50 protein-coding genes, 1 tRNA gene and 1 pseudogene (2 of these 52 running past the window's edge) are annotated in these 57,468 nt (G+C 70.8%); 37 read left to right on the top strand and 15 right to left on the bottom strand.

Features of this window, described 5'->3' with window-relative positions; genetic code table 11:
* The 10 genes from ACWCWD_RS03555 to ACWCWD_RS03510 form a co-directional block, all read left to right on the top strand.
* On the top strand, positions 1–1,683 hold the 3' portion of the coding sequence (locus tag ACWCWD_RS03555; RefSeq protein WP_450769923.1) for a glycosyl hydrolase family 28-related protein. The gene continues 432 nt to the left of window position 1, outside the view; the window shows 1,683 of its 2,115 coding nt (coding positions 433–2,115); its start codon lies beyond the left edge, outside the window; the stop codon is at positions 1,681–1,683.
* Between the two features lie 210 nt (positions 1,684–1,893).
* A complete protein-coding gene (locus ACWCWD_RS03550; RefSeq protein ID WP_450769922.1) occupies positions 1,894–4,197 on the top strand; it encodes an esterase-like activity of phytase family protein in 2,304 nt (767 codons plus the stop codon).
* A 291-nt stretch (positions 4,198–4,488) separates the two neighbouring features.
* Positions 4,489–4,968: a hypothetical protein gene (locus ACWCWD_RS03545; protein WP_450769921.1), complete on the top strand. Its 480-nt coding sequence runs from the start codon at positions 4,489–4,491 to the stop codon at positions 4,966–4,968.
* Positions 4,969–4,979: 11 nt separating this feature from the next.
* A complete protein-coding gene (locus ACWCWD_RS03540; protein WP_450769920.1) occupies positions 4,980–7,286 on the top strand; it encodes a hypothetical protein in 2,307 nt (768 codons plus the stop codon).
* A 14-nt stretch (positions 7,287–7,300) separates the two neighbouring features.
* On the top strand, positions 7,301–7,813 hold the full coding sequence (locus tag ACWCWD_RS03535; RefSeq protein ID WP_450769918.1) for a hypothetical protein: 513 nt from the start codon (positions 7,301–7,303) through the stop codon (positions 7,811–7,813).
* Between the two features lie 222 nt (positions 7,814–8,035).
* On the top strand, positions 8,036–8,797 hold the full coding sequence (locus ACWCWD_RS03530) for a polysaccharide deacetylase family protein (protein WP_450769917.1): 762 nt from the start codon (positions 8,036–8,038) through the stop codon (positions 8,795–8,797).
* A gap of 175 nt (positions 8,798–8,972) precedes the next feature.
* Positions 8,973–10,517 carry a hypothetical protein gene (locus tag ACWCWD_RS03525; protein WP_450769916.1) on the top strand — a complete coding sequence of 515 codons (1,545 nt, stop codon included), beginning with the start codon at positions 8,973–8,975 and terminating at the stop codon, positions 10,515–10,517.
* 81 nt (positions 10,518–10,598) lie between these two features.
* Entirely contained in the window at positions 10,599–11,897 is a 1,299-nt protein-coding gene (locus tag ACWCWD_RS03520; protein ID WP_450769915.1) for a sigma 54-interacting transcriptional regulator, read from the top strand.
* 158 nt (positions 11,898–12,055) lie between these two features.
* Positions 12,056–13,258, top strand: coding sequence for a vWA domain-containing protein (locus ACWCWD_RS03515; protein WP_450770358.1), 1,203 nt, complete (start codon positions 12,056–12,058; stop codon positions 13,256–13,258).
* A 393-nt stretch (positions 13,259–13,651) separates the two neighbouring features.
* Entirely contained in the window at positions 13,652–14,251 is a 600-nt protein-coding gene (locus tag ACWCWD_RS03510) for a hypothetical protein (RefSeq protein ID WP_450769913.1), read from the top strand.
* Between the two features lie 431 nt (positions 14,252–14,682).
* On the opposite strand, the gene ACWCWD_RS03505 is transcribed toward ACWCWD_RS03510, so the two are convergent.
* The 3 genes from ACWCWD_RS03505 to ACWCWD_RS03495 all read right to left on the bottom strand — a co-directional run bounded on the left by ACWCWD_RS03505 (position 14,683) and on the right by ACWCWD_RS03495 (position 17,091).
* Positions 14,683–15,519 carry a PIG-L family deacetylase gene (locus tag ACWCWD_RS03505; RefSeq protein WP_450769912.1) on the bottom strand — a complete coding sequence of 279 codons (837 nt, stop codon included), beginning with the start codon at positions 15,517–15,519 and terminating at the stop codon, positions 14,683–14,685.
* Positions 15,520–15,742: 223 nt separating this feature from the next.
* Positions 15,743–16,462, bottom strand: coding sequence for a hypothetical protein (locus tag ACWCWD_RS03500; protein WP_450770356.1), 720 nt, complete (start codon positions 16,460–16,462; stop codon positions 15,743–15,745).
* A 317-nt stretch (positions 16,463–16,779) separates the two neighbouring features.
* A complete protein-coding gene (locus ACWCWD_RS03495) occupies positions 16,780–17,091 on the bottom strand; it encodes an NIPSNAP family protein (protein WP_450769911.1) in 312 nt (103 codons plus the stop codon).
* A 462-nt stretch (positions 17,092–17,553) separates the two neighbouring features.
* Between ACWCWD_RS03495 and ACWCWD_RS03490 the strand changes: the two genes are divergently transcribed.
* A complete protein-coding gene (locus ACWCWD_RS03490) occupies positions 17,554–18,183 on the top strand; it encodes a hypothetical protein (RefSeq protein WP_450769910.1) in 630 nt (209 codons plus the stop codon).
* Positions 18,180–18,842, top strand: a complete 663-nt coding sequence (locus ACWCWD_RS03485; RefSeq protein WP_450769908.1) for a hypothetical protein — start codon at positions 18,180–18,182, stop codon at positions 18,840–18,842. The genes ACWCWD_RS03490 and ACWCWD_RS03485 overlap by 4 nt, the downstream gene beginning before the upstream one ends.
* 409 nt (positions 18,843–19,251) lie before the next feature.
* Here ACWCWD_RS03485 and ACWCWD_RS03480 read toward each other — a convergent pair whose 3' ends face one another.
* The 5 genes from ACWCWD_RS03480 to ACWCWD_RS03460 form a co-directional block, all read right to left on the bottom strand.
* Positions 19,252–20,307: a serine hydrolase domain-containing protein gene (locus tag ACWCWD_RS03480; RefSeq protein WP_450769907.1), complete on the bottom strand. Its 1,056-nt coding sequence runs from the start codon at positions 20,305–20,307 to the stop codon at positions 19,252–19,254.
* Between the two features lie 568 nt (positions 20,308–20,875).
* The gene (locus ACWCWD_RS03475; RefSeq protein ID WP_450769905.1) at positions 20,876–21,625 is read right to left on the bottom strand and encodes an SDR family NAD(P)-dependent oxidoreductase; all 750 of its coding nucleotides are present in this window, start codon (positions 21,623–21,625) and stop codon (positions 20,876–20,878) included.
* Between the two features lie 917 nt (positions 21,626–22,542).
* Positions 22,543–23,214, bottom strand: a complete 672-nt coding sequence (locus ACWCWD_RS03470; protein WP_450769904.1) for a nucleotidyl transferase AbiEii/AbiGii toxin family protein — start codon at positions 23,212–23,214, stop codon at positions 22,543–22,545.
* The gene (locus ACWCWD_RS03465) at positions 23,211–23,558 is read right to left on the bottom strand and encodes a transcriptional regulator (protein ID WP_450769903.1); all 348 of its coding nucleotides are present in this window, start codon (positions 23,556–23,558) and stop codon (positions 23,211–23,213) included. The genes ACWCWD_RS03470 and ACWCWD_RS03465 overlap by 4 nt, the downstream gene beginning before the upstream one ends.
* Positions 23,559–23,665: 107 nt before the next feature.
* Positions 23,666–23,739 (bottom strand) — tRNA-Gly (locus ACWCWD_RS03460).
* A gap of 309 nt (positions 23,740–24,048) precedes the next feature.
* Here ACWCWD_RS03460 and ACWCWD_RS03455 point away from each other — a divergent pair.
* From ACWCWD_RS03455 to ACWCWD_RS03445, 3 genes are all read left to right on the top strand, one after another.
* Positions 24,049–24,282: a hypothetical protein gene (locus tag ACWCWD_RS03455; protein WP_450770390.1), complete on the top strand. Its 234-nt coding sequence runs from the start codon at positions 24,049–24,051 to the stop codon at positions 24,280–24,282.
* 134 nt (positions 24,283–24,416) lie between these two features.
* On the top strand, positions 24,417–24,992 hold the full coding sequence (gene dcd, locus ACWCWD_RS03450; RefSeq protein ID WP_450769902.1) for a dCTP deaminase: 576 nt from the start codon (positions 24,417–24,419) through the stop codon (positions 24,990–24,992).
* 62 nt (positions 24,993–25,054) lie between these two features.
* On the top strand, positions 25,055–25,558 hold the full coding sequence (locus tag ACWCWD_RS03445) for a phosphoribosyltransferase (RefSeq protein ID WP_450769901.1): 504 nt from the start codon (positions 25,055–25,057) through the stop codon (positions 25,556–25,558).
* A gap of 84 nt (positions 25,559–25,642) precedes the next feature.
* Here the strand turns inward: ACWCWD_RS03445 and ACWCWD_RS03440 are convergent, their stop codons facing one another.
* The 3 genes from ACWCWD_RS03440 to ACWCWD_RS03430 form a co-directional block, all read right to left on the bottom strand.
* A complete protein-coding gene (locus tag ACWCWD_RS03440) occupies positions 25,643–26,605 on the bottom strand; it encodes a YIP1 family protein (protein ID WP_450769900.1) in 963 nt (320 codons plus the stop codon).
* A 297-nt stretch (positions 26,606–26,902) separates the two neighbouring features.
* On the bottom strand, positions 26,903–29,179 hold the full coding sequence (locus tag ACWCWD_RS03435) for a (Fe-S)-binding protein (protein ID WP_450769898.1): 2,277 nt from the start codon (positions 29,177–29,179) through the stop codon (positions 26,903–26,905).
* An 82-nt stretch (positions 29,180–29,261) separates the two neighbouring features.
* The gene (locus ACWCWD_RS03430) at positions 29,262–29,816 is read right to left on the bottom strand and encodes a sugar transferase (protein WP_450769897.1); all 555 of its coding nucleotides are present in this window, start codon (positions 29,814–29,816) and stop codon (positions 29,262–29,264) included.
* A gap of 631 nt (positions 29,817–30,447) precedes the next feature.
* Here ACWCWD_RS03430 and dnaK point away from each other — a divergent pair.
* From dnaK to ACWCWD_RS03410, 4 genes are all read left to right on the top strand, one after another.
* The gene (gene dnaK, locus ACWCWD_RS03425) at positions 30,448–32,298 is read left to right on the top strand and encodes a molecular chaperone DnaK (RefSeq protein ID WP_327176988.1); all 1,851 of its coding nucleotides are present in this window, start codon (positions 30,448–30,450) and stop codon (positions 32,296–32,298) included.
* Positions 32,295–32,933, top strand: coding sequence for a nucleotide exchange factor GrpE (grpE, locus tag ACWCWD_RS03420; RefSeq protein WP_450769895.1), 639 nt, complete (start codon positions 32,295–32,297; stop codon positions 32,931–32,933). Before dnaK ends, grpE begins: the two co-directional genes overlap by 4 nt.
* 174 nt (positions 32,934–33,107) lie before the next feature.
* Entirely contained in the window at positions 33,108–34,298 is a 1,191-nt protein-coding gene (gene dnaJ / locus ACWCWD_RS03415; RefSeq protein ID WP_450769893.1) for a molecular chaperone DnaJ, read from the top strand.
* 1 nt (position 34,299) lies between these two features.
* Positions 34,300–34,746: a heat shock protein transcriptional repressor HspR gene (locus ACWCWD_RS03410; protein WP_450769891.1), complete on the top strand. Its 447-nt coding sequence runs from the start codon at positions 34,300–34,302 to the stop codon at positions 34,744–34,746.
* A 132-nt stretch (positions 34,747–34,878) separates the two neighbouring features.
* Here the strand turns inward: ACWCWD_RS03410 and ACWCWD_RS03405 are convergent, their stop codons facing one another.
* Entirely contained in the window at positions 34,879–35,862 is a 984-nt protein-coding gene (locus tag ACWCWD_RS03405) for a helix-turn-helix transcriptional regulator (RefSeq protein ID WP_450769890.1), read from the bottom strand.
* Between the two features lie 140 nt (positions 35,863–36,002).
* Between ACWCWD_RS03405 and ACWCWD_RS03400 the strand changes: the two genes are divergently transcribed.
* Both ACWCWD_RS03400 and ACWCWD_RS03395 read left to right on the top strand, forming a co-directional pair.
* Positions 36,003–36,476: a hypothetical protein gene (locus tag ACWCWD_RS03400; protein WP_450769888.1), complete on the top strand. Its 474-nt coding sequence runs from the start codon at positions 36,003–36,005 to the stop codon at positions 36,474–36,476.
* The gene (locus ACWCWD_RS03395; protein ID WP_450769886.1) at positions 36,473–36,793 is read left to right on the top strand and encodes a (2Fe-2S)-binding protein; all 321 of its coding nucleotides are present in this window, start codon (positions 36,473–36,475) and stop codon (positions 36,791–36,793) included. The genes ACWCWD_RS03400 and ACWCWD_RS03395 overlap by 4 nt, the downstream gene beginning before the upstream one ends.
* Positions 36,794–36,940: 147 nt before the next feature.
* Here the strand turns inward: ACWCWD_RS03395 and ACWCWD_RS03390 are convergent, their stop codons facing one another.
* Positions 36,941–37,345 carry a pyridoxamine 5'-phosphate oxidase family protein gene (locus ACWCWD_RS03390; RefSeq protein WP_450769884.1) on the bottom strand — a complete coding sequence of 135 codons (405 nt, stop codon included), beginning with the start codon at positions 37,343–37,345 and terminating at the stop codon, positions 36,941–36,943.
* 171 nt (positions 37,346–37,516) lie between these two features.
* Between ACWCWD_RS03390 and clpB the strand changes: the two genes are divergently transcribed.
* The 4 genes from clpB to ACWCWD_RS03370 all read left to right on the top strand — a co-directional run bounded on the left by clpB (position 37,517) and on the right by ACWCWD_RS03370 (position 41,989).
* Positions 37,517–40,132, top strand: a complete 2,616-nt coding sequence (gene clpB / locus ACWCWD_RS03385; protein ID WP_450769882.1) for an ATP-dependent chaperone ClpB — start codon at positions 37,517–37,519, stop codon at positions 40,130–40,132.
* A 188-nt stretch (positions 40,133–40,320) separates the two neighbouring features.
* Positions 40,321–40,872 (top strand): YbjN domain-containing protein, encoded by a 552-nt coding sequence (locus tag ACWCWD_RS03380; protein WP_450769880.1) that lies wholly within the window; start codon positions 40,321–40,323, stop codon positions 40,870–40,872.
* A 284-nt stretch (positions 40,873–41,156) separates the two neighbouring features.
* On the top strand, positions 41,157–41,642 hold the full coding sequence (locus ACWCWD_RS03375) for a prevent-host-death family protein (protein WP_450769878.1): 486 nt from the start codon (positions 41,157–41,159) through the stop codon (positions 41,640–41,642).
* Positions 41,643–41,743: 101 nt separating this feature from the next.
* On the top strand, positions 41,744–41,989 hold the full coding sequence (locus ACWCWD_RS03370) for a hypothetical protein (protein ID WP_450769877.1): 246 nt from the start codon (positions 41,744–41,746) through the stop codon (positions 41,987–41,989).
* Positions 41,990–42,069: 80 nt separating this feature from the next.
* Here the strand turns inward: ACWCWD_RS03370 and ACWCWD_RS03365 are convergent, their stop codons facing one another.
* Positions 42,070–43,236 (bottom strand): pyridoxal phosphate-dependent aminotransferase, encoded by a 1,167-nt coding sequence (locus tag ACWCWD_RS03365; RefSeq protein ID WP_450769876.1) that lies wholly within the window; start codon positions 43,234–43,236, stop codon positions 42,070–42,072.
* Positions 43,237–44,101: 865 nt separating this feature from the next.
* On the opposite strand from ACWCWD_RS03365, the pseudogene ACWCWD_RS03360 reads away from it, so the two are divergent.
* The 12 genes and pseudogenes from ACWCWD_RS03360 to ACWCWD_RS03305 form a co-directional block, all read left to right on the top strand.
* Positions 44,102–44,614 (top strand): annotated as a pseudogene (locus tag ACWCWD_RS03360) (DUF2617 family protein); the annotation flags it as partial.
* A 324-nt stretch (positions 44,615–44,938) separates the two neighbouring features.
* Positions 44,939–46,540 (top strand): polyamine aminopropyltransferase, encoded by a 1,602-nt coding sequence (locus ACWCWD_RS03355; protein ID WP_450769874.1) that lies wholly within the window; start codon positions 44,939–44,941, stop codon positions 46,538–46,540.
* Between the two features lie 33 nt (positions 46,541–46,573).
* Complete coding sequence (locus tag ACWCWD_RS03350; RefSeq protein WP_450769873.1) at positions 46,574–47,506, top strand: SRPBCC domain-containing protein; 933 nt, start codon at positions 46,574–46,576, stop codon at positions 47,504–47,506.
* A 21-nt stretch (positions 47,507–47,527) separates the two neighbouring features.
* Positions 47,528–48,319 carry an aldose epimerase family protein gene (locus tag ACWCWD_RS03345; RefSeq protein WP_450769871.1) on the top strand — a complete coding sequence of 264 codons (792 nt, stop codon included), beginning with the start codon at positions 47,528–47,530 and terminating at the stop codon, positions 48,317–48,319.
* A 32-nt stretch (positions 48,320–48,351) separates the two neighbouring features.
* Positions 48,352–48,891 (top strand): orotate phosphoribosyltransferase, encoded by a 540-nt coding sequence (gene pyrE / locus ACWCWD_RS03340; protein WP_450769870.1) that lies wholly within the window; start codon positions 48,352–48,354, stop codon positions 48,889–48,891.
* Positions 48,892–49,096: 205 nt separating this feature from the next.
* Entirely contained in the window at positions 49,097–50,119 is a 1,023-nt protein-coding gene (fbaA, locus tag ACWCWD_RS03335) for a class II fructose-bisphosphate aldolase (RefSeq protein ID WP_266707035.1), read from the top strand.
* Between the two features lie 196 nt (positions 50,120–50,315).
* Positions 50,316–51,476, top strand: coding sequence for a MalY/PatB family protein (locus tag ACWCWD_RS03330; protein WP_450769868.1), 1,161 nt, complete (start codon positions 50,316–50,318; stop codon positions 51,474–51,476).
* A gap of 69 nt (positions 51,477–51,545) precedes the next feature.
* Positions 51,546–53,228, top strand: coding sequence for an MFS transporter (locus ACWCWD_RS03325; protein ID WP_450769867.1), 1,683 nt, complete (start codon positions 51,546–51,548; stop codon positions 53,226–53,228).
* 104 nt (positions 53,229–53,332) lie between these two features.
* Positions 53,333–53,746, top strand: coding sequence for a DUF3151 domain-containing protein (locus ACWCWD_RS03320; RefSeq protein WP_328720367.1), 414 nt, complete (start codon positions 53,333–53,335; stop codon positions 53,744–53,746).
* Positions 53,747–53,998: 252 nt separating this feature from the next.
* Complete coding sequence (locus ACWCWD_RS03315; RefSeq protein WP_450769866.1) at positions 53,999–54,847, top strand: tryptophan 2,3-dioxygenase family protein; 849 nt, start codon at positions 53,999–54,001, stop codon at positions 54,845–54,847.
* Entirely contained in the window at positions 54,840–56,069 is a 1,230-nt protein-coding gene (gene kynU / locus ACWCWD_RS03310) for a kynureninase (protein ID WP_450769865.1), read from the top strand. Before ACWCWD_RS03315 ends, kynU begins: the two co-directional genes overlap by 8 nt.
* A 124-nt stretch (positions 56,070–56,193) precedes the next feature.
* Entirely contained in the window at positions 56,194–57,066 is an 873-nt protein-coding gene (locus ACWCWD_RS03305; RefSeq protein ID WP_450769864.1) for an alpha/beta hydrolase, read from the top strand.
* Between the two features lie 17 nt (positions 57,067–57,083).
* Here ACWCWD_RS03305 and ACWCWD_RS03300 read toward each other — a convergent pair whose 3' ends face one another.
* Positions 57,084–57,468: the 3' portion of an XRE family transcriptional regulator gene (locus ACWCWD_RS03300; protein WP_450769863.1), read on the bottom strand. Its footprint extends 197 nt past the window's final position; 385 of the gene's 582 nt are visible here — the last part of the coding sequence; the start codon falls outside the window, past its right edge — the gene reads right to left on this strand; its stop codon occupies positions 57,084–57,086.

The following is a 57,468-nucleotide window of genomic DNA, read 5'->3' as shown; positions in this document are numbered from 1 at the left end:
GGCATCACCGCCCCGCTCGACGTGACCGCGACCGGGGCGGCCGGTCAGGGGCATACGCAAGGGCGTACGCCCACGACCAGGAAGACCCTCACGCTCACGTCGCAGTACTCCTGGCTGTACAACCAGTATCCGTTCTCCAACGACCCCGGTGCCGGTCTGCTGCACGACGACTGGTGGATCACGGAGTGCGGCTGCGTACCCGCCGCCACCAGTCCCGCCCCGGTGATCGACAAGCCGTTCCGGCCCAGCCACTTCTACGACGAGCAGCGCCTGGCGCTGGGCCGTACCTACCGGGCGGGCGACACCGTCCGGCTGTCCGTCCCCGCACGCGCCGGGGCGGTGCCGACGACCATCGACGTCCTCGACTCGCAGCTGGTGGCGCCCCCGCGCATCAGGACCCTCGCGGCGAACGTACTCGCCTTCGGCGCGGACCCGACCGGCCGGAGGGAGTCGGCCGCAGCGATCGACCGCGCCATCGCCTTCGCCCGGCGCGCGCACCTCACCGTCTACATCCCGCCGGGCACGTACCAGGTCAACCGGCACATCGTCGTGGACGACGTCACGATCGAGGGCGCCGGAAGCTGGTACACGATCATCAAGGGACGCCAAGTCGCCCTGGACGAACCGGCGGACGACGGCTCGGTCCACACCGGGGTCGGGTTCTACGGCAAGGCCGCGGCGGACGGCGGCAGCCGGCACGTACGCCTCTCCGGCTTCGCCATCGAGGGCGACGTGCGCGAGCGCATCGACACCGATCAGGTGAACGGCGTCGGCGGCGCGCTCGGCGACTCCGTGATCGAGGGGCTGTACGTCCACCACACCAAGGTCGGCATGTGGTTCGACGGCCCGATGTCGAACCTGAGGATCATCGGGAACACCATCACCGACCAGATCGCCGACGGCCTCAACTTCCATACCGGCGTGACCGATTCGGTCGTCCGGAACAACTTCGTGCGCAACTCCGGCGACGACGCCCTCGCCCTCTGGTCGGAGAAGAGCGCCGACGCCCGCAACACCGTCGACCACAACACCGTGCAGTCCCCGGTGCTCGCCAACGGCATCGCGATCTACGGCGGTAGGGACACCACCGTCTCCCACAACCTGGTCGCCGACCCGGTCCGCGAGGGCAGCGCCCTGCACGTCGGCTCCCGTTTCGGCGCCGAACCCTTCGCCGGGTACCTCCACCTCACCGGCAACACCACGGTCCGCGCCGGTACGTACGAGCTGAACTGGAACATCGGGCTCGGCGCCCTCTGGTTCTACGCGCTGGAGCGGAACATCGACGCGGACATCCGGGTCACCGGTGACAGCTACCTCGACTCGACCTACAACGCCCTCATGCTGGTCACCGACTGGCCGGTGAAGGACACCTACCGGATCAGCGGCGTGCACTTCAAGGACGTACGGGTGGACGGCACCGGCACCTCGGTGATCAGCGCCCGCTCCGCCGGATCGGCGACCTTCGAGAACGTGGACGCCCGCAACGTCGGCGCGGTCGGCATCAACAACTGCGGAGCGTTCAACTTCCCTGCCACCGGCTCGGAGTTCACCCTGACCGACCTCGGCGGCAACGAAGGCGGCGGCACCACCGGTCCCTGGTTCGGCGCCTGGCAACTGCCCAACACCCTCACCTGCGACGACCGCCCGCCCGTCGTCGTACCCCCGGCGCCGTCGGCGTGGTGACCTGCGCGCGGTGAGCCGGCTCGTCCGGCCCGGCCTTCAACCGCCTTCATACGTACGGGAGTCGGCCGGGCCGGACGTGGGTCGATTCCGCCACGCGGACGGCATTTGCCCGGAGTTCACGCCTCCGCCTCCTCCCGATCGCCCGGATCTGGGACCATCGCGGCCGACCCGGTCGTGGATCGCCGCGCACCGCCGCGCAACGGAGGACGGATGCCCCCGAAGAGAACGTACGCAGCACTCGCAGCCCTGGTCGTGGCCGGTGGCCTGCTGGCCGGTACCGGTGCGGCGAGCGCACACCAGCAGGCGCGGGGGCCCCTCGCCTTCCAGCGCACCGCGACCTACCCGGTCTTCCAGAACCGCCCGGCCGGCGAGGACCCGGCCACGGCCACCGTCGCCGAGATCTCGGCGACCAGCGAGGACGGCCGGACCCTCGTCTACACCGACGCCCTGGCCCGCCGTATCGGCTTCCTCGACATCAGCGACCCCGGCAAGCCGCGTGGCCTCGGCACGCTGTCGCTCTCCGAACTCGGCGACGCCGAGGACGAGCCGACCTCCGTGGCCGTGGTCGGCGGTCACGTCCTCGTGGTCGTCAACACCAGCCCCGACCACGCCCACCCCTCCGGCCGCCTCGACGTGATCTCGCTGCGCGACCGCCGCCGGGTCGGCAGCTTCGACCTGGGCGGCCAGCCGGACTCCATCGCGATCACCAAGGACAAGCGGTACGCCGCCGTCGCGATCGAGAACGAGCGCGACGAGGAGGCGACCCCGGCCGGGGGCAAGAAGGGCGATCTCCCGCAGGCCCCGGCCGGCTTCGTGCAGATCGTCGACCTGAAGGGTGCCTCGCCGCAGCAGTGGCGGACCCGGCCGGTACCGTTCACCCGCCCCGACGGCAGCGCACTGCCCGTACTGGCCGCCGCCGGCCTCGCCGAGCCCACCGACCCGGAGCCGGAGTACGTCTCCGTCAACAGCCGCGACCAGCTCGCCGTCACCCTCCAGGAGAACAACGGCGTCGCCCTGATCGACCTGCCGACCGGCCGGATCACCAAGGCCTTCAGCGCCGGTACCGACACGGTGCACGGGATCGACACGGCCAAGGACGGGGTGATCGACCAGACCGGCTCGATCACCGACGTGCCGCGCGAGCCCGACGCGGTCGGCTGGGTCGACGACCGCTACCTCGCGACCGCCAACGAGGGCGACTGGAAGGGCGGAACCCGCGGCTGGTCCGTCTTCGACAGCCGTACCGGCAAGGTCGCCTGGGACGCGGGCAACACCTTCGAGCGGCTCGCCGTCCGCTACGGCCTCCACGACGAGGACCGCTCGGCGAAGAAGGGCACCGAACCCGAGGGGGTGGTGGTCGCCACCTTCCACGGGGTGCGGTACGCCTTCGTCGGCTCCGAGCGGAGCAACTTCGTCGCCGTCTACGACCTGACCCGCCCGACCGCCCCCGTCTTCCGCCAGATCCTGCCCACCACCAACGGCCCCGAGGGGCTGCTGCCGATCCCGTCGCGGGACCTCCTCGCGGTCTCCAGCGAGGAGGACGACGCCTCGGTCAACGTACGGGCCTCCGTCAGCCTCTTCCGGCTGGGCGAGGGCACCCCCGCGTTCCCGAGCATCCTCTCCGCCTCGGACTCCACCGGCGCCCCGATCGGCTGGGGTGCCCTCGGCGCCCTCTCCGCCGCCCCCGGCAAGCCGCACGAGCTGTACACCGTGACCGACGCCGCGTACTCCCTCACCCGGATCCTGACCATCGACACGGCCCGCCGCCCCGCGGTCATCACCCGCGCCCTCGCGGTCAAGGACGCGGCGGGCAACCCGGTCGGCTACGACGCCGAGGGCATCTACGCCCGCCCCCAGGGCGGATTCTGGCTCGCCGTGGAAGGCGCGACGGGCACCGGCAACCAGCTGGTCCGCCTCGACCGCGACGGCACCACCCGCCAGGTCGTCCCGCTCCCCGCGGACATCGCCGCCGGGCTGACGAAGCAGGGCTTCGAAGGCGTCACCGCCACCACCGACCGCCAGGGCCACGAGATCGTCTGGGCCACCCTGCAACGCGAGGTCAAGGGCGACCCCACCGGAGTCGTCCGCCTCGGCCGCTACGACGTCCAGGCCGGCACCTGGAGCTGGTACGGGTACCGGATCGGCACCACGAACACCCCGGGCGACTGGATCGGACTCTCCGAAATCACGGTCGTAGGCGACAAGTTGGCCCTCATCGAGCGCGACAAGCTCAACGGCCCCGCCGCCACGGTCAAGCGGATCTACACGGTGGACCTGCCCAAGGCCCCAGCTACGGAAGGCGCGTTGCAGGTCCTTCCGAAGACCCTCGCCAAGGACGTGCTGCCCGAACTCCGGGCCTCCGACGGCTGGACGCAGGAGAAACTCGAAGGCCTCACCGTGGGCGCCGACGGCCAGGTGTACGCCGTCACCGACAACGACGGCCTCGCGGACGCCACGGGCGAGACGGTGTTCCTGCGGCTGGGGTCGCGGGAGGCGGTGTTCGGGCGCGGATGAGGCGCTGAGGGCCCGGAGCCGAGGCGCCGGGGCTGAGCCGCACCATGTCGAACGGCCGTCGGCGATCCGCCGGCGGCCGTTCGCGTACTCCATGGACGCGGAGCCGGCCGGCGAGCCGATGGTCCCGATCGACGCATTCGCGAACCGAACGGCTCAGGTCGGCTGAATTCTTCCCGTCAGCACAGGCCAACAGGGTACGAGTAGGCCGGAAACCTTCTTGTCGACTGCGAACCGCCTTTCTAACTTGAGTGGTTCACAGGGGGCGCACGTGTCACGGGGGAAGGTCCGGTCATGGCCTGGAACGAGTGGGAACAGATCAAGTCGGAAGTCGGAGAACAGCGTTCGACGGCCATGCGGCTCAACCAGTTGCCTGCCGATCAGAGCGCGGGCGGTGGCGGGGCCGGTGACTTCGTGGCCCATCAGGACGACCTCGGCGCCGTCGGCCACGAGGCGTTCGTGCTGCACAGCCAACTCGGGAAGCAGGCGGACATAGCCGGCGCGGGAATGGACAAGGACGGCGCCGGGTCCACCATGCAGGCCGCGGCGACGCTCAAGACCCACAACTTCACCCTGGGAACCACTCTGGAGAAGACCGTGTCGGTCTGGGACGGACAGGTGAAGTCCCTGCTCCAGGCCTGCGCGCACATCTCCAACCACCTGGACTACTCCAAGGCGCTGCACGCCGACGACGACGCCCTGATCGCGGCGTCCTTGCGGCAGGGCAATGGCGAGGAGATACCCGTCTCCCGCCTCAACGAGTACTTCAAGTAGGGGCTGCGGAGATGACCGATCTGGGTCTCAGGGACGTCGCCGAGGTGGATCTCGGCAGGCTCGGTACTTCCGTCGCGGACTGGAAACGGACCGTCGACCACCTGAAGGTGCTGGCCGACAGCGCCGAGAAGGGGCTGCGGGCGAAGTCCGACTCCGCCCGCTGGGAGGGCGTGAACGCCGGGGTGACCCGCGACTTCATCAGGAAGACGTCGAAGGAGTTCGCCGACGCCCACGCGGAGGCCGCCACCATCTGGGCGCTCCTCGACGACGCGCACCAGGAGCTCGTGGGGATACAGAAGAGCATCCGGACCGCCGTCGAGACGGACGCCCCCGCCATCGGCGCGGCTCTGGAGGACACCGGGGACGGCGGGGTGCGCTGGTTCTTCCCGCACCGCCGGGGTGACACCGACGAGCACGCGCAGTCCGACATCGACGCGGCGCAGGCACTCGCGAACCGGGTGGCCGGAATGGTCGCCCACGCGACGGAGATCGACGCTTCGGTGTCCAGGGCCCTCGCCAAGGCCCACGGATCGGACCGGCACGACTTCGGCCACGCGACGTACGAATCGCTCGACGACGCCCAGGCACAGCGCGCGCTGGAACTGGCCAGGGCCGGGGCGGACATCAGCGACAAGGACTTCACCGAGCTCAACAGCATCATGAGGTACAACCGCTCGGACCCGGAGTTCACCACGGAGTTCTTCAAGGGGCTCGGCGGACCCAAGGACGTCCTCGAGTTCTACGGAACCCTGTCGCTCGACGGCACCGAGGGCGACAACAAGACGCGCCTCGCGCTGGCCAAGGAGCTCCAGCGGAACATGGGTGTCTCGCTGGCGACGGCCACCGACCCGGACAACAAGACTCATCTGGACGCCAGTTGGGGTACGGAGTTCCGCAAGCTGGGCACGCAGCGGATCACCGTGGACAGGTCCGGGGCGGGCGGGCCGTACGGCTATCAGATTCTCGGAGGCATCCTGCGGTACGGGCACTACGATCCGAGCTTCATCAACCCGATCGCGGAACACATCACCCAACTGCACCACAAAAACCCCGACTTCTTCATGCGGGACAAGCCCTCGGGTCTGGGCGACCAGAACTACGGGTTCAACCCGTCGGGTGCGGTCGGTGCCGGATACGACCCGCTGGGCAGCGTCCTCGAAGGACTGGGCCACAGCCCGGAGGCCGCGCTGCAGTTCTTCGACGACGAGCACACACCGACGGTCTACGCGGAGGACGGCAGCGTCAGGAAGGGCGAGACGCTGGGTTACGACTACCTCGGTGAGTTCACCAGAAAAGACTTCGAGTGGCCCAGTGACACGCTCGTGGTGCCTGTCGGGGGCGATGCGGAGGACGCATTCGACCATGGACCCGACGCGCTGGGCCACGCCCTGGAGGCGGCGGCAACGGGCCGCGCCTATGACGACGACGACGGCGACGCGGTGAAGCACACCGCCGAAATGGGGCGGTTGACGGAGCGCGTGGTGGCGCACTTGGGTGAGAACCCCCAGCTTCTGGCTCACAACGAGAGCGGCGACACGGACAAGATCAAGACCGGCCCCCTCCACGCGATGCGCGACAGCATGGGCGACATCACCGCGGAGTACATGGGAGATTTCCAGCGCACCATGTACAGGGAGTCGGCCGACACCTTCCCGCCGTTCGGTGAGCCTGCTTCGTTCGACACGGACAAGGCGATGAATTTCCTCGCCGTCGTGGGCCAGGACCCGGACGCGTACGCCTCGATCACCAGCGCGCAGCAGGCGTACACCTCGGACCTGGTGGACAAGGCGATCAACGGCGACACCACGTCGGCGGGTTCGGTGGACGGCCGGGTGAGCGCCGCCGTGGCACCCGGCGCCGCCATCGCGGGAATCATGAGCGGTGCGCGCGCCGACGCGGTCACCGACTACCACACCGCGCAGGACGCGGAGTTCAACGAGGCGGCGGAAGAGAAGGCGAAGTGGGCGAACCGGATCCTCAGCATGGGCATGGGCATGGGCGGGGTCGCTGAACGCGTCCCCGTGGCCGGGGAGATGCTGGGCTGGGTGCAGGAGGACGTCACCAGCAGCATTCTCGAATCGGTGGCCAAGGACTCCGCCGAGGATGCGTCGAAGGAGGCAGGCGAGAAGTACGCCGCAGGCCGGGACGCGATTCTGGACTCCAGCGCGGCGGCCGTGAACAGGGCCATTCTCAGCAACCAGGGCGGTGCGTACACGGATCCGGACACCGTCGCCCAGCTGCAGAACGCGGCACGGACCCAGGCCGGCAACAGTCATGGTGAGGGAACCGCGTGGTACCAGGCGAGCGATGCGACATGATGCGCCGACGGGTTGTGCGTGCGGTTGCCCTGGCCGGCCTGGTGCCGCTGGTGGCCGTCCTCGGTGGGTGCGGTGAGGAGCGCGAGTACGCGGTGCCCTCGTCGCTGTGCGGGATTCCTGTCGACAGCGATCTGCTGGAACCCCTTCTGCCGCCGGGCAAGGAGATCGAGCAGCGGACGAGCGACGCCGGGCAGGGGCTGAGAGTGACCTGCTCGGTACGCATCGACGGGCAGATCATGTTCGAGACCGAGGGCGCGTGGTGGGAAGGCGACTTCACCGCCCTGAAGGCGGGGGCGTACCACCGTGGTCGCGGTGGCCTGTACGAAGCCGAGGGCGGAAAGATCGCGTACTGGGACTTGGGCGCCGTGGTCGTTGTTCCCTGCAAGAACGCACGCTGGAAGGCCGGGAGTTACTCCGTGCTGGTCGAGAACGTCTATCGCCCCGGGCACAAGGCCGACGTGGACGGGCTGCGGGCTTTCGTGAAGTCGTACGCGAAGGCGGTCGCCCCCCGGCTGCCGTGCGAGTAGCCGCGCGGGTCGACCGCCTCGCCCCCGCGGTACCTGCGGGGGCGAGGCGCTCCGCCCCTGTCGCGGAACTCCTGCGTTTGTCGCCGCCCCCCTGCAGCTTTGTCCGTGGTCGGTAACCGGCCTTCCTCGCCCAGCTGTTCGCATGTGTAGATGGGTGCACGGCATCGGACACGGCACCGGCGGACACGGCACCGACGGGCACGGCAAAAGGGGCGGGCGGACATGGCGAAGCACAAGGGAAGGGGATGGCACGGCAAGATCTTCGCGCTGTCGCTCGGAGTGACGGGCGCGGCCGTCGCCGCGTCCATGTGGACGGCGCAGGCCGACACCTCCGTCCAGCGGCAGCCGCAGGCGCACGCCTCGGCCCCCGCCGTCAGCCCCGTCGCGGTGGGCATCGTGCACGCCTCCGACCAGGGCCCCAAGGGCGTCAACATCACCATCGACGACGGGCCGGACCCGACCTGGACGCCGAAGGTGCTGGAACTGCTCAAGGAGAACGGCGTGAAGGCGACGTTCTGCATGGTGGGCACACAGGCCAAGGCCTACCCGGACCTGGTCAAGGCGGTCGTGGCGGACGGCCACCGGCTCTGCGACCACACGATCTCGCACGACACCACCATGGACAAGAAGTCCGAGGCCTACCAGTCCAAGGAGATCCTCGACGCCGAGAAGATGATCACCGAGGCGTCCGGGGGCGTCCGGCCGATGTACTACAGGGCTCCGGGCGGCGCCTTCACCCCCTACAGCCGTCAGCTGGCCGCTTCCCGGGGGATGCGCCCGCTGGGCTGGAACGTCGACACCAAGGACTTCGAGCACCCCGGGGTGGAGACCATCGTCGCGACCGTGAAGAGCGAGATAGCCAACGGCCCGACCGTCCTCTTCCACGACGCCGGCGGCGATCGCGCCGAGACCGTGGACGCCCTGCGCGAGGTGCTGCCCTGGCTCAAGGAGCAGGGGTACACCTTCGGCTTCCCCGTACGGTGAGCCGGCGGTGCCCTGGCGGTGCCCTGCCGGGGCGCGCCGGTCCAGCCGTCCCGTCGTGAACGGCGCGGTCGGAAAAAGGGGCCTGACAGAACTCCACCGCGGTGCCTAAGATGCCGACGATGACTGACAACTCCTCGTACGGATCGGGGGAATCGTCCGCGCAAGGTGAGTGCTGATGGCACTTCGTCCCGCGAACACGATTCCGACCCACCTGCTGATGTGGCAACGCGTGCGTGAGTACGCCGTGCCACCGTCCATGATCGAGACCGCGGCCGTTCGGCGTGCCGCAGGAGACTGGGCCGGGGCCTGCGCCGCCGCCCGGGTCGACGTCGACCTCGATCTGCGCGCCGTGCGCCACCGCCACGGCACCTTCCTCGCCCGCCGGATCCGGGCGGACCTGCGCCGGCTGGCGCCGGACCTGCTCCGCTGGCACATGCCCCGTAAGGCCCCCGACGGACGGCTCCGCGACGGCCTGACCCTCTCCCTCGCCCAGTACCGGCGCGAGGACTCCCCGCCGCTCCACCTGGTGGTGCGGACACCCCCGGCTCAGGCGGATTTCGGGCAGCGGATGTCCCTGGCCCTGTGGGAGGGGGCGGGGCACGCCCTGTGGGAGGGGGCGGAACACGCCCTCCGGGAGGGGACGGGGCACGGCGCGCCCACGCGCCATCCGCACCCGCACCCCGACCGGCGCTTCCGGCTCGACCTCCACCGGCACCTCTGGGACCACGAGCGGAGCGGCGAGCTGGCCCGGCGGTGCGGCGCCGACCGGGTACCGTCCCCGGCCGGGCCCGCCCCGTCCGTATCCGCTCGGCCTGCCGTGCCGGAGCTGCCCGCCACCGCCGACGGTGCGTGGGCGGTGGCGGACTGGGCCGCCGAGGCCGAGCTGCTGCTGCGGGCCGAGGGGCTCCCTCGCGGCGCCTTCACCGTGCGGCTCGGTACGCGGAGCCGCGCCGTACTCGAACTCGTCGCCCCCGACGACAGCCACGCCCCGACGTTCCGCGAGCTGCGGGAGACACTGCCACCGCAGGAGGCCGCGGCGCTCCCGTTGCTGCCGGAGGCGGCTGCCCGGGTCCTGCCGGATCTGGAGCTGCTCCGAGCGGGGCTGATCGTCGTCGACCGGCTGCATCCGCTCGTCGCCGCCGCGCTGGCGGCGTCGGACCCGGTGGCGTCGCCCCGTACGGGGCCGGGCGCCGTGCCCGTATCCCCCGCCGGTGATCCGCACCGGGTCGAGTGCCGGGGCGAGGTCCACCGGATCGGGCTGCGGGACGGGGTGCTGACGGCCGTCGACCACGGTGCGGAACAACTGCGCCGCGAGGCCCTGCTGGTCGCGCTCGGCGGGCCCCCGCTGCCCTGCCTGCGGGCCATCGACGAGGTGCACCGCGCCCCGGAGGCGCTGCCCGCGGTCCGGGAGCGGCTGGGCCACGGAGACGTCACCGGCGCGCTGGCCGTGGTCGAAGGGCTGCTCGGGCCCGGTGCGGTCCTGCGCGAGGGGCCGCTGCGGGACGAGTTGGAGTCGGCCGTGGCCCGCCGCGTCGACCAGGGTCTCTTCCGGTCCGGCCTGGTCGCCGTACACCCGGGGGCCGGGGTGGCGGCGGGCGGAAGGTCCGCGGACCCGAGGTACCCGGAGACGGGCCACCGCCCTCGGCTCGACCGCCGTACACCCCACGCGGTGCGCTCCAAGCTGAGCCGCCGGTCCCGGCCCCGTACCGGAATGGCCTGAACACCTCGCCCGACCCGAGTGCCGGCACCGCGCATTCGGTCCCGTACGTCCTCCCGCCCCCTTCCACCCGAGGTGATGCCCATGACCCCCAGCACCCTGCTGTCCACCCACGCCCCCGTCCCCGGCCCGTCCGGGTCCGCCCCCGCTCCGGCCGCCACCCGCCTCGCCGTCGCCGACGACCTCCTGAACCTCCTGCGGGCGACCACCACCGAGCCGCGCCCGGACGAACAACTCGAAGCCCTCACCCTGGCCGTCTCCGCGGACCTCCCCGTCCTGCTCTGGGGCGAGCCGGGCATCGGCAAGACCGCTGCCCTGACCCAGCTCGCCGACTCCCTCGGCCTGCCGCTGACGACCGTGATCGCCAGCGTCCACGAGCCGACCGACTTCTCCGGCCTGCCCATCGTCGGCGACGACCCGGAGGTACGGGGAGTGCCGATGGCCCCGCCGCAGTGGGCGGTGGAGCTCGTCAGGGCCGGACGCGGGCTGCTCTTCCTGGACGAGCTGTCCACCGCGACACCGGCCGTCCAGGCCGCGCTGCTCCGGGTCGTCCTGGAGCGGAGGGTCGGCGCGCTGCAACTGCCGGCCGAGGTACGCATCGTGGCCGCGGCCAACCCCAGCGCCTCGGCGGCGGACGGGTGGGAACTGAGCCCGCCACTGGCCAACCGGTTCGTGCACCTGTACTGGACGCACGACCGGGAGGTGGTGGTGCGCGGGCTGGGTGGCGTCTGGCCCCGGGCGGAGCTGCCCCGCCTGGCGCCGGAACGGCTGCCGGAGGCGGTGGCCTTCGCCCGGCGCGCGGTCTGCGGATTCCTGGAAGCCCGGCCGACGCTGATCCACCGGCTGCCCAGTACGGAGACCCGGCGCGGCGGTGCCTGGCCCTCGCCCCGGAGTTGGGAGGCCGCGCTCACCCTGCTGGCCTTCGGTACGGCGGCCTCCGTGTCCCGGGAGGTGCTGGCGCTGCTGGTGCGGGGCACGGTCGGGGACGGGCCGGGGCTCGAACTCCTCGCCCATCTGGACCGGATGGACCTGCCGGACCCGGAAGCGCTGCTCGCCGACCCGCCCTCCGCCGAACTGCCGGAGCGGGGCGATCTGAGGCAGGCGGCCCTGGAAGCGGTGGTCGCGGCCATCGGGGCGCGGCCCGAGCGGGAGCGCTGGGAGGCGGGCTGGGCTGTGCTGGCCAGAGCCCTGGAGACCGGGGCCCCGGACCTGCTGGTCGCCCCGGCGACGGCGCTGGCCTCGCTGCGGCGCGACGACTGGGAGGTGCCGGAGACGGTGGAGCGGCTGGTGGCGGTGATCGGCCTCGCCCGGCGGGCGGACCGGTCGGTGGGCCGGGTCGCGGCGGCGGCCGGCGCCGCGCGCACCAGGTCGGCGCGCCGATGACGGGGGGTACGGAGCGCCCGCTGCCGCGCCCCGTGGCCCGGCCCGCCCCGCCGCGCCCGGTGGCCCGGCCCGCCCCGCCGCGTCCGGTGGTGGCCACCGCACCCGGGACGGCCGCCGGGTCCGGCACGCCGCACGGCGGGCCCGGGCTCCCGCTGGACATGGAGAAGCTGCTCGCCGGCCGGCTGCACGCGGTGAAGGTGCGCCCCTACCTGGCGAGCGCCCTCTTCGCACTGCACGTGGTGGAGGACCGGTCGGTGCCGACCATGGCAGTGGACGCGCACTGGCGCGTCTACGTCTCTCCCGCCTTCGTGGCGCGCACCCCGGTGGAGGAACTGGCGGGCGTCTGGGTGCACGAGGCCTCCCATCTGCTCCGGGACCACCACGAACGGGGCGAGCGCTACGGGCGGGAACACGAGGAGTACGGGCCGGGCGAACGGCTGCGGCGCAACATCGCCGCCGACTTCGAGATCAACGACGACATCTACGGCGACGGCCTGCCGATGCCCACGGGAGTGGTGCTGCCCTCGCTGCTGAAACTGCCCGACGGGCTGCTGATGGAGGAGTACCTCCGGACGGCGTCGATGTCGGGGCTCACCGGGAACCTGGCCTGGCTGGACTGCGGAAGCGGTGCCGACGGCCGGGCGCGGCCGTGGGACCTGGGGCCCGACGGCGCGCACGGGCTGAGCAGGCAGCAGCGGGACGCCGTCCGTTTCCGGGTCGCCGAGGGGATCAGGGGCCGGCCGGGCAGCGCTCCGGAGGGGTGGCGCCGGTGGGCCGACGAGGCATTCCACCCCCCGCAGCCCTGGCGCCGGCTGCTCGGCGCGGCGATCCACTCCGCGGCGAGTGCACCGGGGGTGGGGGAGAACCACAGCTACCGGCGCCCGTCCCGGCGCTCGGCCGGCCTCCGCGGAGTGATTCTGCCGAGTCTCCGCCGGATGCCGCCCCGGGTCTGCGTCGTGATCGACACCTCGGGATCGGTGAGCGACGCCGAACTGGGCAGCGCGTTGCTGGAGGTGACGGCGATCTCCCGTGCGGTGGGCGGGCGGCGGGACCTCGTCTCGGTGATTTCCTGCGACGCGGCGGCCGGCATCGCCGTGCCGCTCTGCCGCGCCGAGGGCATCGAGCTGATGGGCGGCGGGGGTACGGATCTCCGCTCCGGCTTCGCCCGGGCGCTCCGCTCCCGGCCCCGACCGGACGTGATCGTCGCCCTGACGGACGGCCAGACACCCTGGCCGACCACGCCTCCGCCCTGCCGTACCGTGGTCGGCCTCTTCCCCCGCCCCGTCCGCGACACGGAGGACGACCCCGACTACGTACCGGACACCCCGCCGGCCTGGGCCCGTACCGTCACCATCGGCTGAGCCGCCCGCCTCCCGCCCCTCTTCTTTCGCTTTATCCGGCGATGTCGAATTCCTTTGGTGATTCCGCGGTGGCTGTCGGTATCCCTGGAAAAACCGTCCGGGAGGTGTAGGTTTCATTGGCTCCCGGAATCCGTATCGAATGGTGTCGCCAAAGCATCGCCAAAGGCCCTCCCCGTTCGCTGCGGGGTGTGTGTTCGGCGTCGTCCGCAATGTCCCTCCGCCCTGTCCGACGTGCGCGTAGTCAGGGCGGGCGGACTCCTCTCCGCCTTGCGGTGCAACGCACTTGGGGTCGCGCTCCGGTATGTCACGGATTATGGAACAGCTCTCGGGTGATCATTTTCGTGGTAGAGTATTAATGAATTCACAGAACGCCGCGAGCAAAAGGGGAATGGCGTGAACACCGAGAAGGTTACGGCTCGACGTCTTACGGCTGACGAGATTTCAGGCCTGGGACCCCAGGACAACATTTTTGTTCCGGCAGGGGTGGACGGCCTCTCTCTCGACTGCTATGCCCCGGCATTCCTGACGGCGCCGGGCAAGGATTTCGAAGGCGGGTCCTTCGTCGCGAAGACGGTCTTCGGTGAAGAGGTCCACGTCCTCCCGGACAACGCCGACGAGGGCGGCATCTGGGCCGCCGACGAAGCGGGGGAGGCGATCGAGGTCCTGCAGAGCGCCGGCGTCCTGCTGAACCTCGCCCTCTTCGTGCCCAACGGGAGCAAGGAGTCCCTGGACTCGCTCTACGCCTCCGCGCGCGAGGCGTTCGGCGCGGGTGTCGTCCAGCGCTGGAGCGAGGAAACCGTCGCGGTGCCGGACGTCAAGGTCGACCTGTACGAGGAGCCGGCCCGGGCCCGGAAGGGCTCGAACGGCCAGAACCGGGACCGTCGCGCCCTGGACATCTACCCCACCCGCGTGCGGTTCCTGGAGCCCAGCGACGGCTGGAAGTTCATCGTCGAGCCGCACAAGGAGATCGTCGACGACACGCCGACGATCTGACCTGCTGATCCGGCCGGTTGATCTGATCCGGCCGGTTGATCCGACCGGTTGATCCGGCCAGTTGATCCGACCTGACGCGACCCGGCTGGGATTCTCCCGGCCGGGCGCTCTGTGTTTCGGGCGCTCTGCGTTTCGGCGGCTCCAGCCCCACGGCTCCCGGTGCCACGATCGCTCCACGGGCGCGGGTGGGCAGTCGTCGCCGATGAGGGCATATGGGCGCGAACACCGACCCTCCCGCCTGCGGTTCGCCCCGAGAGAACAACCTCGTGGCCCTGCCACGTAGGCTGCTCGCGTTGGCCGACGCGGGAGAGTGGGGGAGCGGGCCGACGGGTACGTGGTGTCCACGTATACGGAGAGGCCCCTCGGGACCGGGACGGGGAGAGGCCCGTCGGGTCCGGAGGGGCGGCGCCGGCCCAGCCCGGCCGGCAGGATCAGCGCAATCCGGCGAAGAGATCGTTCTCGGGTACGGCCGCGCCGGTGGCGTCCTTGACGCGTACAAAGGTCTCCACGCCCATCAGCTCGGCGAACCTCTCCTTGCCCATCTTGAGGAAGAAGATGTTCTCGCCCTGACTGGCGTGCGCGGCCAGCGCGTCGAACTTCTGGCCGCTGAACGCGGTGGTCTCCACCCACGTGGTGATCTCTTCGTCCGGGAGGCCGATCTCGGCCAGCGCGGCGGCCTCGGCAGGATCCGGTTCGGGCGCGTCCTCGCCCTGGAACTCGCGCATGGTCTCGCCGAAGCGCTGCATCGTCGAGCGCGGCATGGTCGTCCAGTACACCTTCGGCGTCAGCGCGGTCATCTCCAGCGCGGCCATCGTGATGCGGTGGGCCTGGATGTGGTCGGGGTGACCGTAGAAGCCGTTCTCGTCGTAGGTGACGACCACATCGGGCCGGTAGTGCCGCATGAGCTCCGCGAGCCGGGCAGCGCCTTCCTCGACGGGGGTCTGCCAGAAGGACCCGGGGGCGTCGTTGCTCGGCCAGCCGACCATCCCGGAATCGGCGTAGTCCAGCGTCTCCAGATCGCTGATCTTCAGGACCTCGCGGCTCGCGTCGAGTTCCTGGCGGCGCATCGAGGCGACGGCCGCCGGGTCGTGCCCGGGATCGCCCGGTTTGATGCCGCCCGGTCCGTCACCGCAACCGCCGTCGGTACACGTCACGAGCACCGTGCGGATGCCCTCCGCCGCGTACCGCGCGAGAACCCCTCCCGTGCTCGTGGCCTCGTCGTCGGGGTGGGCGTGCACTGCCATGAGCGTCAACGGCCGGTCGGTCATGAAGAACAGTCCTTCTGCAGAATTACGTGGTGGTCCGAGTGCACGGCGTGCGTACGGGATACGGGGCGCCCGGTCCCCGGTGGTCCGGAGAGCCTCGTGATCGCCGGGTTTCCGCCCGTTCGCCGTCGCGCCCCTCTGTCACAACCGTGCCGACCGGACCAGCTGTTCCCGGAACGCCCACTCGGCCCAAGCCGTGCCCGGACCTGCCCGCCGGTCCGGTTCGTCAGATGATGACGGGGACGGTCTCGGCCGGGTCGGTGGACCAGTTGGTGACGATGGGCTTGTCCACGGTGGCGGTGTCGGGGAGCTTGAGCTCGGCGGGATCGGGATCGTCGTCGGTGGTGGCGATGATGACGGTCTCGAACTCCTTGCCACCATCGCCATCGGTGGTCTTGGGGCTGATGCCGGTGTACGCGACAGCGGATCCGGTGAGCTTGATGGGATCTTCGCCGCCCTGTCCCACAGGGGAGGCGACGCCGTCGACGCCGGAGCCGAAGGACACGCTGGGAGTGTTGACGTCCAGGTAGCAGGTGATGCCGGACTTGGCCTTGGCGGTGACGAGGTAGTAGCCGCCGGCCTGGGTCTTCGCGGTGACCGTGAAGTCCAGGTCGTTGGTGCCGCAGGACTGCCCGTAGCCGCTCTTGTCGCCGGTGCCGTCGCCGGATGCCGCGGTTCCGCCATCGGACTTGCTTGAGCCGGAGGCGCCACTGGAACCGGATCCGCTGGAACCGGACGCGCTGGAATCGGAGCCGCTGGAACCGGACGTGCTCGCGGGGATGCTCGCGCCGGAGGAGGGGCTGGAGCTCTCCGCGGAGGGGGCCGAGGAACTGGCGGCAACCTCGACGTCGGCGGGGCTGCAGGCGGTGGAGGCGGCGGCGAGAGCCGTCACGGCTGCGGCGGCGAGGAAGAGACGAGTGGAACGTGCGGCGAGGCGCGAACGCATCATGATCTCCAGCGGCGATTCGGTGGCGGTGCTTCCTGCTGTCACCGATGACACTAGGTCCGAGCCGATCTCCGAATGATCCTGGACATGTCCGGCTTCTGTCCCAGCGGCATCGGTTCCGAGGAAGGGCCGGCTTTCGCCACTCCCGGTACGGAGGAGAGGCCGATCTGCACCGACGGCCCCCGGTGGCCCGGGCGGTACCACCGGCTCGGAGAGGTACGGACAGTCTGCGTACGGCCGGTACCCACCCGGAGCGGATGTCCGTGATGCCGACGAGAGCGAACAGGGCAGCTACCGGCCCGCACGCCACCCAAGACTCAGGACAGGCCGTCCAGCGGCCGGAGGAACCGGCGCTCGTAGCGCTTGATGCAGCGGGTCTCACGAGCCAGTTCGAACGCTTGCAGGCACTCCGGGTCGGACATGCTGTCCGAGCGGTACTGCTCGTACGCGGCCAGACTGGGGAAGGAGAACAGCGCGTAGGCGATGTCGCTGTCGCCCTCACTCGGCAGGAAGTAACCGTGATGCGTCCCGCCGAACCGGTTGACGAGCCGGACCCAGCGGCGACCGTACTCCTCGAAATCCTCGAGCTTGTCGGCGTCGATCTCGTACTTCAGATGAATGGTGACCATGACCGCATGATTCCGTGTCCCGGGCGGGCATCCGTACGGCGGGGGCCATGGCCGGCGGCTCCGATTCGGACGTGGGGGCTGGGTGAGAGCAGCGGCCGGCACGTTGATCACCCTCATGACCGGACCGTGCCACCCAGCGGGGCGGTGTAGTCCTCCCCTGCGAACAGAATCGTTTTCTCCATGGATGCGCGAGCCCGACGGGTGGTGCGAAGGCAACGCGCGATACGGAGAACGAGCTGAACGACAAGGACGGCAGTTCATCGACCAGCGACGTCGATCCCTGGGTCGGTGTAGCGGCGCATGAAGATGTGGATGGGCCCCATTCACGGCACAGTTCCCCGTCTGCCGGAACGCACCGCGAAACTGCCCAGGCAGCTGGGACGGCGGGGCCCGCTCCGAGTCCGATGCAGCAGACGAAAGCCCGTGGCGATGCAGCAGCGGGTCCGGCATCATCCCGGTGTGATGGTGATGCAACCCGTTCTGGAGATCTTCCCCGCCGCTGACGACTTCGCGCTCTGGCCGGTTGGCGAGCACACGTCACATGGCTACCTCGTGCTGAACGGGGAGCTCACTCCGGCGGAGGTAGGCACGGCGGTCATGCAGATCGTCGACTGCAACGACGTCGAGCCGGAGGAGGAGCACGGGCCGTGCCCGACCGACCCGCTCGGCAGATTCCTGCACGGGCTGCTCACCATGCCGGACCTGTTCACCGCAGGAGGGTTCCGGGTGACCGACACCACCACCGGCGCCGTCTTCGTCGAGCCGGGCTGCTGCAACGGCCTGGAGACCTGGCGGGATTGGCTGGAGGTGCTCGACGGCACCGGCTGCTCCTCCTTCGGCCACGATCCGTCCTCGGTGGCCGAACGCGTCGGGGACGTCGTCCGGTTGACGCTCGACGCCTACGGGGCGGACGGCAGCCCGGTGATCGAGCTGCCGGTGGACCGGATACGCGGGCTCGTCGCGGGCGCCCAGCAGGATGTGCGGGACTTCCTCAGCCTTGCCGGCGCCTGGGCTGAACAACACCTGCCGACACACGCCGCCGCCGTCACTGCCGCCCTGGCACGAGCACTGGACCTGGCCCCCGCACCATGACAAGTTTCCTGACCCACCGGGCGCACGTGCACGACGCCCGCCTCTCCCTCCGCCGTCGGCACAGTGCGCTGCGGACCTGCGTCACCCTCTTCGCCCCGTACGGCTTCCGAGCGACGTACCACCACCTCACGCTCAGCGCCGCGATTCCCCGGCGGCTGGAGGCGGACCCGGACGCGCTGGTTCGGGCGGTGGAGGAACTTCATGAAGCGCGGGAGTCGTGGCTCGCGCGGGCGGAGGAGTACGCCGCGCAACGCCGGGCGGAGAAGCGGGCTGGGCGGCGGACTGTGGTGAACCCGCGACCGTGGTGGCTGCGCAGCTGGTGGGAGGCCCCGAACCGCGCCTGGTACGAAACCCCGTTCCGCCATCCGTCGCTGCGGCTGCCCGAGTACGTCCGGCGACAGAACGCGATGCTGGACGGTGCCGATCTCCCCGGCTGCCCCGCCTGCGGGGACGAGAGGCCACCTGTGTCGACCTCGACCGGGCACGGCTGGGTGGAGGTGTGCCGTGGGTGCGCGTGGGTGCTGACGCCATGCCCGTGCGGGCAGCGGCACCGGTTCGTACCGGAGATCCCGTTCAACTGGAAGGGGATCTGGCAGCGGGCACACATGAGCGATGACGGCACGCCGAACCCACATTGGCCTGCGGGCCAGGTGTATTGACCCGGAGCGTTGTTCACGCGGTTGAATGAGTGCGCGTCGGCGGTTCCAGAGCCGGCCGATACCGGCTGGGACGGCGTCGTGGACATGGCTGAGTGCGCGGCCGTCGTGGTTGGCCTCTGCGCCGGTGCGGTCGGGTGCGTCCCAGGTGTAGTCCCAGGTCAGACCCTGGGACCACACCGACGGATTCGAGCCGGGGTAGGCGGAGGGTTCGCCGCCTCGTGAGTGGTCTGGACACCAAGAAAGGCCCTGGTCGTCGACCTGGACCTTCTTGGCCGTCGCGGCGGCCGTCGGCGCGGACAGCAGGTAACGGCGCCCGCGCAGCCCTCGCGGATGCAGGGCCGTCAGGCGGTAGGAGCCTCCCGCGCGCCCGGGATCGGTCCGGGACGTCTCTCTTCGTCACATGCGTTCGTCACATGCGTTCGGCATTGCGGGAGTAGACCACTCCGCGGAACCTCGTGCGGATGTCAGCCAGTGGTGGTTGGTCGCGCGTGTAGTAGAGCTTGTTGGTGAGGAGTACGGCCCATCGGTTGGCGCCCGGGGAGATCCACATGCCGGTGCCGGTGAAGCCGTAGTGGACCCACACGTCGTCGGTGTCGCCCGTCCCTGGCGCAGGGTGCCAGAACAGACCGCGGGCGGGTTCGAGGCCGCCAGTCTGGTGGGTGAGCGACTGGGCGGCCCAGTCGGGGCCGAAGCCGACGGTGGTGCCGTTCGTCGCAGGAGCCAGCATGTGGTGCAGAAAGGCCGCCAGGTCGTCCAGGACGGTGAAGGCGCCGGCAATGCCGCAGACCCCTCCCAACAGGCGGGCCGAGAAGTCGTGGGCGGTGCCCTTGAGGTGGGTGTCGGTGTCCGGCGGGTCCAGTTCGGTGGGGGCGCTGCGGGCGACGAGTTCCGGGGACAGCGGGCCGAAGCGGGTGGTGTCCATGCCGAGGGGGCGCCAGGTCCGTTCGGTGGCGAGCTGGTCCAGCGGCATGCCCGAGAGGTGTTCGGCGAGGAAGCCGAGGATTAGCGCCGCACGGTCGGTGTACTCGACGGCTTCGCCCGGTGGCCGGTGCAGTGGTTCGCGCAGGACGCCTCTGCGGATGTCGGCGTGGTCCGTGCCGTAGTGGTTCTTCAGCTGGGCCCGGAGGGGGACGCCAGCGGTGTGGGTCAGCAACTGCCGTGCGGTGACCTGCCCGAGCTCGTACTCCGCGACGTCGGGCCAGTACGTACCCAGCCGGTCGTCCAGGTCGAGTCGGCCGTCCTCCCAGAGAGCCCCGATGGACGACCAGACGGCGATGATCTTGGTGAGGCTGGCGGCGTCGAAGACGGTGTCCAGGCGCATCCGGTGTTCCGGTTCGTCCGGGTCGAGGACGCCCGTGGCGCCGCTGGCGAGGGTGCCGGTGGAGTCCCCCACGGCCCAGACCGCACCGGGGTAGACCTTGTTCCGGACGCCTTCGTCCAGCAGGGCTCGAATGCGGTCGATCATGCTCTCCCTTTTCGGTGGCCGTGAGGTCTCCGTCGCCCAGGGTAGGGACGCCGCCGCAGCAGCCGACGGTTCGACGCGGCGTGCTGGCTGAGCGCGTGCTGGCTGAGCGCGTGACGGCCGAGCGCGTGACGGCCGAGCGCGTGACGGCCGAGCGCGTGGAGAGCGGCTTGCGTTGCGGAGAGCGGGTACCGGCGGGCCTTGGCGAGACCTGTTGCCCCCGCAGTGCGGGCAGGACGCTGCGGGAGGTACGCATGCGCTGGAGGTCTCGGGCCACGGCTCCGGGGCGGCCGAAGCCGGTGTGTTCCTGAATCGCCAACCGAATTGCTTGGGGCGTGTGTTCGGGCATGGACGGCAACTGCAGGGGTTCCCCCTCGTACCCGTCGAAGTGGGGTACGAGGGGCGGGCGCGGTTCGTGCTCCTTGACGTGGAGGGTGGATCAGGGCGCCTCGCGTCGGTCCTCGTGCGACTCCTGCCCGCAGGCCATCCGGGAGAGTCCCCATGGCGGCGCAACGAGTGTGGACTCGGGCCGGTCGCGCACGGGCGCCGACTGCCTACGCGTAACGGACCGTCACCGCCCAAGCGCTGCTCCCCCGTTCACATGCAGGATCTGCGCCGTCGTGTACGCCGCTTCGGGTGACGCCAGATAGTGCACCGCGGCGGCGATGTCCGAGGGGCGGCCCGCCTGGCCCGTCAGTGACTGCTTGGTCCGGTCGGCGACGAACTCGGGTGTGGCCCGGTCGCCGAAGAACTCGGTGTCGGCGACAAAGCCTGGAGCGACCGCGTTCACGGTGATGCCCTCCGGGCCGAGCTTCTGCGCCAGGTCGACGGTGTAGGCGTTGACGGTGGCTTTGGAGCCGCCGTACGAACCGGGGCCGCGCAGCGCGGCGATGGACGACATCTGGATGATCCGGCCGCCGGGCCGGGTGAGGTGCGGCAGCAATCCCTCGGTGAGCAGCACGGCGGTGAGCACGTTGGCCTCGAAGTTGCGGCGGAAGCTGTCCGCGACGCCTTCGAGGGTGCCGTCGTGGGCCGGTGCGACGTTGCCGCCGGCGTTGGCGACGACCACGTCGACCTGCGCGCCGCCCGCGGTGCAGAACTCCACGGCTCTGCGGGCCTGGCCGGGATCGCTCAGATCGGCGGCGACCCAGGAGGCCGTCCCCGCACCATGCGCGGCGTCGAGCTCTCCGGCGGCCTTCTCCAGGAGCTCCTCGCGCCGCCCGATGAGGACGACGTGGTCGCCGTCCGCCGCGAAGACCTCGGCCACCGCCCGCCCGATCCCCGTACCGCCACCCGACACCACGACCCTGCGCTGCCCCACGACTCCACCCCATGTCCTCGTTCATGAACGATGGTCACATCTCTGCCCGGCGACGGTACGGCCGGCGGTCTTCGGCGTCAACGGGCAGGTGCCGCTGGCTCCTTACCCGGATGACGGAGCGCCGATCCGCTCCAACAGGGCCACATCCGCCCCTTCGCCCCAGGTCACCGATCCGGAACGGATCGTAAGAGGCCGCTTTGCACGTCAAGGCTGTCCTGGCGCCCGCCGGCACCGCCGCGATCCGCTGATACTCCGGCGGCAGCACCGACACCTCCAGCCGCCACGTCCTTCACCCCATCCGGACCTGCGAGAACCTCCACCGCGGTCTCCCGCGAAACGACGAACCGCTCCCCAGTCGAATTCAGCCTCCCGCAACTCGGCCAGAACCCGGTCCGCCTCGGCCCGCAGGGCCTCCACGCGCTGAGCAGCGATGCCTTCCGACTCTCCAACAACCCGATCACCGACGGCATCCCGAACCTCCGCGACCGCACCAACATGACGCGGACCGCCTGCCACGGATACCTTTGGCCCTCTGCTTGACCAGCAACGCAGTCATCAAGTCCGGAAGAAAGCGGCCTCCGAAGCGGCGGATGACCAGGAATCCGGCATGGATATGGCACGAGGTGCCTGAACTGGTCCAGACAACAAAGAAGCCTCCGACCGTTGGCCTGGGGCCTCTTCATGGAGCGGGTGACGAGAATCGAACTCGCGCTCTGAGCTTGGGAATCAGCGGCTCTTGGGCGACCAACGAGGACTTGACCTGCACGTTCGGCCGGGTAGCGCGATGGCCGGTGTGGTGTCTGGACGCCGTACGTGACCACTGTTGTCCGCTCTGAAGGGCACGGGTGGGGCACGGCCTCTGAGGGTTGCGTAGCCGACGTGCATCTTGCTGAGCACGCCCGTTCTTCGTGCGGCCATCAGTCTTCGTCTGGAGTCTCCATCTCTTGGAGTCGCTCGCCGATATCGGTGGCCCATCCCTGTGCCCACTGGCGCAGCCCGGTGATCGCTTGTTCGTCGAGCCCGTAGGCGGCGAATTCCGTGTCGTCGATCCAGTCGGCTCCACCCAGTCGCGCTTGAAGCTCGCTCAGGTCGAAGGAGTCGCGTGCGTGGCGCCGTCCGAGCTCTTCGAGTTCGACGTGGCTCCAGCGGCTCGCGGCTGCCTGTACGTCGATGAGGTCCCTGGCGAGTCCGCGGTCGGACAACGCGCGGACCTTGGTTCCGACGACATCTTCGAGGGACAACACCAACCCGTGTTGGGTGTGGACGGGTGGCCGCCAGAATGCTTCCTTGAGGATGTCGACCTCGCACTCTTCGTGGCTGACGGGATCGGTGACGATCAGGCGCGCGGAGAGCGGGTCTGCTTCCAGAGCGCTGACCTGCCACCCGTGTTGTTCCAGGCCGGCGCGCACGGCAGCAGCAATGTCCTCCATGCGATCAGGGTTCTCGGTCGCGACGTCGAGGTCTTGGCTGAGCCGGTCGACCAGGCCGTGCGCCTGGACCGCGTAACCGCCGGTCAGTGCCAGAGGGTATGCGACGCCTACCGCGAGCACGTCCGCGAGCAGGCGACGATGCAGGTCGGTGAGGTTCACGCAGCAGCCTGGGCGCTGTGAGCCAGCTCGTCGAAGGAGCGTTCCCAGACTTCACGGACATCACGGCTGATCAGTGTGCGCAGGGTGGGCCACAGACTGACGAGGAGGCCGTGATTGAGGAACCGGACCAGATCGTCGCGCTGGCCTTCGGCCAACACGATGCGGTAGAAGCTCATCCGAAGCCGGGGCTGGTCGAGGTCGAACGTGGTCAGACCCGACCACGCCAGGTGAAGCGGGAGGCTCACTGTGCCGTGCTCAGGGCCGGCAAGCTCCGAGAGTGCTGCCGGCGCGCGCCGGGCGAACTTGGCGCGGCGGAGATCGGAAAAGCTGGGCTGTGATGCCATACGTCGATTATCCAGGGGGGAGCCCATCTGGGTCGACCGGACGGTGACAAGGTGCCGCATACAAAAAAGCCCCGGCCGTTGGCCTGGGGCTTCGAGCAGTCGTGCTGTGGAGCGGGTGACGAGAATCGAACTCGCGCTCTGAGCTTGGGAAGCTCATGTTCTACCATTAAACTACACCCGCGTAGCGCGCCGATGATCGGCTGTGCATGCTCGCACACTGTACCTCATGGCAGGGCCCCGGCGAATCCGTCGCGGGCCCTTTCGGTGTTTCGGGGGGCTTGTCGGGGTGTGGGGTGGGCGGTCCCGGGGCGTGGGGGTGACGGGGGTGCGGTGGGCGGGAGTTGGGGGCGTAGGTTGGAGCGGAGCGCTTGTGGAACCGCGTGTGGAACCGCCGTGGAACCGGGTGTGGTGCGGCGTGTGGAGTGGGTCCTGTTCATCCCCTAATGTGTGGCTTTCTCGTTCGAGGCCAGCTGGTTGGGGAAGGGACTTGATGGAGTCGTTGAAGGCAGTGGAGTCACCGGCGAAGGCGGAGTCGTCGCTCAAGGCTGTGGAGTCGGTGGTGCGCACCGTCGTCCGTTGTGCGGAGGGGCACGTGTTCGCCACCTCGTCGTTCCCGATGCAGCAGCTCGGGCCGGACCGGATCGGGCCCGGGCGGCTGATCCGGTGCCCGCGGTGTGCGCGGCTGAGGAGCTCGGTGCCGGTGGCGGCGTCGACGCAGCGGTAGTGGTTGCGGTGACCGCGGGAGCGGTGGCGGCGGGGCGGTAGCGGGGGCGGCGGAGGCCGTCGTCGGTGGTGAGGGCAGGCGCGCGGGTGCGGTCCGGTTGGGGCGGGCTCGCGCGTTCTGCGTATCCTCGGATCGTGCTTCTCTCTGACAAAGACCTCCGGAACGAGATCGACAGCGGTCGGGTCCGTATCGACCCGTTCGATCCGTCGATGGTTCAGCCCTCGAGCATCGATGTGCGGCTGGACCGCTACTTCCGGGTGTTCGAGAACCACCGCTACCCCCACATCGACCCCGCCGTCGAGCAGCCCGACCTGACCCGGACGGTCGAGCCGGAGGGGGACGAGCCGTTCATCCTGCATCCCGGTGAGTTCGTGCTCGCGTCGACGTACGAGGTCATCACGCTGCCGGACGACCTGGCCTCGCGGCTGGAGGGCAAGAGCTCGCTCGGGCGGCTCGGGCTGGTGACGCACTCCACCGCCGGGTTCATCGACCCCGGGTTCTCGGGGCACGTGACGCTGGAGCTGTCGAATCTGGCGACGCTGCCGATAAAGCTGTGGCCGGGGATGAAGATCGGGCAGCTGTGCATGTTCCGGCTGACCTCGCCGTCGGAGTTCCCCTACGGTTCGGAGCGGTACGGCTCCCGTTATCAGGGGCAGCGCGGCCCGACGGCCTCGCGTTCGTTCATGAACTTCCACCGGACCCAGGTCTGAGACGTAGGACTCACACGCGGGACCCAGGTCCGACACGCACGAAGGATGCCGAGGTGACGGGCATGGCAACTGCCGAGGACCGGGAGAACCTGACCTACGAGGGGTTCGGGCTCGCCGTGCGCGAGCTCGCCCAGGCGGTCGCCGACGACGGGTACGAGCCCGACGTGGTGCTGAGCATCGCGCGGGGCGGCGTGTTCGTGGCCGGCGGTCTGGCGTACGCGCTGGACTGCAAGAACATCCACCTGGTGAACGTGGAGTTCTACACCGGCGTCGGCACCACCCTGGAGATGCCGGTCATGCTGGCGCCGGTTCCGAACGTCGTGGACTTCACGCGCAAGAAGGTCCTGATCGCCGACGACGTCGCCGACACCGGCAAGACGCTGAAGCTGGTCCGCGACTTCTGCCTGGACCACGTCGCCGAGGTCCGCAGCGCGGTCATCTACGAGAAGCCGCAGTCGCTCGTGAAGTGCGAGTACGTGTGGAAGAAGACCGACCGGTGGATCAACTTCCCGTGGAGCGTCGAGAAGCCCGTGGTGCGGCGTACGGGGCAGGTTCTCGACTCCTGAGGAGTCGCCGCGTACGCCACGTACGACGAAGGGCCCGGATCGCTCAGCAGCGGTCCGGGCCCTTCGTCGTACACGTGACGCGGCTCAGATGGTCCCGAGCTTGAGGATGGAGAGCAGGCCGATCAGCTGGATCGCCGAGGCGCCCAGGGCCTTGGGCCACGGCAGGTCGTGGGACTTGCTCACCATCGAGGTGAAGAGCGCTCCGGCGGCCAGCAGGGTGATCCAGCCGACGATCTGGACGAACGAGTTCTCGCCGCCCAGGAAGAGGGCGAAGAGCAGCCGCGGGGCGTCGGTGATCGACATGATCAGCATGGAGAGGCCCACGGTGGGCTGCCAGGCTCCGTCGCCGCCGAGCTGGCGGGCCAGGGTGTGGGTCACCGCGCCGAGGACCAGGCCGCCGATGACGAAGCCGACGCCGGTGAAGAGGACGTACGGGACGGCGGTGGAGATGGTGGCGTTGATGGCCTCTTCGCGGGCCTGGTCGAAGCCGAACAGCGCCAGCAGCCCGTAGACGAAGGTGACGATCAGCGCGGGGCCCCAGACGGGGTGGTCCCGCATCTGCCAGAACGTCGCGCCCGGCCGCAGCACGATCCCGGACAGCAGGTCCTTCCAGCCCAGGCGGGGGCCGGCCGGCTGGGCCGGGGTGCTGCCCGCCTGGTAGGTGCCGCCGTCGGTGTACGGGTCGTCGCCGATGCTGAACGCCTGCGTGTGCCCGGGGTTGTTCGCGTACGGGTCGTGGCGCGGGGGCTCCTGGTACGGGTCGCCGAAGTACTCCGGCTCACCGTGCCCGCCCGGCTGCTGCCCGCGTCCGTCGTTGCCGCGGGGCGCGGAGGTGTAACCGCCGCTGCCGTTGCCGTACGGGGTCGCGCGCGGCGCGCCGTACTGCGGCGGGGCGGGGTTGCCGCCCGCCTGCGGCCACTGCTGACCGCCGTACGGGGGCTGTGGTGCCTGCCCTCCGTACGACTGCCGCTGCTGCGGGTTTCGCGCTTGCTGCGGTTGTTGCGGGGTGCGGTTGTCCCGGCCGCGTCCGATCCTGAATCCAGCCACGTGATCGAACGTACCTGGTCCGCGGGGCGCCCGGTGAGGGTGCGGGGGGACCGGGGCGGCTTTGCGGCTGAGCTGTGACATCCCGTACGGGTATCCGGACGCCTCCCCGTACGGGTGAAGTCGACCATCGGTGCGGGTGAAATCGGACGCACGCACGGGTGAAATCGCGGGGCGGTACGCGAGAAGCGGCCGGTCCTGCCCCCGAGGCAGGTCCGACCGCTTCTCGCTGTGCGGGTGGTGCGGGGTGGCGCGTCTCCCCTGTGCCGGGTGCCCTGTGCGGGGCCCCGTGCGGGGTGGTTACGCGGCCGGTTCCGGCTCGGGCTCCGGCTGGGGCTCGGGCTCCGGCTCGACGGGCTTCTTCACGGACTCCAGGAGAAGCTGCGAGACGTCGACGACCTGGATCGACTCCTTGGCCTTGCCGTCGTTCTTCTTGCCGTTGACCGAGTCGGTCAGCATGACGAGGCAGAACGGGCAGGCCGTCGAGACGATGTCCGGGTTGAGGGAGAGGGCCTCGTCGACACGCTCGTTGTTGATGCGCTTGCCGATCCGCTCCTCCATCCACATCCGCGCGCCGCCGGCGCCGCAGCAGAAGCCGCGCTCCTTGTGGCGGTGCATCTCCTCGTTCCGCAGGCCCGGAACGCTCTTGATGATCTCGCGCGGCGGTGTGTAGACCTTGTTGTGACGGCCCAGGTAGCAGGGGTCGTGGTACGTGATCAGACCCTCGACCGGGGTCACCGGGACGAGCTTGCCCTCGTCCACCAGGTGCTGGAGCAGCTGGGTGTGGTGGATGACCTCGTACTCGCCGCCGAGCTGCGGGTACTCGTTGGCGATGGTGTTGAAGCAGTGCGGGCAGGTGGCGACGATCTTCTTCGTCGCCTTCGCCTTCTTGGTCGAGTCATCGACTGCGCCCTCGTCGTCCAGGGACTCCCCGAACGCCATGTTCAGCATCGCGACGTTCTCCTGGCCGAGCTGCTGGAAGAGCGGCTCGTTGCCGAGGCGGCGGGCGGAGTCACCGGTGCACTTCTCGTCGCCGCCCATGATCGCGAACTTCACGCCCGCGATGTGGAGCAGCTCGGCGAAGGCCTTGGTGGTCTTCTTCGCCCGGTCCTCCAGGGCGCCGGCGCAGCCGACCCAGTAGAGGTAGTCGACCTCGGTGAGGTCCTCGACGTCCTTGCCGACGATCGGGACCTCGAAGTCGACCTCCTTGGTCCACTCGACGCGCTGCTTCTTGGCGAGCCCCCAGGGGTTGCCCTTCTTCTCCAGGTTCTTGAGCATCGTGCCCGCCTCGGACGGGAACGCGGACTCGATCATCACCTGGTAGCGGCGCATGTCGACGATGTGGTCGATGTGCTCGATGTCGACGGGGCACTGCTCGACGCAGGCACCGCAGGTGGTGCAGGACCAGAGGACGTCCGGGTCGATGACACCGTTCTCTTCGGCGGTGCCGATCAGCGGGCGCTCGGCCTCGGCGAGAGCCGCGGCCGGGACGTCCTTGAGCTGTTCCTCGGTCGCCTTCTCGTTGCCCTCCATGTCCTTGCCGCCGCCGGCCAGCAGGTACGGCGCCTTGGCGTGCGCGTGGTCGCGCAGGGACATGATGAGGAGCTTCGGGGAGAGCGGCTTGCCGGTGTTCCAGGCGGGGCACTGCGACTGGCAGCGGCCGCACTCGGTGCAGGTGGAGAAGTCGAGGATGCCCTTCCAGGAGAACTGCTCGACCTGGGAGACACCGAAGACGTCGTCCTCGCCCGGGTCCTCGAAGTCGATCTCCTTGCCGCCGCTGGTCATCGGCTTGAGCTCGCCGAGCGCGACGGCTCCGTCCGCGTTCCGCTTGAACCAGATGTTCGGGAAGGCGAGGAAGCGGTGCCAGGCGACACCCATGTTGGTGTTGAGCCCGACGGTGATCGCCCAGCCCATGGTGACGCCGAGCTTGATCATCGCGGTGAGGTAGACGAGGTTCTGCAGCGTGGAGAGGCTCAGCCCCTTGAACGCGGCGACCAGGGGGTACGAGGCGAAGTACGCGGCCTCGTAGCCGTCCACGTGGTGCAGGGCGCCCTCGAGTCCGCGCAGGGTCATGATCGCGAGGCCGATGACGAGGATGACCGCCTCGACGAAGTACGCCTGGCCCATCTTCGAGCCCGCGAAGCGGGACTTGCGGCCCGGGCGGGACGGCAGGTTGAGCTGGCGGATCGCGATGAGGACGAGGATGCCCACCGTGGTCGCGAGCGCGATGAACTCCGTGTACGCCTCGTACGGCAGCCAGCCGCCGAGGACCGGGAGCACCCAGTCGGCCTTGAACAGCTGTCCGTAGGCCGTGACGATCGTCAGGCCCAGGGTCAGGAAGCCGACGGCGACGAACCAGTGCGCGACGCCGACGATCCCCCACCGGTTCATCCGGGTGTGGCCGACGAACTCCTTGGCCAGGGTGATCGTGCGGTTCTTGGGGTTGTCGGTGCGGCTGCCCGCGGGGACCGGCTGTCCGAGGCGGACGAACCGGTAGATCTGCGCGACGGCTCGGGAAATGAGCGCAACGCCGACCACGGTCAGCACCAGCGACACGATGATCGCGGCGAGTTGCATGTAGGGGCTCCTCGGGCCTGCGAGGGTGGGATTTTGACACTACTAAGCAGTAACTTAATCAGTCTGTGCTGACCCTATCCACTTATTCCAGTGGGCTGTAGCCGGGCAGGCGGTGATCTGTGTCGCTCAGGCCGCCCTTGGCCCGCCGGGTCATTCCACGGAGGGTCGCGCGCACAGGAGTGTGCACGGATTCCGCCAGGATTGCCAGATCGAGCCCGATTCGCTGGATTTGGTTACGGCTCCGGGCCAGGGTCTGGGCGTAGTGCAGGTCGAGCAGGGCCGCCTCGTCCCAGGGCATCCCCGAGCGGGCGCGCACCTGCGCGAGCCCGGTCAGTCCGGGGCGCAGCTCCAGCCGCCAGCAGCGCGGCCCGCCGTCCAGGAGCCGGTGGTCGTCCGGCGCGAGCGGCGCCGGACCGACGAGCGACAGCTCTCCGCGTACGACGTGCACCAGCCGGGAGGCCGCGTCGAGCCTCAGCCGCCGGGTGCGCAGCGAGCGCAGGACGAACAGGCGTCCGCCGAGCCCGGCCCGGGGGTGCGCGTCGAGCACCTTGCGGGGGCCGTGCCGTACGGCGAGGGCGAGGGCGGCGGCCAGCAGGACGGGGGCCGCCAGGAGCAGCAGGGCCGAGCCGAGGGTCACGTCCAGGAGTCGTTTGGCCCCGTCGGCGGGGGGCAGGGTCGGGTCCGGTGGCCGTGCGCCGCCGTTCGCCGGGGTGGCCGCGGGCCTTCGCCGCCATGGTGCGGGCCGCCGAGGGGGCCGGACCGGCTGGAGTGACTGCCACCATGCGCCGCCGCTCTGTCTGTAGCGCCGCTGCCTCGCGTTCCGCATCGCGCCCGCCCGGGGTTCGGAGTTCGGTGGGGGCCGGAACCGGTGCGTTTTGACCGGCTCACGGCATTTTGTGACAGAACAATCCCACGGTGCGATGGTGGGACGGGGGGAGTGGCGCGCGCCGCGTTCTGCGTGTCTCGCCGAAGGGTGCGGCGGGGGCGGCGACCGTGCCGATCGTGTGGTGCGGGAGGTGCGCACGGGGTGTGCGTGAGGTGCCCGCGGGCCCGGTCGTGCGGCGCACGAGGCGTACGTGGGGTGTGCGCGGGGCGTTCGCCCGGGGTGCGGGAGGGGTGCGTACCCGTGTTGAGCTGGGGGTTCACCGTATGGCGCCGGGGATCGGCACTTAAGTTGAGTCGGCATGACTCAGGTCTGTTGACTCTTCGGCGGGTGTCGTGCATCCTTGAGTCAGATCCGCTCAAGTAGTTCTTCAGGAGGAATCGAAATGGCACGTGCGGTCGGCATCGACCTGGGCACGACTAACTCCGTCGTCAGCGTTCTCGAAGGCGGCGAGCCCACCGTCATCACCAACGCCGAAGGCGCCAGGACCACGCCGTCCGTCGTCGCCTTCGCCAAGAACGGCGAGGTGCTCGTCGGCGAGGTGGCCAAGCGTCAGGCCGTCACCAACGTCGACAGGACCATCCGCTCCGTCAAGCGCCACATGGGCACTGACTGGAAGATCGACCTCGACGGCAAGTCCTTCAACCCGCAGCAGATGAGCGCCTTCATCCTGCAGAAGCTGAAGCGCGACGCCGAGGCGTACCTGGGCGAGAAGGTGACCGACGCGGTCATCACCGTCCCGGCGTACTTCAACGACTCCGAGCGTCAGGCGACGAAGGAGGCCGGTGAGATCGCGGGCCTCAACGTCCTGCGCATCGTCAACGAGCCGACCGCCGCCGCGCTGGCGTACGGCCTCGACAAGGACGACCAGACGATCCTCGTCTTCGACCTCGGTGGCGGCACCTTCGACGTGTCGCTCCTGGAGATCGGTGACGGCGTCGTCGAGGTGAAGGCCACCAACGGTGACAACCACCTCGGTGGTGACGACTGGGACCAGCGTGTCGTCGACCACCTGGTGAAGCAGTTCGCCAACGGCCACGGCGTGGACCTGTCCAAGGACAAGATGGCTCTCCAGCGTCTCCGCGAGGCCGCGGAGAAGGCGAAGATCGAGCTCTCGTCCTCGACCGAGACCACGATCAACCTCCCCTACATCACGGCGTCCGCCGAGGGCCCGCTGCACCTGGACGAGAAGCTCACGCGCTCCCAGTTCCAGCAGCTGACCGCCGACCTGCTGGACCGGTGCAAGAGCCCGTTCCACAACGTCATCAAGGACGCGGGCATCGCGCTCTCCGAGATCGACCACGTCGTTCTCGTCGGTGGCTCGACCCGTATGCCGGCCGTCGCCGAGCTCGTCAAGGAGCTGACCGGTGGCCAGGACGCCAACAAGGGCGTGAACCCGGACGAGGTCGTCGCCATCGGCGCCTCGCTCCAGGCCGGTGTCCTGAAGGGTGAGGTCAAGGACGTCCTGCTCCTCGACGTCACCCCGCTGTCCCTGGGTATCGAGACCAAGGGCGGCATCATGACCAAGCTCATCGAGCGGAACACGACGATCCCGACCAAGCGGTCCGAGATCTTCACCACCGCCGAGGACAACCAGCCCTCCGTGCAGATCCAGGTCTACCAGGGCGAGCGCGAGATCGCGGCGTACAACAAGAAGCTCGGGATGTTCGAGCTGACGGGTCTGCCGCCGGCCCCGCGCGGCGTGCCGCAGATCGAGGTCACCTTCGACATCGACGCCAACGGCATCATGCACGTCGGAGCCAAGGACCTCGGCACCGGCAAGGAGCAGAAGATGACCGTCACCGGTGGCTCCTCGCTGCCGAAGGACGAGGTCAACCGGATGCGCGAAGAGGCCGAGCAGTACGCCGACGAGGACCACCGTCGCCGTGAGGCCGCCGAGTCGCGCAACCAGGGCGAGCAGCTCGTCTACCAGACGGAGAAGTTCCTCAAGGACAACGAGGACAAGGTCCCCGGCGACGTCAAGACGGAGGTGGAGACCGCGATCGGCGAGCTGAAGGAGAAGCTCAAGGGCGAGGACACCGCCGAGATCCGTACGGCCACCGAGAAGGTCGCCGCCGTCTCCCAGAAGCTGGGCCAGGCGATGTACGCCAACGCCCAGGCCGATGGCGCGGCCGCCGGTGAGCCCGGTGCCGAGCAGGCCCGTCCGGCCGACGACGACGTCGTCGACGCCGAGATCGTGGACGACGAGAAGGACAGCAAGGGCGGTGCGGTGTGACGGAGGAGACCCCGGGCTTCGAGGAGAAGCCCGACGTCCCCTCCGGCGCCACCGACGACGACGCCGAGCCGAAGGCCGCCTCCGAGGAGGCGGCCCCGGCCGGGGACGCTGACCAGACCGCAGGTCTGACCGCACAGCTGGACCAGGTACGCACGGCGCTCACCGAGCGCACCGCGGACCTCCAGCGGCTTCAGGCCGAGTACCAGAACTACCGTCGCCGCGTCGAGCGGGACCGGGTCACGGTGAAGGAGATCGCCTCGGCGAACCTCCTGACCGAGCTCCTCCCCGTCCTCGACGACGTCGGCCGGGCCCGCGAGCACGGTGAGCTCGTCGGCGGCTTCAAGTCGGTGGCCGACTCCCTGGAGTCGATCGTCACCAAGCTGGGTCTCCAGCAGTTCGGCGAGGAGGGCGAGCCCTTCGACCCGACGATCCACGAAGCCCTGATGCACAGCTACGCGCCGGACGTCACGGAGACGACCTGCGTGGCGATCCTGCAGCCGGGGTACCGCTTCGGGGAGCGCACCATCCGCCCCGCGCGGGTGGCCGTCGCGGAGCCGCAGCCGGGCGCCACGCCCGCCGCGGCGAAGGAAGAGAAGGCAGACGACGAGGAGAGCGGTGGACCTACGGAGGTCTGACATCACGTCGGACCACCCGGTCGCACACCGACCGGCCGGACGGCCGGCCCCAGGGCCGGCCGTCAGGGCCTCGTCCAGGAACCGGCGTCGACCGGGGAGCGACAGCGCTCCCCGTGAGCCGGACATGTCGTACGCGAGAGGCCCACGGCCGATCGTCCGGAAGGAGGGACGTCGATGAGCACGAAGGACTTCGTCGAGAAGGACTACTACAAGGTCCTCGGCGTCCCGAAGGACGCCACCGACGCCGAGATCAAGAAGGCGTACCGGAAGCTCGCCCGCGAGTTCCACCCGGACGCCAACAAGAGCGACGCGAAGGCCGAGGAGCGCTTCAAGGAGATCTCCGAGGCGAACGACGTCCTCGGGGACGCCAAGCGGCGCAAGGAGTACGACGAGGCGCGCGCCCTCTTCGGCAACGGCGGGTTCCGGCCCGGTCCCGGTGCCGGGGGCGGTTTCCCCGGCGGCTTCGACCTGGGCGACCTCTTCGGGGGTGCCCAGGGCGGTGCGGGCCAGGGCGGCGGCGGATTCGGCGGCGGGGGCGGGCTCGGCGACGTGTTCGGCGGGCTGTTCAACCGCGGCGGCGCCGCCGGTACCCGGGTGCAGCCGCGCCGGGGCCAGGACATCGAGACCGAGGTGACGCTCAGCTTCACCGAGGCCGTCGACGGGGCCACGGTCCCGCTGCGGATGTCCAGCCAGGCACCCTGCAAGGCGTGTTCCGGCACCGGTGACAAGAACGGCACCCCGCGGGTCTGCCCGACCTGCGTCGGTACGGGGCAGGTCTCGCGCGGCAGCGGTGGCGGGTTCTCGCTCACCGACCCGTGCGTGGACTGCAAGGGCCGCGGCCTGATCGCCGAGAACCCCTGTGAGGTCTGCAAGGGCAGCGGTCGCGCCAAGTCCGCCCGCACCATGCAGGTCCGCATCCCGGCGGGCGTCTCCGACGGGCAGCGCATCCGGCTGCGCGGCAAGGGCGGCCAGGGCGAGCGCGGCGGTCCGGCCGGCGACCTCTACGTCGCCGTCCACGTCGACGCGCACCCGGTCTTCGGCCGCAAGGGCGACAACCTCACCGTCACCGTGCCCGTCACCTTCCCGGAGGCGGCGCTCGGCGGCGAGGTGAAGGTGCCCACGCTGGGTGGCCCTCCGGTCACCCTCAAGATCCCCGCCGGTACCCCGAACGGACGTACGATGCGCGCCCGTGGCAAGGGCGCCGTGCGCAAGGACGGCACCCGGGGCGACCTGCTCGTCACCGTGGAGGTCGCGGTCCCCACCGAGCTGGGCGACGAAGCCAGGGAAGCGCTGGAGGCCTACCGCAAGGCGACCGCGATCGAGGACCCGCGGGCCGACCTGTTCCAGGCCGCGAAGGGAGCTTGAGATGGACGGCCGCCGACGTAACCCGTACGAACTGACCGACGAGACCCCGGTGTACGTGATCTCGATCGCGGCCCAGCTCTCGGGCCTGCACCCGCAGACGCTCCGTCAGTACGACCGCCTCGGCCTGGTCTCCCCGGACCGCACGGCCGGCCGCGGACGGCGTTACTCGGCCCGTGACATCGAACTGCTGCGCACCGTCCAGCAGTTGTCCCAGGACGAGGGCATCAACCTGGCCGGCATCAAGCGCATCATCGAGCTGGAGAACCAGGTCGCCGCGCTCCAGCAGCGCGTCGCCGAGCTGGCCGACGCGGTGGACGGGGCGGCGGTCGCCATGCGGCAGGCCGAGGCCCAGGTGCACGCCTCGTACCGGCGCGACCTCGTGCCGTACCAGGACGTGCAGCAGACCAGTGCGCTGGTCGTCTGGCGGCCCAAGCGGCCGAAGGACTGACGCCGGACGGGCGCGTGCCGCCCGTCCCGCGCGTGGGGCCCGCCTTCCGGTGATTCCGGAGGGCGGGCCCTTCGTCGTGCGGGGGTGCGGGCCCTTCCGTCGTGCGGGGGTGCCGCGGTGCGGTGCCGGCTGTCAGTCGTCCTCGTTGAGGATGCCCGACTGGGCGATCAGGAAGCCGAGTTGGGCGCGGCTGCTGCTGCCGAGGGTGGCGGCGAGCTTGGCGATGTGCGCGCGGCAGGTGCGTACGTTCATCCCGAGCCGGCGCGCGATCGAGTCGTCCACGTGCCCCTCGACGAGGAGGTGGGCGATGGACCGCTGGACGGCGCTGATGCCGTCCGGCGTGGGCTCGTACCGAACCTCCTCCAGCAGCGGGGTGGCGCGGGTCCAGAACTTCTCGAAGACCGACGCGAGATAGGCGACCAGCCCCGGGTGTCGGAGCTCCAGGGCGACTTGACGGTCGTCCTGGGCAGGGATGAAGGCGACGGTGCGGTCGAAGATGATGAGCCGCTCGATGAGCTCCTCGGACGTCCTGATCTCCACGTTCACGTCGGCGATGCGTTCCGCGTAGGCCAGGGTGCTGGGGCTGTAGCGGACCGTGTGCTGGTACAGCGTCCGCATCCGGATGCCGCGGTCCACGACGGAGAGGCCGCGCTCCAGCGCCTTGCCCAGCCGGTCCTCGTTCCGGCCGCCGCCGGGCTGGATGGTGAGGACCTCGGTGCGGCACTCCGCGGTGGCGATGTCCAGTGCGCCGTTGATACGGTTCACGCCCTCCAGCACGGTGATGGCGTGGGTGGCGGGCGGCCCCTGGGCGCTGATCTCCATGAACGGCTGGAAGGACTGGGTGAGCCGGACCGAGTGCCGTCTGCGCTCCTGAATCTCGCGCTCCAGGGGGTTCACGTGCTGCGCGAGCGCGGTGGACGGCGGTACGGGCCGCAGCCAGTCCGGGTCGTCGGGATCGGCGTGCAACAGGGCGAACTCCATGAGACACGGTGCGGGTTCGACCTCGTCGCGCGCGATGCGTCCGGAGCGCAGTGCGCCCGAATAGAGACGCTTTCCGTCCTCACACAGTTCGGTGATCCCGTGAGGATGTGTCGTTTTTGTGTTACTTGTGATCATTTCTCCACCCCCCAGGTTCCTGAACATGCAAGAACATGATGCATCGACTCTGTGGTGTTCACAGGGTCGCGTGAGACATCGTCTTAGGAGCGGGGGAGATGAATCCACAAGTGAGGACGAAGCCGATTATGGATAAGCGAATGCTTCGCTCGGTGCTTGCCGCCTCGTTCGTCGCGGCCTTGGGTTTTGGGCTGGTGGGCGCGGGCGACATCGGCTGGGACGGTGAGGCGGCTGCTGTCCCGGGGGACATTGGCTGGGACAACACGGCTCAGAAGACGCCCGGTGACATCGGCTGGGACTCGCTGAACTCGGTTCAGGGCGACATCGGCTGGGACTCGCTGGCCAAGGCTCAGGGTGACATCGGCTGGGACTCGTTGAACAAGGTCCAGGGTGACATCGGCTGGGACTCGCTGGCTGCCGTCCAGGCGGACATCGGCTGGCCCGTGCCGGGCAAGGGCCAGGGTGACATCGGCTGGGACTCGTTGAACAAGGTCCAGGGCGACATCGGTTGGGACTCGCTCGCCGCGGTCCAGGCCGACATCGGCTGGGACTCGTTGAACAAGGTCCAGGGTGACATCGGCTGGGACTCGCTTCCGGCCTCCGCAGACGCATGACCACCCCGCCGGACGACCGGATCTTCCGGCGCGAGATGGCTTCGGCCTATCGCTCGGGGTGGCACTTCGTCGACCTGCTCACCGCTCTGCCGGGCCCGGGTGACTCGTTGATGGTCACCCTGCTCGGTGAACCTGTGGTCGTCGTGATGGAGGAGGGCGAAGAGATCAGCGCCTACCGCTGTCTGCGCAGGCCACGTGGCGCCCCACAGCCCGTCCGCTGCGCGGTCCGGTACGGCATGATCTTCGTCAATCTGGACCAGCGCGACCATGAACTGTTCGACCCCGAGACCATTTCCGCCACCCCCCGAAGCGCTTGAGCGATTCCCCCGAAGTACAGCATCGCTCAAGTGCTGTCCCCCACACAGCGGCGCCACCGTGACCTGACACGGTGGCGCCGTTGTGCTTGCCCCGGGACATTTCGCCGGCCCCGTCCTGGGCCCGCCTTTCCCGTCCGACGCTCATGGTCAGGCGCGGCCCAGTGCCCGGTCCAGGGCGATCTCGATGACCACGCGGGTCGGGTTGACCCTCGGTTCGCGCCCGTACCGCTCGGTGTGGCGGCGTTCGGCGTCCTCGACGACCTCCCGCTCCGTACGGATCGTCGCGCGGCCCTCCAGCGTGGCCCAGCGCGCGCGGTGCATCTGGCAGACCGCGACCCGCGCCCCCTCGGGCCCCGCCGCCCGGATGTGGGCGACCTTGCGGCTGCCGCCGTCGGTGATGATGCGGGCCAGTCCCGCCCCGGGGTCGTACGTCACGCAGACGGGCACCACGTGCGGGGTGCCGTCCGGGCGCAGGGTGGTCAGGGTGCAGAGGTGGTACTCGCGCCAGAAGGCGAGGTACTCGGGGCTGGGGTTGCGCACGTCGACGGCCATGTCCGAAGCGTATGAGCCGCCCCGCGGCGCGCTTCTGGCGCCCTCGCCGGGCCCGGTTCGCTCGAATCCCAGCCTTGAGTGGAATAGACTCAACTTTGTGCACGTTGGTCGAAGCATGGGCCAGGTGGACAGCCTGGGTAAGACGCGATCGTTGAGGAGGAGACAGCGCACGTGGACGCCGAGCTGACGAACAAGAGCAGGGACGCCCTCACCGCGGCCACCAGCAGGGCCGTGAAGGACGGACACCCCGATCTCACCCCCGCACACCTGCTGCTCGCGCTGCTCGCGGGTGAGGACAACGAGAACATCATCGATCTGCTGGCCGCCGTGGAGGCCGACCAGGCCGCCGTACGCACGGAGACCGAGCGGCTGCTCGGCGCGCTGCCCAGCGTCACCGGTTCCACCGTGGCACCGCCGCAGCCCAACCGCGAGCTGCTCGCCGTCGTCGAGGACGCCGCGCGCCGCGCCAAGGACCTCGGTGACGAGTACGTCTCCACCGAGCACCTGCTGATCGCGGTGGCGGAGAAGGGTGGCCGGGCCGGTGAGATCCTCGGAGCTCAGGGGGCCAGTGCGAAGAAGCTGCTGGCCGCGTTCGAGAAGAGCAGGGGAGGGCGACGGGTGACCACACCCGACCCGGAGGGTCAGTACAAGGCCCTGGAGAAGTTCGGTACGGACTTCACGGCCGCGGCCCGTGAGGGCAAGCTCGACCCGGTCATCGGCCGGGACCAGGAGATCCGCCGCGTCGTACAGGTGCTGTCGCGCCGTACGAAGAACAACCCGGTCCTCATCGGCGAACCCGGCGTCGGCAAGACCGCCGTCGTCGAAGGGCTCGCCCAGCGCATCGTCAAGGGCGACGTGCCCGAGTCGCTGCGCGACAAGCGGCTGGTCTCCCTCGACCTCGGGGCGATGGTCGCGGGCGCGAAGTACCGCGGCGAGTTCGAGGAGCGGCTGAAGACCGTCCTCTCCGAGATCAAGGAGAGCGACGGCAAGGTCATCACCTTCATCGACGAGCTGCACACCGTCGTCGGCGCCGGAGCGGGCGGCGACTCCGCCATGGACGCGGGCAACATGCTCAAGCCCATGCTGGCCCGCGGCGAGCTGCGGATGGTCGGCGCGACCACGCTCGACGAGTACCGCGAGCGGATCGAGAAGGACCCCGCCCTGGAGCGCCGCTTCCAGCAGGTGCTGGTCGCCGAGCCGAGCGTCGAGGACACCATCGCGATCCTGCGTGGACTCAAGGGGCGTTACGAGGCGCACCACAAGGTCTCCATCGCGGATGCCGCGCTGGTGGCCGCCGCGACCCTGTCCGACCGCTACATCACCTCCCGCTTCCTCCCGGACAAGGCGATCGACCTCGTGGACGAGGCCGCCTCCCGGCTGCGCATGGAGATCGACTCCTCGCCCGTCGAGATCGACGAGCTCCAACGCGCCGTGGACCGCCTCCACATGGAGGAGCTGGCGCTGAAGAACGAGACCGACCCCGCCTCCCGGCAGCGGCTGGAGAAGCTCCGCCGCGACCTCGCCGACAAGGAGGAGGAGCTGCGCGGCCTCACCGCCCGCTGGGAGAAGGAGAAGCAGGGCCTCAACCGGGTCGGCGAGCTGAAGGAACGCCTCGACGACCTGCGCGGCCAGGCCGAACGCGCCCAGCGTGACGGTGACTTCGACACCGCGTCCAAGATCCTCTACGGCGAGATCCCGGGCCTGGAGCGAGAGTTGGAGGAGGCCACCGAGGAAGAGCAGGTGGCGGCCGAGACGCCCAAGGAGACCCTGGTCAAGGACGAGGTCGGCTCCGACGACATCGCCGACGTGGTCGGCGCCTGGACGGGCATCCCGGCCGGCCGGCTGCTGGAGGGCGAGACGCAGAAGCTGCTGCGGATGGAGGAGGAGCTCGGCAAGCGCCTGATCGGCCAGAGCGAGGCCGTCCGCGCGGTGTCGGACGCGGTGCGCCGCACCCGGGCCGGGATCGCCGACCCGGACCGTCCCACCGGCTCGTTCCTCTTCCTCGGCCCCACCGGCGTCGGCAAGACGGAGCTGGCGAAGGCGCTGGCGGACTTCCTCTTCGACGACGAACGGGCCATGGTCCGTGTCGACATGAGCGAGTACAGCGAGAAGCACAGCGTCGCCCGGCTCGTCGGCGCCCCGCCCGGCTACGTCGGTTACGAGGAGGGCGGCCAGCTGACGGAGGCGGTCCGCCGCCGCCCGTACAGCGTCGTCCTGCTGGACGAGGTGGAGAAGGCGCACCCGGAGGTCTTCGACATCCTGCTCCAGGTGCTGGACGACGGCCGGCTCACGGACGGCCAGGGCCGGACGGTGGACTTCCGCAACACCATCCTGATCCTGACGTCCAACCTCGGCAGCCAGTTCCTGGTCGACCCGCTGCTCAAGCCCGAGGCGAAGAAGGACCGGGTGCTGGAGGTCGTACGGGCCTCGTTCAAGCCGGAGTTCCTGAACCGGCTGGACGACCTGGTCGTCTTCTCCGCGCTCACCGGCGACGAACTCGCGCACATCGCGGGGCTCCAGATCGGCCGCCTCGCCAAGCGGCTCGCCGACCGGCAGCTGACCCTCGACGTCACCCCGGCCGCGCTGGCCTGGCTCGCCGAGAAGGGCAACGACCCGGCCTACGGCGCCCGGCCGCTGCGCCGCCTCATCCAGACGGCGATCGGCGACCAGCTCGCCCGGGAGATCCTCGCGGGCGAGATCGCGGACGGCGACACCGTACGCGTGGACGTGTTCGGGGACGCGGAGTCCGGCGGGGACGGCGGGCTCATCGTGGGGGCGGTGCGCTGAGGTCCGCGGACCGGAGCCGGCGGGGGCGAGGGGTACGGGGACGGCGGCGCGCCGTCCTCGTACCCGACGGCCCTGCCGGTCCTGGCCGCCGATCCTGTCCGCCGGGAGCGGATCGGGCCCGTTGGGGGTTGCCATTCCCCGCCCGCCATGGGGGAGGATGGCGTACAACCGCACGAAGGGAAATAACGGTGAGCATCGATCCGTCCTCGATTCCTAATTTCGGGGGCCAGCCCGAACCGCAGGCGGCAGGACCGGAGGGCCCCGTCGTCCCTGACCAGGACCTCGTCAAGCAGCTCCTGGAGCAGATGGAGCTCAAGTTCGTCGTCGACGACGAGGGCGACCTCGCGGCGCCGTGGGAAGAGTTCCGTACGTACTTCATGTTCCGCGGCGAGGCGGACCAGCAGGTCTTCTCGGTGCGGACGTTCTACGACCGCCCGCACGCCCTCGACCAGCGCGCCGTCCTGCTGGACGCCATCGACGACTGGAACCGCCGCACCCTGTGGCCCAAGGTCTACACGCACTCCCACGAGGGCGAGGAGGGCGAGGCCGGTTCGGTCCGCCTGATCGGTGAGGCGCAGATGCTCATCGGCACCGGCGTCGCCCTGGAGCACTTCGTCTCCTCGACGGTGAGCTGGGTCCGCGCCTCCATCGAGTTCGACAAGTGGCTCGTCGAGCGCCTCGGCCTCGCGCCGGCCGAGGACAAGGCCGAAGAGTCCGCGGACGAGACGCCCGAGGGCTGACCCACCGCGCTCGGCACCCCGCACGACGCACCCGCACGACGCGCTCGCACGACGCCCGGCCGGGGCGGCGGTCACCACGACCGCCGCCCCGGCCGTCGGTGTTTCCGGGCGGGCGGGCGACTGGGGCCCGGCGGGCCGCGCTCCGGATCAGTGATTCCGCAGCCCGGCCAGCCTTCCGACCGCCTCTTCCAGGAAGCCTTCCGCTTGCAGAAGGTCAAGGCGCGCGCATCGAAGGCCGGACAGCCTCCCTTGAAATCAGATCGTGATCTGAGTACGCTCTGATTATGTCTACCGCGCGTCTGGAAGCAGAAACGGAATCCGTCTCCTTCACCGATCTCTCCCGCAACCCCAAAGGCGTCGCGGCCAGAGCTGCCGCCCTGGGGCGGCTTCGAGTCACACATCGGGACGCACCAGACATGGTGCTGACCACGGCTGCCCGCGCGGAGGACGCGGAGGAGAACCTGACCACCGCCTCGCGGCTTTTCCTCGCGCTGATGAAGCAGGACGACGGTGCCAGGGCGCTCCTCCTCGCACTGCCCGAGGTGTTCCCCTGGGCGCGGCACCTGGACGCGGAAGAGGTCCGGGCCTTCACTGTCGAGCTTCTCGAAGCCCTGTCGGACGCCGCCGAGCTGGGGGCGGGAGAGGCCGTGCACCGCGCGATCGTCTCCTGGCGCGCCACAGCTCGCATCAATGCTGATCCCGAACAGCTCAGGGAATCGCTGCGTCCGCTCGATGGTGATGACCTCGGCCAGGTCGAGGTGCGTGGGTGAGCCCGAAGGAGGGAGACCGAGTCAGCGTTCCGCCCCTCCACGGGTGGAACGTCGTCTTCGGGACCACAGAGGCGGTGACGGGTTGGGAGGAACTGTGTCGCGTGGCCCTGCCGAGCGCGCATCGCTGCCTGGACGCTCTCCGGGGTGACCCCCTGACCCGGTCCAACTGGAATCGTCAGCATCAGTTGCGCGGCAGGCACGCCACCAAGGCGTGGAAGGGATCCGACCTGGAACAGTGGGAGTACGAGGTCACCAGCGGTGGTCGAGTGCGCTACCTGGTCAGTGTGGAGACCTCTACCGTGATCCTCGTGTACGCCTCCCCGCGACATCCCAAGGACACCGAGTGAACCGTGTTCGCTTCGGGTGCGGGGCTTGAGCAGGCCCCGCACCCCGAAGTGAACCGCCGGCGCTCTTTTCGCGCTCCCTGTCAGACCGCCAATCGCTTGAGGCGGGTGACCGCCTCTTCCAGCACACCCTGCCGCTTGCAGAACGCGAACCGTACCTGGGTGCGGCCCGCCTCCCGGTCGTCGTAGAAGACGGAGTTGGGGACGGCGACGACGCCGGCGCGCTCCGGGAGGGAGCGGCAGAAGGCGATGCCGTCCTTCTCGCCCAGGGGGGCGACGTCGGTGGTGACGAAGTACGTCCCCTGGGGCACGTACGCCTCGAAGCCGGCGGCGGTGAGGCCGGCGACGAGGAGGTCGCGCTTGGCGCGCAGGTCCTCGCGGAAGGCGGTGAAGAACGCGTCGGGGAGGGCCAGGGCCTCGGCCACGGCGTACTGGAGGGGGCCGCCGCTCACGAAGGTGAGGTACTGCTTCGCGGTGCGGACGGCGGTGACCAGGGCGGCGGAGCCGGTGACCCAGCCGATCTTCCAGCCGGTGAACGAGAACGTCTTGCCGGCCGAGGAGATGGAGACCGTCCGGTCGCGCATCCCGGGCAGGGAGATGAGGGGAACGTGGTCCCCGTCGAAGGCGAGGTGCTCGTAGACCTCGTCGGTGACGACCAGGAGGTCGTGTTCGACGGCGAGTTCGGCGATGGCGGACAGCTCCTCGGGTGTGAGGACCATGCCGGTCGGGTTGTGCGGGCTGTTCAGGAGGAGCAGCCGGGTGCGCGGGGTGATGGCGTCCCGGAGCGCGTCCAGGTCGGGGCGGAAGTCCGGGGCGCGCAGGGTGAGGGGGACGCGGACGCCGCCTGCCATGGCGATGCACGCCGCGTACGAGTCGTAGAAGGGCTCGAAGGCGATGACCTCGTCGCCCGGCTCCAGGAGGGCCAGCATGCTCGCGGCGATGGCCTCGGTGGCGCCCGCGGTGACCAGGACCTCGGTGTCGGGGTCGAAGCCGAGGCCGTAGAAGCGCTGCTGGTGCCCGGAGACCGCCCGGCGGAGCTCCGGGATGCCCGGGCCCGGCGGGTACTGGTTGCCCTTGCCCTCGCGCAGGGCGCGGACCGCGGCCTCGCGGACCTCCTCGGGGCCGTCGGTGTCGGGGAAGCCCTGTCCCAGGTTGATGGCTCCGGTCGTGAGCGCCAGGGCCGACATCTCCGCGAAGATCGTCGTCCCGTGCCCGTCCAGCCTGCGGTTCAGCAGTGGCCTGCGGCTCATCTCTCCACCGTCCTCGATGCGGGCCGGCGTCTCCGGGACCCGTGGTCATCCTGTCGGCAAGCTCTGGAGATGCTCAAGTCCGCTTTGGCGCGGATGCGGGCGGGGCATCCCGCAGGCATCCGGATCGGTATTCGGAGGCGGCGGGGGCCGCCACGGGGGACGGAAGGATGTGAGGGCGGTGGCGTACGTCCTGATGGCGCTGATCGCGCTGGCGGTCGCGGGGGTCGTCGTGACGGCCGTGCGGTGGTCGGGGAGGAACCGGCCGGCGTCCGGCGGGTTCGCGACCCGGAGCGGACCGCGCGGATACACGGTGAGTACGAAGAAGGCGCGCCGCTCGTCGGGGCGCGGGCGGTCGTCCGGGGACAGCTGGTGGGCCGGTGACGGCGGCTCGTCCGGGGATGGTGGTTCCAGCCACTCGGGCGGGCACTCCGGGGGGCATTCCGGCGGGCACTCGTGCGGAGGCGGCCACTCGTGCGGCGGTGGGTCCTCGTGCGGCGGGGGAGGTGGCTGCGGCGGCGGCAGCTGACGCGGTCCGGTGCGCCCGGTGGGCGCTGAGGAATTTCGGGGCCCGGCCGGGGTGATCAACTCCGGTCGGGCCCCGTCGTGTTGTGGATCTTCGACGCCGCCGGTGGCACACGGGGGCTTTCTGGTTGAACAGTTGAGCTGTATTGCCCCCCAGGGGATGGAAACCACGTCAAGTTGGTCAAAAACGCGGTGAGTGCGGCGTAGTTCGTGATTCCCTCGTTTGACAGAACATTTCAGCCCACGGACCCCAGTTGGGCCGGATCTGGCGCTTCCCTCCTCCCACGTCTCTCCTCCGGCGGCGCCCCCTGCTCATGTGTCCCTGCGTTTGCGGAGCCGACCCATGCTCACGTCCCTCCAGACGGCCTATTCCGACACCCGCGCTGCCGACCTGGCGTGGGCGCTCGGCAGGGAGCCGCTGCCCGCCCTCGCCGTGCTGGATCTCCAGCTCGGCGGCGCCACCATGCAGTTGAGGCTGCTCGGCGCCTCTCACCAGGTCCTGTTGGAGGAGGGCGGCCTCACCTGTTCGGAGACCGTGGCCTGCCTCCCCGGAACACGAACCCCGCTGCCGCTGGGGGTGGCCGAGCAGCTCGGCGACCGGGAGTACGAGTTCGCCGCGCGCGTGGAGACCCTCAACGAGGGCCAGTTCGCCGCGCGGGCACAGGAGTTGCTCGCCCTGGTGGCCGAGCACCCGCACGGGCTGGCGGGCACCTTTCCGGGCAGCCCCTACGCCTTCACCGCGATGCTGGCCCAGCGCTCGGAGGGGCAGGTGCGGTGGCGTACGTGGCACGCGTACCCGCAGGACGGGCAGTTGGTCGCCACGCGGACCCGGGTCGGAGTGCGGATCCCGGCGCCGCAGGGCGGTGTGGTGGTGCCCAGGACGGGGGTGGGTGCGGGGTCGGGGGTGGTCGCCGGGAGCGTTCCGTCGTTCGTGGAGCGCTCAACTCCCGTGATGGCTACGGCTTTTCAGGCCGCTTCGGCCGTGTCCGGGGTGGCCGCTGTTTCCGCCGGGGCCGGTGCGCCCGCCCTGGTGCTCTGAGGTGACCGAAAAGCGTGCGGCGTGCGGGGTGTTGGCGTGCGCCGGGGGGCGGTCGGCGCACGCCGGGCGCTCGCTGCGAAGCCTCAGGTGCACCCTTGCGGGTGACAGGATGCGAAGGAATCGTGACGTAGCGTTCCCGACATGATCGACCAGCAGGTGCCCCTTCTCGGGGGTGCGGCACCCCTTCCCGTACGCCCGCGGACCGGCCGCTTCCTCGTGCTGGCCTCCGTGTTCGTCTGCGCCGCCTGCGGTCTGGTGTACGAGCTCGAACTGGTCGCCATGGCTTCGTACTTGATCGGCGACTCCGTGACCCAGGCCTCGGTGGTGCTCTCCGTGATGGTCTTCGCGATGGGCATCGGCTCGCTGCTCGCGAAACGTTTGCGCTGCCACGCGGCCGTCGGCTTCGCCCTGATCGAGGTGGCGCTCGCGCTGGTCGGCGGGTTCTCCGCCCTCGTGCTCTACGCCTCCTTCGCCTGGCTCGGGGAGTCGCGCGTCGCGCTGGTCGGGTTCTCGGTGGCGATCGGCGTGCTGATCGGGGCGGAGATCCCGCTGCTGATGACGCTGATCCAGCGGGTCGACCGGCAGGACGCGGGCGGCACCGTCGCGGACCTCTTCGCCGCGGACTACGTGGGCGCCCTGGTCGGCGGCCTCGCCTTCCCCTTCCTGCTGCTGCCGATGCTGGGGCAGCTGACCGGCGCGCTGTTCACCGGTGCGGTCAACGCGGCGGCGGGCGGGGCCCTGATCCTCTGGCTCTTCCGCCGCGACCTCACCACCCGGTCCCGCTGGCTCCTCGTCCTCGCCGGGATCTGCGCGATGGCGCTGCTGGCCACCGCCACCGTGCTGGTGGACGACTTCGAGCGGGCCGCGCGCCGGGCGGTCTACGGGGGCGAGGTGCGGGTCGCGGTGCAGACGGGGGTGCAGGAGGTCGTCCTCACCGGCTCCGGGCGCGACACCCTCGACCTCTACCTCGACGGCCGGCTGCGGGTCAGCGCCCGCGACGAGTCCCGGTACCACGAGGCCCTCGTGCACCCCGCGATGCGCGGGCCGCACGCCCGGGTGCTGGTGCTCGGCGGCGGTGACGGGCTGGCCGCCCGCGAGGTGCTGCGCTACCCCGACGTGACCCGGGTGACGGTGGTCGAGCTGGACCCGGGGGTCACCCGGCTGGCCCGTACCGACCCCGCGCTCTCCGCGCTCAACGCCCGGGCCTACGAGGACCCGCGGCTGACGGCCGTCAACGCGGACGCGTTCACCTGGCTGCGGTCCGCGCACGACCGCTACGACGTGGTCATATCCGATCTGCCCGATCCGGGGATCACCGCGAGCACCAAGCTGTACTCCGCCGAGTTCTACGGCCTGGTCAGGCGGGCGGTCGCCCCGGGCGGCCGGTTCGTGGTGCACGCGGGGCCGCCGGGGAAGCGCCCGCGCACCTACTGGACGGTGGACGCCACCGTGCACGCGGCGGGCATGGCGACCCGGCCGTACCGGGTCCTCGGGCGGCGTACCGGGTTCGGCGCGAGTCCGGACCGGGTGCCGGGCGACACGGGCGCCGAGGAGGACTGGGGCTTCGTGCTGGCGGCCCCGGGCGGTGCGCCGCCGGTGCTCGGGCTCGGCCCCGGAACCCCCGCCCTGCGGTCCCTCGGCGCGGAAGGGCTGGCGGCGGCCGGCCGGGCCGCGGAGGCGATGCGGCTGCCGGGGCAGCCGCCGTCCACATTGCTGCATCCGCGCTACGCCTCGGAGACCTGACGCGACGGGCGGAGCGTGAGTAGGCTCGGATTCATGGAGCATGAGGTGTTCGTTCCGGTTCCGGTCGCGTCCCTGCGGAGCGCGCTCGGCGATCCCGTCAGGGTGGCGCGCTGCGTCCCGTCCCTCCAGCAGGACGCGGCCGCGTCCGCGCCGCTCGCCGGCCGGCTGCGGTTCCGGGTGGACGGCCACACGATCACCTACCGGGGCGCCCTGGAGCTCACCGCGGCGGGCGAGGACACCGTCTCCGTCACCGGGGAGGGCACCGCCGCCCGGGGCGCGGGCGCGGTGAAGCTGGCCCTGACGATCGCCCTGGAGGACTCCGGGAGCGAGGAAGAGGGCGCGTCCGGTACGACGATCCGCTACACGGGCACCGCCACCGGCGACGGCCGGCTCGCCGAGCTCGACGCCGAGGCCGTTCGCGTCGCCGCCCGTCGGCTGCTCGACCGGTTCACCCAGCAGCTCGTCACGGAGAGCCTGGCCGCCCACGGGACGCCGGGGACTCCGGGGGCCGGTGAGGCGGGTGAGGCGCCCGGAACGGCCGGTACGCCTCCCGTCGAGTCGCCTCCCGCCGCCGCTCCGTACGAGGACGCCGACAGCAGCACCGGCATCGAGGCGCAGGCGGACGCGGAGACGCGTCCCGACGGGGGCGACACCGACACCCCGGCCGGTGCGGGCACCGGGTCCCTCTTCGACGCCCCGGTGCCGCCCCCCTCGCTCGGCGCGAGCGCCGACATCGAGTTCGCCGTCCCGGACGAGCCGCCGGCCGAGGCCGCGCACGCCCGGCGCACCATGATCGGGCGGAGCGCCGAGGAGGTGGACCACGCGCCGCCGCGCGGCCGGTACGCGCCCGTGCCCTCGCCGGAGACCACCACCGCCTCCTCCACCCTGCGGTGGGTGGCCCCGGCGGCGGCTCTCGCCATCGCCTCCGCCGTGGTCGTGGGGCGGGCGCTGCGGCGCCGTGGGTGAGCGCGACAGTAGGGTCGTTCCGTGAGTAGCGAGAAGAGCATCCGGCTGACCGCCGGCGACGCCGAGTTGACCATCGACCCCGTCCGGGGGTGCCGGATCACCAGCCTGCGGATCGCGGGCACCGAACTGCTGCGCCAGGGCGAGCGGTACGGCTGCTTCCCCATGGTGCCGTGGGTCGGGAGAACCGCGTACGGCGAGTTCCGCAACGGCGACACGGTGCACACCCTGCCGCTCAATTCGCCGCCGCACGCCATCCACGGCACGGGCCGCGACACCTCCTGGACCACCGCGCGGGAGCTGGAGGGAGAGGCCGCCTTCTACTACGACCTCGCCGAACCGTGGCCGTACCAGGGGCGGGTGACGCAGACCTTCGCACTCTCCGGGGACGCCCTGACGATTCGCATGTCCGTGGAGACGTACGGCGACTCCTTCCCGGCCCAGGCCGGCTGGCACCCCTGGTTCCTGCGGAACATCGGCGGCCAGGACGCCCAGCTCTCCTTCGACGCCGCCTGGCAGGAGGAGCGCGGCGCGGACCACATGCCGACCGGCCGCAGGATCGACCCGCTCCCCGGTCCCTGGGACGACTGCTTCGGGATGCCGGAGGGCGTGAAGGCCACGGTCACCTGGCCGGAGCAGCTGGAGCTGACCGTCACCAGCCGCGACGAGTGGGTCGTGATCTACGACGAGCAGGACGAGGCGCTCTGCGTGGAACCGCAGTCCGGCCCGCCGAACGGGCTGAATTCCACTCCGCGCCTGGTCACGCCGATCGAGCCGCTGGAGATGGAGACCACCTGGAGCTGGGCTCGGCTCTGAGGGAGTCCGCCCCGCCACGTACTCTCGACGGTATGACTGACGTACGCGCTGACCTGCTCCAGCAGATCAAGGACAAGGCCGTGGTGCACGGCAAGGTGACCCTCTCCTCGGGTCTGGAAGCCGACTGGTACATCGACCTGCGCCGGGTCACGCTGGACGGCAAGGCCGCGCCGCTGGTCGGCCAGGTCATGCTCGACGCCACCGCCGAGCTCGACTACGACTGCGTCGGCGGTCTGACCCTGGGTGCCGACCCGGTCGCCACCTCGATGCTGCACGCCTCCGCCGCGCGTGGTGGCTCGCTGGACGCCTTCGTCGTCCGCAAGGCGCAGAAGGCGCACGGGATGCAGCGCCGCATCGAGGGCACCGACGTCAAGGGCCGCCGCTGCCTGGTGGTCGAGGACACCTCGACCACCGGTGGATCGCCGCTGACCGCCGTCGAGGCCGTTCGCGAGGCCGGTGGCGAGGTCGTCGCCGTCGCCACGATCGTGGAGCGGGGCGCTGCCCCGGCCATCGCCGAGGCCGGACTGCCGTACCTGCACGTCTACTCGGTCGCCGATCTCGACCTGGCCTGAGCCAACCAGAGGGGAGCTTCCCCTCTGACCTGCGGTTTTCTCCGGGGCGCACCGTTTCACGTGAAACGGTGCGCCCCGGACCCGTTTCTACGGGGGTCCTCCGGGTGGAGTCCCCGCAGGAGTCTGGGAAGATGGGCACGACGATGACGTCGCCCCCAGGTCAGGGACCAGCACTGCACACCCGCACATCCCAAGGAGCGGACAGATGCCCATCGCAACCCCCGAGGTCTACGCCGAGATGCTCGACCGGGCGAAGGCAGGCAAGTTCGCCTACCCGGCCATCAACGTGACCTCGACCCAGACGCTCCACGCGGCTCTGCGCGGTTTCGCCGAGGCCGAGAGCGACGGCATCGTCCAGATCTCCACCGGTGGTGCGGAGTTCCTGGGCGGCCAGTACAACAAGGACATGGTGACGGGCGCCGTGGCCCTCGCCGAGTTCGCGCACATCGTCGCTGCCAAGTACGACATCACCGTCGCGCTGCACACCGACCACTGCCCCAAGGACAAGCTGGACGGCTACGTCCGCCCGCTGCTCGACATCTCCGCCGAGCGCGTCGCCAAGGGCCTCAACCCGCTGTTCCAGTCCCACATGTGGGATGGCTCGGCCGAGACCCTCGCGGACAACCTGGCCATCGGTCAGGAGCTGCTCGCCAAGGCTGCCGCCGCCAAGATCATCCTTGAGGTCGAGATCACCCCGACCGGTGGCGAGGAGGACGGCGTCACGCACGAGATCAACGACGAGCTGTACACCACCGTCGACGACGCGCTGCGTACCGCCGAGGCGCTCGGCCTGGGCGAGAAGGGCCGCTACCTGCTGGCCGCCTCCTTCGGCAACGTCCACGGCGTCTACAAGCCGGGCAACGTCGTGCTCCGCCCCGAGCTCCTGAAGGACCTCCAGGAGGGCGTCGGCGCCAAGTACGGCAAGACCTCCCCGTTCGACTTCGTCTTCCACGGCGGCTCCGGCTCCACCGCGCAGGAGATCGCCACCGCGCTGGAGAACGGCGTCGTGAAGATGAACCTCGACACCGACACCCAGTACGCCTTCACCCGCCCGATCGCCGACCACATGTTCAGCAACTACGACGGCGTGCTGAAGGTCGACGGCGAGGTCGGCAACAAGAAGACCTACGACCCCCGCACCTGGGGCAAGTCCGCCGAGGCGGGCATGGCCGTGCGCGTCACCGAGGCCTGCGCCAACCTGCGCTCCACGGGCACGAAGCTGAAGTAAGCGCGGGTACGGGGCCGCAGGGTCCCGTACCGCGTCGTCGCGGGCCCGATGCTCCTGGGTGATCCCCGGTGAGGTCGGGCCCGTGGCATGTGCGGCCCCGGGCACGACACCCGGAGCGACACCGGACGCCACCCCGGGCCGCGCCGACCGTGAACGACCGAACCATGAGTACGACCGAACCGTGTGAGGTACCGCTGTGAGTCCGTCCTACGATTTCGACGCCGTCGTCGACCGCCGCGGTACCTGGAGCGTGCAGTGGGACGGGGTCGCCGACCGGTTCGGGGTGGACGGGCTGCTGCCGTTCACCATCTCCGACATGGACTTCCGGACCGCGCCCGAGGTGCTGGACGCGCTGCGTGCCCGAATCGACCACGGGGTGTTCGGGTACACCGACTGGCAGCAGGACGACTTCCGTTCGGCGATCGCCCACTGGTTCGCCACCCGCTACGGCACCGCCATCGACACCGGGCAGCTCGTCTACGGCCCCTCGGTGCTCAACCAGCTCTCCCAGCTGCTGCGGATGTGGACCGGGGCCGGCGACGCGGTGGTCACCCACACCCCGACGTACGACGGTTTCCGCAAGGCGATCCTCGGCCTGGGGCGCGAGATGCGCGGAGTACCGGTCGGTGACGACGCGGCCCTGGAGCGGGAACTCGCCCGCCCGGACGCGAAGGTGCTGCTGCTCTGCTCGCCCCAGAACCCCACGGGGCGGGTGTGGACGGAGGCCGAGCTCACGCGGATGGCGGAGCTGGCCGCGCTCCACGGCGTGCGGGTGATCAGCGACGAGATCCACGCGGACTTCGCGCACGACGGGCACCACCACGTGCCGTGGACCCGGGTGGCGGACCGGGGCCCCGCGGGCTGGGCGCTCATCACCTCCGGGTCGAAGTCCTTCAACTTCCCCGGGCTGAGCGGCTCCTACGGCCTGATCGGCGACCCGGCAGACCGGGCCGAGTACCTGCGGCGGATGGCCACGGCCGAGGGTCTTGAGTCCCCGGCGGTGCTCGCGCTGACCGCCCACATCACCGCGTACCGGGAGTGCGGGCCGTGGCTCGACGAGCTGCGTACGTACATCGCCGGGAACCTCGCCCTGGTCGAGGAGCGGCTGCGCGCCGCCTTCCCGGAGCTGGACTGGCGCCCGCCGCAGGCCGGTTACCTCGCCTGGATCGACCTGAGGCCGCTCGGCCTGGACGACGACGCCCTCCAGCGGGTGCTGATCGAGCGGGAGAAGGTCGCCATCATGCCGGGCGGGGTCTACGGCTCCGACGGCTTCGTACGGCTCAACGTCGGCTGCCCGCGCGCCAAGGCGGAGGCGGGCGTCGACGCGCTGGTCCGGGCGATCCGCTCGCTGCGGTAGCCGCCACGGGCGTACGGGGGAGGCCGGGGCCCACTGGCCGCCCCGGCGGACAGCGGCGATGCTGCCCCCATGGGTGAAACCCCCGAGGGACCCCCGACACCCCGGGACCGCACGGCCCCGGACCGCGCGCCGGACCGCACGCCGGACCGCACGGCCGCGCGGACGGACGGCGGGGGCGGTGCCGGTGCGCCGAAGGCCGCCGGGGAGATCCGGGCCGCCTCGGCGCCCGGGCGGTGGATCGTCCTGACCACCGTCCTCGGCTCCGGCATGGCGATGCTGGACTCCACCGTCATCAACGTGGCGCTGCCCCGGATCGGCGAGGACCTCGGCACCGACCTCGCGGCGCTCCAGTGGACCGTCAACGCCTACATGCTGACGCTCGCCGGGCTGATCCTGCTGGGCGGGGCGCTCGGCGACCGGTACGGGCGACGGCGGGTCTTCGTCGTCGGCGTCGTCTGGTTCGCCCTCGCCTCGCTGGTCTGCGCCGTCGCGCCGAACGCCGCCGTGCTGATCGCGGCGCGCGCCTTCCAGGGCATCGGCGGGGCGCTGCTCACCCCGGGGTCGCTGGCGCTCATCCAGGCGAGCTTCCACCCGGACGACCGGGCCCGGGCGGTCGGGCTCTGGTCCGGCTTCGGCGGGGTCGGCGCGGCCATCGGGCCGTTCGTGGGCGGCTGGCTCGTCGACGGGCCCGGCTGGCGGTGGGTCTTCCTGCTCAACCTGCCGGTCGCCGCGCTCTGCGTACCGGTCGCGCTGCGCCATGTGCCGGAGTCCCGGGACCCGCGCGCCCACGGGCGCTTCGACGTCCTCGGGGCGGTGCTCGCGGCGGTGGCGCTGGCCCTGGTGACGTACGCGCTGATCGAGGCGCCGGGGAGCGGTGCCTCGCCCGCGGTGATCGGGGCGGCGGTGGGCGGGGTGGTGGCCGGGGCGGCGTTCGTACGGGTGGAGCGGCGGCGGCCGGACCCCATGGTGCCTCCGGCGATCTTCCGCTCCCGGCTGTTCACCGTCGTCAACCTGGTGACGTTCTGCGTGTACGCGGCGCTGGGCGGGTTCTTCTTCCTCTCCGCGATCCAGCTCCAGGTCGTCGCCGGGTACACGGCGCTCGGCGCGGGTACCGCGCTGCTCCCGACGACCGTGCTGATGCTCTTCTTCTCGGCCGCCTCCGGCGAACTGGGCCACCGCATCGGCCCCCGCATCCCGCTCACCGTCGGCCCGTTGCTGGCCGCCGCGGGCATGCTGCTGATGCTGCGGGTCGGGCCGGGGAGCGCATCGGTGACCGGGTACCTGAGCGAGGTGCTGCCCGCCGTGGTGGTGCTGGGCCTGGGCCTCGTCACCCTCGTCGCGCCGCTCACCGCGACCGTGCTGGCGGCGGTGGACACCGGGCAGGCGGGGCTGGCCAGCGGCATCAACAACGCCGCCGCCCGTGCGGCGGGGCTGATCGCGGTCGCCGCGCTGCCGCTGCTGGCGGGCATGGGCCCGGAGGCGTACCGGGAGGCGGGCGAGTTCGCCTCGACCTTCCGGCGGGCGATGCCGATGTGCGCGGGGCTCCTGGTGGCGGGGGCGGTGCTCGCCTTCTGCACGGTGCGGACGCCGGGGCGGGCTCCTGCGCCTTCCCCGTCCCCGGACGCCGACCGCGACCGGACGGAGGGCGGTGGGGCGCATCCGGCCGGGGCGCCCTGCCGCCCCGAGTGCACCGTGCACTGCGGGGTCGTCGCGCCGCCCCTGGAGCCCGCCCGGCGGCCCTCCGAGGAGTGACCGGCCGCTCGCGGCGCGGAGGGGCCGGCGGGCGCGGCTGCGGGGGCCCGGCGGCGGGCCGGGCGGTGTCCCGTCACGCCGGGGTGCCAGGCACACTGGGACCCATGTCCATCCACGAGAACCTGCTCGGGGGCCCCGCCCCGACCCACCTGCCCGACGACCCGGAGCCGCGCGGGCTGCTCGCCGGCGGCACCCCGCCCGCCGAGGTCGCGGCGAAGTACCCCACCTCCTCGCTCGCCTGGGCGCAGCTGGCCGACGACGCCTTCGAGGGCGGCCGGGTCATCGAGTCGTACGCCTACGCCCGCACCGGCTACCACCGCGGGCTCGACGCCCTGCGCCGGGCCGGCTGGAAGGGCCACGGGCCCGTGCCGTTCGAGCACGAGCCGAACCGCGGCTTCCTCCGCGCCCTGCACGCCCTCGCGCGCGCCGCGGGGGCCATCGGCGAGCAGGAGGAGTACGAGCGCTGCTCGACCTTCCTCCGCGACTCCTCGCCGACCGCGGCCGACATCCTGGGCTGATCCCACCAGGAGGCGCGGGACAGCCCCACGGCGTCCGCCGTTCCTCCGTCGTGCCTGGTCAACCGGCCCGCAGACCGCTTTGTCGGCTGCGGGCCGGTATGCGTTGCGGGGGGCGCGGGCCGGGCGGATCAAGTTCTCCGCGGCCGGGCGCCTCGCGGGTTTCCGGTCATAGGATGCGCCGCAGGGGACCGGAGCCCACCCAGCTAGGACGGGGCGGACCGCTACCCGGAAGCTCGTGTCGAGGAGACAGCGATGTCGGCGAAACACCCCGATTCCGAAGAGACCGGTGCGGAGACCCCGTACCTCGATTTCGCGGGAACGACTCCTTACGAGGACTACGTCCAGGCGGACGTTCTCACCCATTTGCAGCAGTTGCGCTCCGACGATCCCGGCGAGATGGTCTTCCTCGTGACCACCCAGGTCATGGAGTTGTGGTTCACCGTCCTGGTCCACGAGTGGGAGACGGCGGCGCTGGCCCTGCGCGAGGACCGGCTGCCGGACGCGCGGGACGCCCTGAAGCGCTCGCTGCGCGAGCTGGAGGCCCTGAACGCGTCCTGGCGGCCGCTGGCCCAGCTCACCCCCGCCCAGTTCAACTCCTACCGGGGCGCGCTCGGCGAGGGTTCCGGCTTCCAGTCGGCGATGTACCGGCGGATGGAGTTCCTGCTCGGTGACAAGTCCGCCTCCATGCTCGTCCCGCACCGGGGCTCCCCGCGCGTGTACGCCGAGCTGGAGAAGGCGCTGAGCCAGCCGAGCCTCTACGACGAGACGCTGGCGCTGCTCGCGCGGCGCGGGCACCCGGTGCCGCAGTCGGTCCTCGGCCGTGACCTGCGGCAGAAGTACGAACCCTCCCCGGTGATCGAGGCCGTCTGGACCCGGATATACGCCGAACCGGAGAAGTACGACGAGCTGGTGCGCCTCGGCGAGCTGCTCACGGACGTCGGCGAGCTGGTCTGGCGCTGGCGCAACGACCACCTGGTGGCGACCCGGCGGGCCATGGGCTCGAAGACCGGAACCGGCGGCTCCGCCGGAGTGGCGTGGCTGGAGAAGCGCGCCTCGAAGAATGTGTTCCCCGAACTCTGGACGGCCCGCAGTCATGTCTGAGACCAACCACCGCCTGCTGGCGGACCGTGCGGCCAAGCTCGACGCCGCCGACGAACTCGCCGGTATGCGCGAGCTGTTCACCCTCGACGAGAGCGTCTACCTGGACGGCAACTCGCTCGGCGCGCTCCCCGTCCACGTGCCCGACCGGCTGCACGACGTCCTCACCCGCGAGTGGGGCGAGCTGCGCATCCGGTCCTGGGACGAGAGCGGCTGGTGGACCGCGCCCGAGCGGGTCGGCGACCGCATCGCGCCGATCGTCGGCGCGGCACCGGGCCGGATCGTGGCCGGCGACTCCACCAGCGTCAACATCTTCAAGGCGCTGGTCGCCGCGACCCGCCTCGCGCCGGGCGGCCGGGACGAGATCATGGTCGACGCCTCGACGTTCCCGACCGACGGCTACATCGCCGGTTCGGCCGCCCGGATGACCGGCCACCGGATCGTCCCGGTCGACCCCGCCGACGTCCCGGGCGCCGTCAACTCCCGTACGGCGGCAGTGCTGTTGAACCACGTCGACTACCGCACCGGGCGGCTGCACGATCTGCCCACGCTCACCGCCGCCGTGCAGCGCGCGGGGGCCGTCGTGGTCTGGGACCTCTGCCACAGCGCCGGTGCGCTGCCGGTCGGACTGGACGAGCACGGCGTGGACCTCGCGGTCGGCTGCACGTACAAGTACCTGAACGGCGGCCCGGGTTCACCCGCGTACCTGTACGTCGCCGAGCGCCACCAGGGCGTCTTCGACTCCCCGCTGCCGGGGTGGAACTCGCACGCCGACCCGTTCGGCATGACCCCCGGGTACGAGCCCGCCGAAGGTTCCGTCCGGGGCCGGGTCGGCACGCCGGACATCCTCTCCATGCTGGCGCTGGAGTCCGCGCTCGACGTGTGGGACGACGTCCCGATCGAGGCCGTACGCGCCAAGTCCCTTGCCCTGACGGACTTCTTCCTGGAGTGCGTCGAGGCGTACGCCCCCGGGGGCCGGGTCGTCTCCGTCACCCCGGCCGCGCACGCCGAGCGCGGCAGCCAGGTCGCGCTGCGGTGCGCCGAGGCCGAGCCGGTGATGCGCGAACTGATCGCGCGGGGTGTGGTCGGCGACCTGCGCCGCCCCGACGTGCTCCGGTTCGGATTCACCCCGCTGTACGTCGGCTTCGCCGATGCGGAGCGGGCCGCCCGGGTGCTGGCCGGGGTGCTGGCGGACGTGCCGGCGGGGTCGGCCGCGCAGAGGTGACGGCGTCGGAGCGGTCGCGGACGGAGCCGGGGCGGGCCCGCTCCGTCCGGAGACCGCTCCGGGGCCTGGTACGGTCCCCGCAGGTCGGACAAGTGGGGCAGCCCAAAGGATGGTTGGAGCAACAATGTCGGATTCCGCCGCGCGCGATCGGGACGCCGTAGAGGAGAAGTCGGCGTTCGCCAATGCGGAGATCGCCCCCGACCGGACCGTCGCCTACGGGGACCACCCCGACCAGGTCATCGACCTCTGGGCTCCGGCGCACGGGTGGACCAACATGCCGCTCGTCGTCCTGCTCCACGGCGGCGCCTGGCGCGCCCCGTACGACCGCCGCCACGTGTCGCCGCTCGCCGCCTTCCTCACCGACCGCGGCTTCGCCGTCGCCAGCGTGGAGTACCGGCGCGGACCGGACCCGTCCTCGGCGGGGGAGGGGAACGCGGCGGGCCGCTGGCCCGAGACCTTCGACGACGTGGCCGCCGCGATGGACGCCGTCCCGGCCATCGCGGCACGGGAGTTGCCGGAGGCCGACCTGCGGCGGATCGTCGTCACCGGGCACTCGGCGGGCGGCCACCTCGCGCTCTGGGCGGCGGCCCGGCATGTGCTGCCCGTGGGGTCGCCGTGGCGGTTGCCCGAGCCTCCGCCGCTGCGCGGCGTGGTGGCGCTGGCGCCGATCGCCGACCTGCTGACCGCCGCGAAGCTCGGCATCTGCTCCGGGGCCGTCCACGAACTCCTCGGCGGTGAGGAGGGGTTCGCCGAACGGCGCCCGCACGTCGACCCTGCCGTCCTGCTGCCCACCGGGATCGCGACCCACATCGTGCAGGGCTGCGACGACATCGTCGTTCCGCAGCCGGTCGCGGAGGCGTTCGTCGCCGCGGCGGCGACGGCGGGGGAGACCGTCGGGCTGACCCTGCTGGACGAGATCGGCCACTTCCCGCTCATCGACCCCTCGACGGACGCCTGCGCGCTGGTGGCGGACGAGCTGGAACAGCTCGCCTGGTGAGACGCGCGTCCGGCGGATCAGTGCTCCTGGCGCAGGTGGGTCCGCCGGCCGTCGCGGTCGAAGATCGCGAGGATCTCCGCCGGACCGCCGCGTGAGCCGAACGCGTGCGGGACCATCGTGGAGAACTCCGCCGCCTCGCCGGTCTCGACCGTGATCGTCCGGTCCCCCAGCAGCAGCACGACCGTGCCGGAGAGCACGGTGAACCAGTCGTTGCCGCCCGGGTGGACCTTCAACTCGTCCCGCCCGTGCCGGGGCTCGGGCGCGGTGATGCTCATCCGGACCACGGTGACACCCGGCTGCCCGCCCTTCCGGTTCAGCAGCCAGGTGGTCGTGCCGCACTCCGCGTCGTGCTGCGGGCGGATCACCACGTCCTCGTCGGACACCGACTCCACCAGCGCGTCC

The organism is Streptomyces sp. NPDC001493 (assembly GCF_053597235.1).
This window is presented reverse-complemented; position numbering and strand designations above follow the sequence as displayed.

Bases quoted from the DNA above. Each gene is read 5' to 3' on its own strand.
- ACWCWD_RS03485 (WP_450769908.1), top strand. From the start codon at position 18,180: ATGACAAGTTTCCTGACCCACCGGGCGCACGTGCACGACGCCCGCCTC.
- ACWCWD_RS03500 (WP_450770356.1), bottom strand. From the start codon at position 16,462: ATGCGTTCGCGCCTCGCCGCACGTTCCACTCGTCTCTTCCTCGCCGCC.
- ACWCWD_RS03520 (WP_450769915.1), top strand. From the start codon at position 10,599: ATGACCCCCAGCACCCTGCTGTCCACCCACGCCCCCGTCCCCGGCCCG.
- ACWCWD_RS03350 (WP_450769873.1), top strand. From the start codon at position 46,574: ATGGAGCATGAGGTGTTCGTTCCGGTTCCGGTCGCGTCCCTGCGGAGC.
- fbaA (WP_266707035.1), top strand. From the start codon at position 49,097: ATGCCCATCGCAACCCCCGAGGTCTACGCCGAGATGCTCGACCGGGCG.
- dnaJ (WP_450769893.1), top strand. From the start codon at position 33,108: ATGAGCACGAAGGACTTCGTCGAGAAGGACTACTACAAGGTCCTCGGC.
- ACWCWD_RS03435 (WP_450769898.1), bottom strand. From the start codon at position 29,179: ATGCAACTCGCCGCGATCATCGTGTCGCTGGTGCTGACCGTGGTCGGC.
- ACWCWD_RS03410 (WP_450769891.1), top strand. From the start codon at position 34,300: ATGGACGGCCGCCGACGTAACCCGTACGAACTGACCGACGAGACCCCG.
- ACWCWD_RS03315 (WP_450769866.1), top strand. From the start codon at position 53,999: ATGTCGGCGAAACACCCCGATTCCGAAGAGACCGGTGCGGAGACCCCG.
- ACWCWD_RS03490 (WP_450769910.1), top strand. From the start codon at position 17,554: ATGGTGATGCAACCCGTTCTGGAGATCTTCCCCGCCGCTGACGACTTC.
- ACWCWD_RS03550 (WP_450769922.1), top strand. From the start codon at position 1,894: ATGCCCCCGAAGAGAACGTACGCAGCACTCGCAGCCCTGGTCGTGGCC.
- ACWCWD_RS03390 (WP_450769884.1), bottom strand. From the start codon at position 37,345: ATGGCCGTCGACGTGCGCAACCCCAGCCCCGAGTACCTCGCCTTCTGG.
- ACWCWD_RS03395 (WP_450769886.1), top strand. From the start codon at position 36,473: ATGACCACCCCGCCGGACGACCGGATCTTCCGGCGCGAGATGGCTTCG.
- ACWCWD_RS03545 (WP_450769921.1), top strand. From the start codon at position 4,489: ATGGCCTGGAACGAGTGGGAACAGATCAAGTCGGAAGTCGGAGAACAG.
- ACWCWD_RS03540 (WP_450769920.1), top strand. From the start codon at position 4,980: ATGACCGATCTGGGTCTCAGGGACGTCGCCGAGGTGGATCTCGGCAGG.
- ACWCWD_RS03400 (WP_450769888.1), top strand. From the start codon at position 36,003: ATGCTTCGCTCGGTGCTTGCCGCCTCGTTCGTCGCGGCCTTGGGTTTT.
- ACWCWD_RS03525 (WP_450769916.1), top strand. From the start codon at position 8,973: ATGGCACTTCGTCCCGCGAACACGATTCCGACCCACCTGCTGATGTGG.
- ACWCWD_RS03455 (WP_450770390.1), top strand. From the start codon at position 24,049: ATGGAGTCGTTGAAGGCAGTGGAGTCACCGGCGAAGGCGGAGTCGTCG.
- ACWCWD_RS03445 (WP_450769901.1), top strand. From the start codon at position 25,055: ATGGCAACTGCCGAGGACCGGGAGAACCTGACCTACGAGGGGTTCGGG.
- ACWCWD_RS03530 (WP_450769917.1), top strand. From the start codon at position 8,036: ATGGCGAAGCACAAGGGAAGGGGATGGCACGGCAAGATCTTCGCGCTG.
- ACWCWD_RS03320 (WP_328720367.1), top strand. From the start codon at position 53,333: ATGTCCATCCACGAGAACCTGCTCGGGGGCCCCGCCCCGACCCACCTG.
- ACWCWD_RS03365 (WP_450769876.1), bottom strand. From the start codon at position 43,236: ATGAGCCGCAGGCCACTGCTGAACCGCAGGCTGGACGGGCACGGGACG.
- ACWCWD_RS03405 (WP_450769890.1), bottom strand. From the start codon at position 35,862: ATGATCACAAGTAACACAAAAACGACACATCCTCACGGGATCACCGAA.
- ACWCWD_RS03375 (WP_450769878.1), top strand. From the start codon at position 41,157: ATGTCTACCGCGCGTCTGGAAGCAGAAACGGAATCCGTCTCCTTCACC.
- ACWCWD_RS03495 (WP_450769911.1), bottom strand. From the start codon at position 17,091: ATGGTCACCATTCATCTGAAGTACGAGATCGACGCCGACAAGCTCGAG.
- dnaK (WP_327176988.1), top strand. From the start codon at position 30,448: ATGGCACGTGCGGTCGGCATCGACCTGGGCACGACTAACTCCGTCGTC.
- ACWCWD_RS03325 (WP_450769867.1), top strand. From the start codon at position 51,546: ATGGGTGAAACCCCCGAGGGACCCCCGACACCCCGGGACCGCACGGCC.
- kynU (WP_450769865.1), top strand. From the start codon at position 54,840: ATGTCTGAGACCAACCACCGCCTGCTGGCGGACCGTGCGGCCAAGCTC.
- ACWCWD_RS03355 (WP_450769874.1), top strand. From the start codon at position 44,939: ATGATCGACCAGCAGGTGCCCCTTCTCGGGGGTGCGGCACCCCTTCCC.
- ACWCWD_RS03480 (WP_450769907.1), bottom strand. From the start codon at position 20,307: ATGATCGACCGCATTCGAGCCCTGCTGGACGAAGGCGTCCGGAACAAG.
- ACWCWD_RS03465 (WP_450769903.1), bottom strand. From the start codon at position 23,558: ATGGCATCACAGCCCAGCTTTTCCGATCTCCGCCGCGCCAAGTTCGCC.
- ACWCWD_RS03505 (WP_450769912.1), bottom strand. From the start codon at position 15,519: ATGACCGACCGGCCGTTGACGCTCATGGCAGTGCACGCCCACCCCGAC.
- pyrE (WP_450769870.1), top strand. From the start codon at position 48,352: ATGACTGACGTACGCGCTGACCTGCTCCAGCAGATCAAGGACAAGGCC.
- ACWCWD_RS03305 (WP_450769864.1), top strand. From the start codon at position 56,194: ATGTCGGATTCCGCCGCGCGCGATCGGGACGCCGTAGAGGAGAAGTCG.
- ACWCWD_RS03515 (WP_450770358.1), top strand. From the start codon at position 12,056: ATGGAGAAGCTGCTCGCCGGCCGGCTGCACGCGGTGAAGGTGCGCCCC.